General features: G+C 51.4%; 59 protein-coding genes (1 of these 59 only partly in view). 19 read left to right on the top strand and 40 right to left on the bottom strand.

Features of this window, described 5'->3' with window-relative positions:
- Positions 1 to 131 precede the first annotated feature (131 nt).
- Positions 132 to 1016, top strand: a complete 885-nt coding sequence (locus SBI19_RS13820; protein ID WP_317969204.1) for an SDR family oxidoreductase — start codon at positions 132 to 134, stop codon at positions 1014 to 1016.
- Between the two features lie 204 nt (positions 1017 to 1220).
- Here the strand turns inward: SBI19_RS13820 and SBI19_RS13825 are convergent, their stop codons facing one another.
- The 6 genes from SBI19_RS13825 to SBI19_RS13850 all read right to left on the bottom strand — a co-directional run bounded on the left by SBI19_RS13825 (position 1221) and on the right by SBI19_RS13850 (position 7703).
- The gene (locus tag SBI19_RS13825) at positions 1221 to 2261 is read right to left on the bottom strand and encodes a sensor histidine kinase (RefSeq protein ID WP_317969084.1); all 1041 of its coding nucleotides are present in this window, start codon (positions 2259 to 2261) and stop codon (positions 1221 to 1223) included.
- 3 nt (positions 2262 to 2264) lie between these two features.
- A complete protein-coding gene (locus SBI19_RS13830; protein WP_317969086.1) occupies positions 2265 to 2942 on the bottom strand; it encodes a response regulator transcription factor in 678 nt (225 codons plus the stop codon).
- A 72-nt stretch (positions 2943 to 3014) separates the two neighbouring features.
- Positions 3015 to 5498: an ABC transporter permease gene (locus tag SBI19_RS13835; RefSeq protein ID WP_317969088.1), complete on the bottom strand. Its 2484-nt coding sequence runs from the start codon at positions 5496 to 5498 to the stop codon at positions 3015 to 3017.
- A complete protein-coding gene (locus SBI19_RS13840; protein WP_317969090.1) occupies positions 5495 to 6175 on the bottom strand; it encodes an ABC transporter ATP-binding protein in 681 nt (226 codons plus the stop codon). The genes SBI19_RS13835 and SBI19_RS13840 overlap by 4 nt, the downstream gene beginning before the upstream one ends.
- Before the next feature lie 239 nt (positions 6176 to 6414).
- On the bottom strand, positions 6415 to 7134 hold the full coding sequence (locus SBI19_RS13845) for an alpha/beta fold hydrolase (RefSeq protein WP_317969206.1): 720 nt from the start codon (positions 7132 to 7134) through the stop codon (positions 6415 to 6417).
- Positions 7135 to 7238: 104 nt separating this feature from the next.
- Entirely contained in the window at positions 7239 to 7703 is a 465-nt protein-coding gene (locus tag SBI19_RS13850) for a DinB family protein (protein ID WP_317969092.1), read from the bottom strand.
- A gap of 143 nt (positions 7704 to 7846) precedes the next feature.
- On the opposite strand from SBI19_RS13850, the gene SBI19_RS13855 reads away from it, so the two are divergent.
- A complete protein-coding gene (locus SBI19_RS13855; protein WP_317969094.1) occupies positions 7847 to 8758 on the top strand; it encodes a LysR family transcriptional regulator in 912 nt (303 codons plus the stop codon).
- Positions 8759 to 8979: 221 nt separating this feature from the next.
- On the opposite strand, the gene SBI19_RS13860 is transcribed toward SBI19_RS13855, so the two are convergent.
- Positions 8980 to 9396, bottom strand: a complete 417-nt coding sequence (locus SBI19_RS13860; protein WP_317969096.1) for a VOC family protein — start codon at positions 9394 to 9396, stop codon at positions 8980 to 8982.
- A 69-nt stretch (positions 9397 to 9465) separates the two neighbouring features.
- Positions 9466 to 9864: a DoxX family protein gene (locus tag SBI19_RS13865; RefSeq protein WP_317969098.1), complete on the bottom strand. Its 399-nt coding sequence runs from the start codon at positions 9862 to 9864 to the stop codon at positions 9466 to 9468.
- Between the two features lie 190 nt (positions 9865 to 10054).
- On the opposite strand from SBI19_RS13865, the gene SBI19_RS13870 reads away from it, so the two are divergent.
- The 4 genes from SBI19_RS13870 to SBI19_RS13885 all read left to right on the top strand — a co-directional run bounded on the left by SBI19_RS13870 (position 10055) and on the right by SBI19_RS13885 (position 13893).
- Positions 10055 to 10429 (top strand): winged helix-turn-helix transcriptional regulator, encoded by a 375-nt coding sequence (locus SBI19_RS13870; protein ID WP_317969100.1) that lies wholly within the window; start codon positions 10055 to 10057, stop codon positions 10427 to 10429.
- Between the two features lie 203 nt (positions 10430 to 10632).
- Positions 10633 to 11172, top strand: a complete 540-nt coding sequence (locus SBI19_RS13875; RefSeq protein WP_317969208.1) for an NAD(P)H-dependent oxidoreductase — start codon at positions 10633 to 10635, stop codon at positions 11170 to 11172.
- Positions 11173 to 11203: 31 nt separating this feature from the next.
- Complete coding sequence (locus SBI19_RS13880; protein ID WP_317969102.1) at positions 11204 to 11620, top strand: DUF4267 domain-containing protein; 417 nt, start codon at positions 11204 to 11206, stop codon at positions 11618 to 11620.
- Positions 11621 to 11868: 248 nt separating this feature from the next.
- Positions 11869 to 13893 (top strand): right-handed parallel beta-helix repeat-containing protein, encoded by a 2025-nt coding sequence (locus SBI19_RS13885; protein WP_317969104.1) that lies wholly within the window; start codon positions 11869 to 11871, stop codon positions 13891 to 13893.
- Between the two features lie 285 nt (positions 13894 to 14178).
- Here SBI19_RS13885 and SBI19_RS13890 read toward each other — a convergent pair whose 3' ends face one another.
- Positions 14179 to 15030 carry an aldo/keto reductase gene (locus SBI19_RS13890; RefSeq protein WP_317969106.1) on the bottom strand — a complete coding sequence of 284 codons (852 nt, stop codon included), beginning with the start codon at positions 15028 to 15030 and terminating at the stop codon, positions 14179 to 14181.
- Between the two features lie 183 nt (positions 15031 to 15213).
- Between SBI19_RS13890 and SBI19_RS13895 the strand changes: the two genes are divergently transcribed.
- Positions 15214 to 16245, top strand: coding sequence for an AraC family transcriptional regulator (locus SBI19_RS13895; RefSeq protein WP_317969108.1), 1032 nt, complete (start codon positions 15214 to 15216; stop codon positions 16243 to 16245).
- 398 nt (positions 16246 to 16643) lie between these two features.
- Here the strand turns inward: SBI19_RS13895 and SBI19_RS13900 are convergent, their stop codons facing one another.
- From SBI19_RS13900 to SBI19_RS13930, 7 genes are all read right to left on the bottom strand, one after another.
- Complete coding sequence (locus tag SBI19_RS13900; RefSeq protein ID WP_317969109.1) at positions 16644 to 17360, bottom strand: response regulator transcription factor; 717 nt, start codon at positions 17358 to 17360, stop codon at positions 16644 to 16646.
- Between the two features lie 17 nt (positions 17361 to 17377).
- Positions 17378 to 18844, bottom strand: coding sequence for a sensor histidine kinase (locus SBI19_RS13905; protein WP_317969110.1), 1467 nt, complete (start codon positions 18842 to 18844; stop codon positions 17378 to 17380).
- Between the two features lie 3 nt (positions 18845 to 18847).
- The gene (locus SBI19_RS13910; RefSeq protein ID WP_317969111.1) at positions 18848 to 19573 is read right to left on the bottom strand and encodes an ABC transporter permease; all 726 of its coding nucleotides are present in this window, start codon (positions 19571 to 19573) and stop codon (positions 18848 to 18850) included.
- The gene (locus SBI19_RS13915) at positions 19570 to 20292 is read right to left on the bottom strand and encodes an ABC transporter ATP-binding protein (RefSeq protein WP_317969113.1); all 723 of its coding nucleotides are present in this window, start codon (positions 20290 to 20292) and stop codon (positions 19570 to 19572) included. Before SBI19_RS13915 ends, SBI19_RS13910 begins: the two co-directional genes overlap by 4 nt.
- 27 nt (positions 20293 to 20319) lie before the next feature.
- On the bottom strand, positions 20320 to 21291 hold the full coding sequence (locus SBI19_RS13920; protein ID WP_317969115.1) for a hypothetical protein: 972 nt from the start codon (positions 21289 to 21291) through the stop codon (positions 20320 to 20322).
- A 356-nt stretch (positions 21292 to 21647) separates the two neighbouring features.
- Entirely contained in the window at positions 21648 to 22070 is a 423-nt protein-coding gene (locus tag SBI19_RS13925) for a winged helix-turn-helix transcriptional regulator (RefSeq protein ID WP_317969117.1), read from the bottom strand.
- 93 nt (positions 22071 to 22163) lie between these two features.
- Positions 22164 to 22526, bottom strand: a complete 363-nt coding sequence (locus tag SBI19_RS13930) for a cupin domain-containing protein (RefSeq protein ID WP_483312291.1) — start codon at positions 22524 to 22526, stop codon at positions 22164 to 22166.
- A 328-nt stretch (positions 22527 to 22854) separates the two neighbouring features.
- On the opposite strand from SBI19_RS13930, the gene SBI19_RS13935 reads away from it, so the two are divergent.
- Both SBI19_RS13935 and SBI19_RS13940 read left to right on the top strand, forming a co-directional pair.
- Positions 22855 to 23496, top strand: coding sequence for a TetR/AcrR family transcriptional regulator (locus SBI19_RS13935; RefSeq protein WP_317969121.1), 642 nt, complete (start codon positions 22855 to 22857; stop codon positions 23494 to 23496).
- A gap of 66 nt (positions 23497 to 23562) precedes the next feature.
- The gene (locus SBI19_RS13940; protein WP_317969123.1) at positions 23563 to 24765 is read left to right on the top strand and encodes an FAD-dependent monooxygenase; all 1203 of its coding nucleotides are present in this window, start codon (positions 23563 to 23565) and stop codon (positions 24763 to 24765) included.
- A gap of 221 nt (positions 24766 to 24986) precedes the next feature.
- On the opposite strand, the gene SBI19_RS13945 is transcribed toward SBI19_RS13940, so the two are convergent.
- From SBI19_RS13945 to SBI19_RS13960, 4 genes are read right to left on the bottom strand one after another with little or no spacing between them, the layout of a single operon-like run.
- Positions 24987 to 25496, bottom strand: a complete 510-nt coding sequence (locus tag SBI19_RS13945; protein WP_317969125.1) for an SRPBCC family protein — start codon at positions 25494 to 25496, stop codon at positions 24987 to 24989.
- Between the two features lie 46 nt (positions 25497 to 25542).
- Positions 25543 to 25917 (bottom strand): VOC family protein, encoded by a 375-nt coding sequence (locus SBI19_RS13950; protein ID WP_317969127.1) that lies wholly within the window; start codon positions 25915 to 25917, stop codon positions 25543 to 25545.
- A gap of 42 nt (positions 25918 to 25959) precedes the next feature.
- Entirely contained in the window at positions 25960 to 26478 is a 519-nt protein-coding gene (locus SBI19_RS13955; protein ID WP_317969129.1) for an SRPBCC domain-containing protein, read from the bottom strand.
- A gap of 41 nt (positions 26479 to 26519) precedes the next feature.
- On the bottom strand, positions 26520 to 26873 hold the full coding sequence (locus SBI19_RS13960; protein WP_317969210.1) for an ArsR/SmtB family transcription factor: 354 nt from the start codon (positions 26871 to 26873) through the stop codon (positions 26520 to 26522).
- A gap of 237 nt (positions 26874 to 27110) precedes the next feature.
- Between SBI19_RS13960 and csaA the strand changes: the two genes are divergently transcribed.
- Positions 27111 to 27440 (top strand): chaperone CsaA, encoded by a 330-nt coding sequence (csaA, locus tag SBI19_RS13965; RefSeq protein WP_317969131.1) that lies wholly within the window; start codon positions 27111 to 27113, stop codon positions 27438 to 27440.
- Between the two features lie 71 nt (positions 27441 to 27511).
- Here the strand turns inward: csaA and SBI19_RS13970 are convergent, their stop codons facing one another.
- The 3 genes from SBI19_RS13970 to SBI19_RS13980 form a co-directional block, all read right to left on the bottom strand.
- A complete protein-coding gene (locus SBI19_RS13970) occupies positions 27512 to 29320 on the bottom strand; it encodes a LamG domain-containing protein (protein ID WP_317969133.1) in 1809 nt (602 codons plus the stop codon).
- A gap of 181 nt (positions 29321 to 29501) precedes the next feature.
- Positions 29502 to 30338 (bottom strand): 1,4-dihydroxy-6-naphtoate synthase, encoded by an 837-nt coding sequence (locus tag SBI19_RS13975; protein WP_317969212.1) that lies wholly within the window; start codon positions 30336 to 30338, stop codon positions 29502 to 29504.
- Between the two features lie 10 nt (positions 30339 to 30348).
- Positions 30349 to 31005 (bottom strand): futalosine hydrolase, encoded by a 657-nt coding sequence (locus SBI19_RS13980; protein WP_317969135.1) that lies wholly within the window; start codon positions 31003 to 31005, stop codon positions 30349 to 30351.
- Positions 31006 to 31614: 609 nt separating this feature from the next.
- On the opposite strand from SBI19_RS13980, the gene SBI19_RS13985 reads away from it, so the two are divergent.
- Positions 31615 to 32847, top strand: coding sequence for an aminopeptidase (locus SBI19_RS13985; protein WP_317969137.1), 1233 nt, complete (start codon positions 31615 to 31617; stop codon positions 32845 to 32847).
- Between the two features lie 84 nt (positions 32848 to 32931).
- Here SBI19_RS13985 and SBI19_RS13990 read toward each other — a convergent pair whose 3' ends face one another.
- On the bottom strand, positions 32932 to 34062 hold the full coding sequence (locus tag SBI19_RS13990; protein WP_317969139.1) for a hypothetical protein: 1131 nt from the start codon (positions 34060 to 34062) through the stop codon (positions 32932 to 32934).
- Between the two features lie 219 nt (positions 34063 to 34281).
- Here SBI19_RS13990 and SBI19_RS13995 point away from each other — a divergent pair, with 219 nt between their 5' ends.
- The 3 genes from SBI19_RS13995 (at position 34282) to SBI19_RS14005 (ending at position 38080) form a co-directional block, all read left to right on the top strand.
- Positions 34282 to 35496 carry a hypothetical protein gene (locus tag SBI19_RS13995; RefSeq protein WP_317969141.1) on the top strand — a complete coding sequence of 405 codons (1215 nt, stop codon included), beginning with the start codon at positions 34282 to 34284 and terminating at the stop codon, positions 35494 to 35496.
- Positions 35497 to 35750: 254 nt separating this feature from the next.
- Positions 35751 to 37631, top strand: coding sequence for a prenyltransferase/squalene oxidase repeat-containing protein (locus SBI19_RS14000; RefSeq protein WP_317969143.1), 1881 nt, complete (start codon positions 35751 to 35753; stop codon positions 37629 to 37631).
- A 119-nt stretch (positions 37632 to 37750) separates the two neighbouring features.
- Positions 37751 to 38080, top strand: a complete 330-nt coding sequence (locus SBI19_RS14005) for a DUF1904 family protein (protein WP_317969145.1) — start codon at positions 37751 to 37753, stop codon at positions 38078 to 38080.
- Between the two features lie 106 nt (positions 38081 to 38186).
- On the opposite strand, the gene SBI19_RS14010 is transcribed toward SBI19_RS14005, so the two are convergent.
- The gene (locus SBI19_RS14010; protein WP_317969147.1) at positions 38187 to 38417 is read right to left on the bottom strand and encodes a hypothetical protein; all 231 of its coding nucleotides are present in this window, start codon (positions 38415 to 38417) and stop codon (positions 38187 to 38189) included.
- A 51-nt stretch (positions 38418 to 38468) separates the two neighbouring features.
- Positions 38469 to 39227, bottom strand: a complete 759-nt coding sequence (locus SBI19_RS14015) for a GNAT family N-acetyltransferase (RefSeq protein ID WP_317969214.1) — start codon at positions 39225 to 39227, stop codon at positions 38469 to 38471.
- Positions 39228 to 39382: 155 nt separating this feature from the next.
- On the opposite strand from SBI19_RS14015, the gene SBI19_RS14020 reads away from it, so the two are divergent.
- Both SBI19_RS14020 and SBI19_RS14025 read left to right on the top strand, forming a co-directional pair.
- The gene (locus SBI19_RS14020; RefSeq protein ID WP_317969149.1) at positions 39383 to 39598 is read left to right on the top strand and encodes a hypothetical protein; all 216 of its coding nucleotides are present in this window, start codon (positions 39383 to 39385) and stop codon (positions 39596 to 39598) included.
- 115 nt (positions 39599 to 39713) lie between these two features.
- Positions 39714 to 40058 carry a hypothetical protein gene (locus tag SBI19_RS14025; protein ID WP_317969151.1) on the top strand — a complete coding sequence of 115 codons (345 nt, stop codon included), beginning with the start codon at positions 39714 to 39716 and terminating at the stop codon, positions 40056 to 40058.
- A gap of 131 nt (positions 40059 to 40189) precedes the next feature.
- On the opposite strand, the gene SBI19_RS14030 is transcribed toward SBI19_RS14025, so the two are convergent.
- On the bottom strand, positions 40190 to 40696 hold the full coding sequence (locus tag SBI19_RS14030) for a ferritin (RefSeq protein WP_317969153.1): 507 nt from the start codon (positions 40694 to 40696) through the stop codon (positions 40190 to 40192).
- 394 nt (positions 40697 to 41090) lie between these two features.
- Here SBI19_RS14030 and SBI19_RS14035 point away from each other — a divergent pair, with 394 nt between their 5' ends.
- The gene (locus SBI19_RS14035; protein WP_317969155.1) at positions 41091 to 42986 is read left to right on the top strand and encodes an LTA synthase family protein; all 1896 of its coding nucleotides are present in this window, start codon (positions 41091 to 41093) and stop codon (positions 42984 to 42986) included.
- Between the two features lie 97 nt (positions 42987 to 43083).
- Here SBI19_RS14035 and SBI19_RS14040 read toward each other — a convergent pair whose 3' ends face one another.
- Together SBI19_RS14040 and SBI19_RS14045 are read right to left on the bottom strand one after the other, a co-directional pair.
- Positions 43084 to 44538, bottom strand: a complete 1455-nt coding sequence (locus SBI19_RS14040; RefSeq protein ID WP_317969157.1) for a S41 family peptidase — start codon at positions 44536 to 44538, stop codon at positions 43084 to 43086.
- A gap of 61 nt (positions 44539 to 44599) precedes the next feature.
- The gene (locus SBI19_RS14045; protein WP_317969159.1) at positions 44600 to 45589 is read right to left on the bottom strand and encodes a Gfo/Idh/MocA family protein; all 990 of its coding nucleotides are present in this window, start codon (positions 45587 to 45589) and stop codon (positions 44600 to 44602) included.
- Between the two features lie 209 nt (positions 45590 to 45798).
- Here SBI19_RS14045 and SBI19_RS14050 point away from each other — a divergent pair, with 209 nt between their 5' ends.
- Both SBI19_RS14050 and SBI19_RS14055 read left to right on the top strand, forming a co-directional pair.
- The gene (locus SBI19_RS14050; protein ID WP_317969161.1) at positions 45799 to 46878 is read left to right on the top strand and encodes a hypothetical protein; all 1080 of its coding nucleotides are present in this window, start codon (positions 45799 to 45801) and stop codon (positions 46876 to 46878) included.
- A 167-nt stretch (positions 46879 to 47045) separates the two neighbouring features.
- Positions 47046 to 47864 carry a Cof-type HAD-IIB family hydrolase gene (locus SBI19_RS14055; RefSeq protein WP_317969163.1) on the top strand — a complete coding sequence of 273 codons (819 nt, stop codon included), beginning with the start codon at positions 47046 to 47048 and terminating at the stop codon, positions 47862 to 47864.
- Between the two features lie 412 nt (positions 47865 to 48276).
- On the opposite strand, the gene comI is transcribed toward SBI19_RS14055, so the two are convergent.
- From comI to cysT, 11 genes are all read right to left on the bottom strand, one after another.
- The gene (gene comI, locus SBI19_RS14060) at positions 48277 to 48372 is read right to left on the bottom strand and encodes a competence inhibitor ComI (RefSeq protein WP_219930283.1); all 96 of its coding nucleotides are present in this window, start codon (positions 48370 to 48372) and stop codon (positions 48277 to 48279) included.
- A gap of 191 nt (positions 48373 to 48563) precedes the next feature.
- Entirely contained in the window at positions 48564 to 49100 is a 537-nt protein-coding gene (locus tag SBI19_RS14065; protein WP_317969166.1) for an ATP-binding protein, read from the bottom strand.
- A gap of 29 nt (positions 49101 to 49129) precedes the next feature.
- Positions 49130 to 49630 (bottom strand): P-loop NTPase family protein, encoded by a 501-nt coding sequence (locus SBI19_RS14070; RefSeq protein WP_317969168.1) that lies wholly within the window; start codon positions 49628 to 49630, stop codon positions 49130 to 49132.
- A gap of 69 nt (positions 49631 to 49699) precedes the next feature.
- Positions 49700 to 52231, bottom strand: a complete 2532-nt coding sequence (locus SBI19_RS14075; protein ID WP_317969170.1) for an ATP-dependent DNA helicase — start codon at positions 52229 to 52231, stop codon at positions 49700 to 49702.
- A 152-nt stretch (positions 52232 to 52383) separates the two neighbouring features.
- Positions 52384 to 53037 (bottom strand): L-threonylcarbamoyladenylate synthase, encoded by a 654-nt coding sequence (locus SBI19_RS14080; RefSeq protein ID WP_317969172.1) that lies wholly within the window; start codon positions 53035 to 53037, stop codon positions 52384 to 52386.
- A 414-nt stretch (positions 53038 to 53451) separates the two neighbouring features.
- A complete protein-coding gene (locus tag SBI19_RS14085; RefSeq protein ID WP_317969174.1) occupies positions 53452 to 53676 on the bottom strand; it encodes a hypothetical protein in 225 nt (74 codons plus the stop codon).
- 101 nt (positions 53677 to 53777) lie between these two features.
- Entirely contained in the window at positions 53778 to 53930 is a 153-nt protein-coding gene (locus SBI19_RS14090) for a hypothetical protein (protein WP_317969176.1), read from the bottom strand.
- Between the two features lie 148 nt (positions 53931 to 54078).
- Entirely contained in the window at positions 54079 to 55158 is a 1080-nt protein-coding gene (locus SBI19_RS14095; RefSeq protein WP_317969178.1) for a sulfate ABC transporter substrate-binding protein, read from the bottom strand.
- A gap of 41 nt (positions 55159 to 55199) precedes the next feature.
- The gene (locus SBI19_RS14100) at positions 55200 to 56264 is read right to left on the bottom strand and encodes a sulfate/molybdate ABC transporter ATP-binding protein (RefSeq protein WP_317969180.1); all 1065 of its coding nucleotides are present in this window, start codon (positions 56262 to 56264) and stop codon (positions 55200 to 55202) included.
- 3 nt (positions 56265 to 56267) lie between these two features.
- Complete coding sequence (locus SBI19_RS14105; RefSeq protein WP_317969182.1) at positions 56268 to 57065, bottom strand: sulfate ABC transporter permease subunit; 798 nt, start codon at positions 57063 to 57065, stop codon at positions 56268 to 56270.
- Positions 57062 to 57492: the 3' portion of a sulfate ABC transporter permease subunit CysT gene (cysT, locus tag SBI19_RS14110; protein WP_317969184.1), read on the bottom strand. 385 nt of this gene lie beyond the right edge of the window; the window shows 431 of its 816 coding nt (coding positions 386-816); its start codon lies beyond the right edge, outside the window; its stop codon occupies positions 57062 to 57064. The genes SBI19_RS14105 and cysT overlap by 4 nt, the downstream gene beginning before the upstream one ends.

Below are 57492 nucleotides of genomic sequence, written 5' to 3' on the forward strand. Positions count from 1 at the left end.
ACAAACGATGTTAACCGATTTTATTAAATTAACTAATTTTATTATTTTAGTTTACTTTATTAACCGACGGTTGTATAATCGGTCCTGCATCCTAAACCCGAAAAAGAAGGAGTAATGAAAAGATGAAAAATATGCGTGTATTCGTAACTGGCGCGACGGGTTTCATCGGTTCTGCCGTCGTTCGCGAACTTTTAGATGCCGGGCATCAGGTTGTCGGACTCGCCCGCTCAGACAAGGCTGCCGCAGCGTTAATAACAGCCGGTGCCGAGGTGCGCCGCGGCGGCCTCGATGACCTTGACAGCCTGCGAGACGGCGCTGCGTCGGCGGACGGCGTCATTCACCTTGCCTTCAAACACGACTTCGCTGACTTTGCGGCAGCTGCCGCGGCCGACAGCTTGGCGATCGAGACGATGGGAGCGGCGCTTGAGGGCACCGGGAAAGCGCTTGTGGCCACCTCGGGAACGTTGATGCTTACGCCGGGATCCCTTGGGACTGAAGAAGACGCGTCCAGCCAAACTACGCCGCGGCGCTCCGAGGAAGCCGCGCTTGCGCTAGCAAGGCGCGGAGTGCGATCATCGATCGTCCGTCTCGCACCGTCCGTGCATGGTGAAGGCGAACAGGGCTTCGTTCCGACCCTTATCGGCATCGCGCGTGAAAAAGGAGTTTCGGCATATGTAGGGGATGGACTGAACCGGTGGCCGGCAGTGCACCGGCTGGACGCAGCACGTCTATTCAGACTGGCGCTTGAGAAGGGAGTCGCGGGAGCCATTTTTCACGGGGTCGCCGATGAGGGCGTGCCCTTCCGGGATATCGCTGGCGTTATCGGTCGCCATCTGAACCTCCCGGTGATTAGCGTTGCCCGCGAAGAGGCAGACGCTCACTTCGGGTGGATCTCCTTCGCTGCGTCGACCGACAACCCGTCGTCGAGCGCGCTGACCCAGAAACACTTGGGATGGCGGCCTGTGCACCCCGCTCTGATCCCAGACCTCGAACAAGGTCACTACTTCAACAGCTGAAATCCACGAAACAGAAGCGTTCACGGAAATGCTGTACCAGACGAAATAGAGTTTTACAGTAATTCTGACTTTGTATTGATATATAAAGAACAAAGCTCGCTGTCACTTCAGCGAGCTTGTTCTTTATTGCTGGAAACTATCATATTGAGAACGATCGGTAAAGAATAAAATCCAGTGGCACCGTTCTGCGCTTCTTGAGCTGTTCTATGCCATCGGACCGGAGGCATCAAGTGGCATGAATATCGAGAAGGTGCTTCCTTTCCCCTCTTCGGATGACGCCTTCATATAACCGCCTTGTTCGGCAACGATTTTCCTGGTCAAATACAGACCGATGCCGACCCCTTGCGTGTCTCTTGACGCTGCTCCGCGGTAGAATCGTTGAAAAACTTTGTTAATCTCCGATTCGGGAATGCCCCTGCCGTTATCGCTGACGTCAATTCTAGCAAACATTTCATAACGTTCGATGACGACCTTTACCTTACCGCCGGAAGCCGTATATTTAATCGCATTATCCAATACGTTGCTAATCGCCTCTCCGACCCATTTCGCATCATGCAGCAATTCTATGCTTTGTTTCCCATGAAACGCAATCTCCACGCCTTTGCTCCGAGCCGCCGGAAAAGCTTGCTTGATCGCGGTAAGCACCGTATCGACGATATCTCTCCGCTCTGACCGAATCTCGATAATGCCGATCTCGAGCCGAGACATCTTGACCAAGCTGTCCATCAGCCAAGTTAATTTCTCCGTCTGATCCTTCATGATCCGGGCGAATTCCATTCGCTTCTCCGGGGACAGCTTATCATCAAGCAGTAAACCGTTATACATATTCAGATTGGATAACGGCGTTCTGAGTTGATGGGTGATATCCGAGATAAGGGACTTGATTTCCTCCCCCTCTTCCTTGTATTTCAGTTTCTGCATCTTTAAAATGTTATGAAGTTTCAGCGTCTGGTCCTGCAGCTTGGACAAGACACTGTCTTCCGACACCGCGAATTCATTCAGCGCTTGACCGTTAATTAACGATTGGATCATGAGCGACAGCTTGTCTAAGATCGTCGCCATTCGGTTCCGTATTCCGAGCAGGTACCCCGCGAAAAGCGCCGCCACGACCAAGACGAATGCAATGGCGCTCTGCCATACTTCACGGCTTGGCTTTTCATAGAAGAGAAAGGTCGCAAAAGCGCCGCAAGCGAGCGTGAATAATGCCACATATCCCGTGATGATGCGAGTGAAGGAGCCGTTCATCGCTTACTCCCCCCAAGTATAGCCGATTCCGAATACCGTTTTGATGTAAGTCGGCTGTTTCGGATTGTCTTCGATTTTGCTTCTGAGCCTTTTAATATTCACGCTCAGCGTGTTCTCGTCAACGAAACAACCGTCCACATCCCACAGCCTCTCCACGATCTGTTCGCGAGTAAGAACTTGATTGCGGTTCTGGGCGAGCACGGACAGAAGCTTGTATTCGTTGGTCGTAAGCCTGATCTCTTCGCTGCGTTTGAAAACTTTCATTTTATCAAAATGAATGTTCAGATCCTTATAAGTGAGCGTAGATCCATTATCGTCGCCTCCGCCTCTTCGGAGTACGGCTTTCACCCGTTCGCGCAGCACCGCTATACTGAAAGGTTTGGCCATGTAATCGTCGGCGCCCAGCTTGAAACCGAGCACCATGTCTTGTTCCGTATCGTTAGCCGTGAGGAATATAATCGGAACATCCGATTCGCGGCGGATCTCCTTGCATAGATCCGTTCCCTTGCGATCGGGAAGCGTAACGTCCAGCAAGATCAGATGAACCTCACGGCTCCGGAACGCAGACAATCCTTCTTGGTAAGAATGCGCCGACACAATATCGTAACTCTCGTTGCCGAGCGCGTATGCCAGCCCTTCGTTCAATACCAGATCGTCTTCCACAATGAGTACCGTCGTCATGGGTTCATCCTCCTTCGACATCGTTATTCGCACGCTTGTGCGACTAATGCGATAACAAGTCTCTCCTGTAATTTAACTCGTTTCCTTTAATCGTTCAACGATGCTCAGTTTCTTGGATTTGTTATAAGCAATCAGCGGAACGAGCCAGCAAGAAGCCAGAATGAGTACGAAAGCGATAGACAACGGCACGGTTGGGAACGTATAGATCGCGTAATCCGCTTCTTGGCTGAATACCTTGAAAGCGCCATAGCTGATCAGCGTGCCTAATGTCGAGATGAGCAGCAGAGAGATTGCCGCATAACCGGTCCCTTCCAACAACAACAAGCTGCGAAGCTGCTTGCGCGTCATGCCGATGCTCTCCATTACCGCAAATTCCTGCCTGCGAACGATAATGCTCGTGAACATGGTGCTGACGAAATTCAAAATCCCGATGCACGCTAGGATGAAGGAAACTGCACCGCCTAGAACGAAGAGCACCATTTTGGCCGATTCCATCCGTTCCATCCATTCCAGCTTAGAAGACAGCTTCAACTCACGTTCGCCCGAGATCAAACTTTCAAGCTGTTCTTGGATTTGTGAATGAAATTTCCGATCCGCCTGGATGTCTAGTCGATAAGTCGTTGGCTCATGTCCCAGCCATTGCTCCATCCCCTGCTTGCTGAGATAGACGTTAGGGGCAAAACTGCTGAATGGGATCTGATACTGCGGCGGAACGCCGCCTCCGATCTCAAATTCCCGTTCCGCAGAGCCCTGGGGCACACCTAACGTGAGCTTGTCTCCCACCTCTATGTCGATCGTATTGACTAAAGCGATCTCGCCTTTCTCGAATCGTTGCACATCGATCGGCGTCTTCGATTCCTTGTTCAAATCCTCTGCATACCGAGCGTCCAAGCCAACAGCAAAGCCGCTGAACCCCTCTCTATTGACGGACAATTCTTCGTCGGAAGGCCGCTCGAAACCGCTTCTTGCAGCTAATCCGTCCATGTACTTGCCGAATACCTCAGCCGAATAGGGGATATAAGCTCTCTCCACGTAGGTTGCCCTAACGTCCGTCACCCCTTCCAGTCCTCGAACCTTCGCGATCATCTCTTCCGTAATGACTTGTACGGGTTCACCCTCGTATCCGAAACCGACCGTCAAGTTCTCGATTTCAAAGTCGTTATCCACGTAAGTGTCAACGAAGTTATCCGTATTCATGCTGAGAACGAGCGTATTCACGGTCAAGAACGCGGTCATCCCTATGAAAAGCGATAAGAACACGGTTGCTGCCCGTTTCTTGTCGCGGAACAAGTTACGGAAGGCCATCCGATACGGTTTCGCTCCGCCCTTGCCCCTTTTGTTCGATCCTCTGACATACTTCGATGCCTCGATAGGCGAGATTCGGCTCGCGATCTTCGCCGGCTTCCTGCTTCCTGCCATCATCGTCAACCAGGCGAATAGTGCGGCCCCTGCAAATATGACCGGATGAAACGACACTTCGGCGCCAGTCTCCAGATCGAATACCGTAAGCGCCAGCGGTACAACAACGAACGACGTAACAGCACCTATGACTAGTCCGATAGGGATTCCGATCCACGCCAACCGATTGGCCTGGCCTCTGACGATTCTCTTGATCTGCTTCTGAGTGGCGCCGACCGTCTTAAGCAGCCCGTATTGTTTCGTATCCGTGGATACGGACACGTATAGAACGTTATAGATCAGCAAGTAACCGCTGAACATGACGAAAGCGATGATGCCTGCTATCCCAGCGGTTGTCGAGAATGCATCCCCTGAATCGCTGTTCCCACCTAATCGTTGAAGAACCTGATGGTCTCCCAGCCCCAACTTCGTTTCCAATCGTTCTATGGTTTGATCGATGTCTTTGCTGCTCTTGAATATGACGGAAGCGACGGAACCGGTTTGCGTGCCTCCTGCTTCGATCTCTTTCGCGAATGATTCGGCAATGAGGATCTTGCCCTCTCTGCCTGCTAGGTGCGGATAATCGGTATACCAACCGCTCAGAATAAACGAGGACGTATGTTCCACAGGCTCCGCAGAACCCTCAGGATATGTGGCATAAGCGAGCGGAATGGTCATACCAACTTCCGGTTCCTTGATTCCGAGCTCATCCAATAGCCAAGTCGGCGCGATGATATCGTGCTTTCCTTCCGGATAGCCGTTCGTCTTGCTGCCTAGAAGAGGCGCTTTCATGCGCTCCCATTCCGTCTCGTCATACCAGCTTAAGCTTGCCTTCTGATCTTCGGGGCCTGCTAGCGGAATCCACTTCGCGACAGGAACTTCAAGTCCAACGTCGCTAATTTCCTCAGCTTCCCTCAATCGTGCAAGTTGGTCTGCCGTCGGATTTAACAACTCCGCATGCGCTTTCGTACCGACCATTTTCAGCGCCTGCATTTCAAACGATTTGACATAGCTCAATCCGATACTGAATACGGAACTAAGCAACCAAGTGGTCAGAATAATAGCGAGAATGACATAACGGTTTCTTGCCCGATTGGCCTTTAAGCTGTTCCGGATCAATTTGTTCGTCGCAGCTTTGTTCTTATTTGGAAACATCATGATGTCTTTCCTCCGACGATCTTGCCATCCCCAATGCGAATGACGGTATCGGCGAGCTGCGCGATCTCCTCGCTGTGCGTAATCATGACGATCGTCTGATTGAATTGCCGACTCGTCACCTTAAGCAGTCCGATAACCTCCTGGCTCGTCCGGCTATCCAAGTTGCCGGTAGGCTCGTCCGCCAAAATAATCGACGGCTTCGTGGCAAGCGCTCTGGCGATGGCGACCCGTTGCTGCTGCCCGCCGGAGAGGTGACTCGGCAAGTTATTCAGTTTCATCGCAAGTCCCAACGTCTTGACGATATGTTCCACGTACGCCCTATCGATAGCGTTACCGTCAAGCTCGATCGGCAACACGATATTGTCATATACGTTCAAGATCGGAACGAGATTATATTGCTGGAACACAAATCCGATGTTCCGCCTGCGGAACACGGTCAACTCGTCGTCGTTCATCTCGAATAGCGATTTCCCTCCGACGATGACTTGTCCGCTCGTAGGACGATCCAGACCGCCGAGCATGTGCAGCAGCGTCGATTTCCCGCTCCCCGAGCTGCCTACGATCGCAACGAATTGACCTTCATTAATATGCATACTCACGCCGTCAAGCGCCTTTACCAGATTCGGTTCTCGTCCGTACACTTTTATCAAATCAACCGCTTGTACTAGGGTGGTCATGAGAATTCAGCTCCTGCTTGTCATATTTAAATACAGTCCGAATTATACGCATGACTTCTTACATTCTCGTGACATCATAAATACGAAATTCGACGCCGAGAGACAACATAACGGACGACATGCAAACAAAGCAGTACCGATCGCCTCGGTACCGCTTTGTTCGGTTTCATTTCTCTTATTTCCAAGCTGAAACTGTGTTAAACTTGGCAATAAGGATTCAGGAATTCCATGTCACGCACTCAGCCGGGTTCGCTCAAGAAGAAACTCGTTATTTTCTCTATGAAACGTTCTGGCTCTTCGATGCTCGGGGCGTGGCCGGAATACTCGAATTCAACGAAGGTTGAATCGGGGATGAGCGCCGCAATCTCCCGTCCCCGTTCCGGCGGATTTAAGCCGTCGTATTTACCGCTAATGACTAGCGTTCGGGCAGCAACGTGCTTTAGCTCATTCCGAAAATCAAAGCCTTCAAGCGCCTTGTTCGCGGCCATCTGCTCCTTCGGCTTCGAAAGCGTTGCATGTTCGATATGCCAATTGTGCATGACCTTCCCAACCGCAGCTTGGTTATAAAACATATAATTAAAAGCATGAGCCTGCTTTTCTTCAGCCGTGAGATCCTTCATTTCTTCCGCGTGGCGCTCCAGAAGTTCTTGCATCGAAGAGGTTACCCCGTTGCTTTTCGAAGCGATCAGCGCCAGTTTCTTTATTCGTTGGGGAATAGCGATGGCGACCCCTTGCGCAATATAACTTCCCATCGATACCCCAAGAAGATAGCACGATTCAATACCGAGAAAGTCCAGCAAAGCAGATACGTCTTTTACGTGATCCTGCCAATTATACTGGAGCGGTTTTGTCGATTTTCCATGTCCGCGCATGTCTAGCGTGATCACGCGATAATTCGACTTGAACTGATTCGCTTCATTTTTGAACGTTGCGCCGCTCCCCATCAAGCCATGAAGCATGACCAAAGGCAGACCGGCTCCTTCTTCTTCATAATGGAGTTCTATCCCGTCTGATATAAACGATGGCTTTTTTTCTGTCCCCCGTTTCGGAAATCGGATAATCCCTAACGAAGCAATTTTATCTGGCTCGAAATGACGCCAAGATGAATGGCTTCGTGCATCAGCGCGAAGTTAAACAATTCGCCAGCGGTCGTGAATTGAAACGGACCCATTACAAACGGCGGTTGCAGCGTCTTGTCTAGCCGCTCGGGCGCAAGCTCAGAGAGATTGGAAAGCTGAGTAACCAACATTTGAATGAGCTCATCCTTGGATGGCGGTACGATCGTCCAATTCGAGGGCTTCGTTCCCGAGTTGAACAAAACCTCATAATGCGAAGGAACGACAGATATGGACCCGAAAGATAGAGTGGCGTATTTGTCCATCCAATAGATCATATGACCGACATTCCAGCGAATCGTGTTGTTGAAGCCTTCCGGTTGAATGTCAAGCTGAGCCTCCGAAACGTTTTGAAGCTGCCCGATAACAATCTGACGCAGAACTTTTCCCGTATTTACGATCGATTGTGCCATTATTAAACGCCTCCCGAATGGGTTCATGTTTTTGCTTTGCAACTAAAGAGTACCTCTAGCCGAATAAAGCAACAATCACGAGATTCCGATGAGATCGATCGGTTTCAGTAATGAAAGCATACGATAGGGGAGGGCGCTTCGGAATGGAGTTAAGGCAATTGGAGTATTTCGCTGCCATATGCAAGGAAATGCATTTCTCAAGGGCTGCAGAGAACCTCTGCACCACGCAATCGAATCTGAGTCAACAGATCAAATTTCTAGAGAACGAGCTTGGGCTGCCTCTATTCGATCGTATCGGCAAGCGGATCGCTCTAACGGAGGCAGGTCAAATCTTGCTGGAGCACTGCCGGAAGATATTCGAACACATCGACAACGCGAAAGGGGCAATAACGGATCTGAAGCGAATGGAGAGCGGAAGGCTGGACATCGGGATCCTGCCCGGAGACGGGGACCTTCTCTTTGATGCGCTGTTGGTTAATTTCCATCTTGCATACCCCAAGCTTTCCATCCAGGTAACGGAGACAGTAAATGTGTATGAACAGGTTGTCGACGGCACAATAGATCTTGGCGTTACGACAGTGCCTTCGAATCCGGACGACCGAATTGCTGTCATCCCTTTGTTCCACGAGGAGTTTGCATTAGCGATTCATTCCGATCACCCTCTTGCAAAGTCAAAGACGATCCCCTTCGAGCGATTGGAGCAGTTAAAAATAATTCTGTTCGGTTCGGAGCATCAAATTACGAAGGTCTTCCAGGTCTGTTGCCAAGAAGCAGGGATTTCCATTCATAACCCGATTGCAACCTCTACTTTATCGACTCTTCTGTCCTTAGTAGAAAAAGGGATAGGGGCCTCCATTCTGCCGCGAATGCTGCTTGATTATCTTAACCACGATCATATCTCGGCGGTTAAGCTGCTCCATCCTACGCCTCAACAAGATATCTGCATCATGTATCGAAAAGACAAATTTATGGGGCAAGCAGCAAAGGTATTCATAGCCGAATTGCAGTCCTTTATCCAAGGCGTAACGGAGCGTGCCAGTCGGGCTCCGGGGTGACGACTTAACCGCCTTACGGAAAAACACACCTGGACCCTTCATCCGATTCACACCTATCTCCCTTACTGAATGAGCACGATCGCTCTGCAAGTCTCCTAGAAATTCAGTGTTGCTCCTTTTCGCCGTTACTTGTGATAAGGTTCAAGCTTAACGGGTCTATTGGCTAAGAATGCAAAAAGGAGCTGTTCGGAGCAGCTCCTTTCTTTGCTTAACAGAGATGTTTACTCCTGCGAAAAAGCCCCCATGTCCATATAGGCGATTTCCCACAGATGCCCGTCCAAATCCTCGAAGCTTCTCACATACATAAAGCCATGATCGGCTGGTTCTTTGGACTGTTTGCCTCCCGCAGTCAATGCCATGTCCGCCAGCTCGTCCGCTTGCTCTCTGCTATTGGCGGAGAGCGCGATAATTCCAGCAGCGGCGCTTTCGGCATTTGCTATCGGCTTTTTGACGAATGTCTGGAAGTACGACTCCGTCAGAAGCTGAACGCACGTGTTGTCATTGATTATTAGGCATGCCGAGTTTTCATCGGAAAACTGGGGGTTGAACTCGAAACCAATACTGCCAAAAAACTCCTTCGTGCGGTTCAAGTCTTTCACTGGCAGGTTTATGAACGTGTGCGTTGATTTGTAAGCCATTTGCGGCACCATCCTATTTTATAAAATCCGCTTAGAGTCTTTCTCCAAGCGGTAAATCCCTTCGCTAAATTACTTGGAAGCCGAACGATTCGGGCCGGTCATCCTAATGCTCTTGAGCGCATCACGCTTCAGGTACAAGAGGAAGGCCACAACGATCAAGATCGCGAATGGGACCATGGCATCCCCCGCAAGGCCTGCGGCAAGGTTCGTCACGATCGCACCTATCAAGATGACGATCATAACGGTGATCGATGCTACTGCCGCCTTTCGACTACGGTAACCGGCTATTAGAACCAGCCCTGCCAACGCCTCGAATACGCCGACGATGTAGAGCAAAGCAACCGGAGTTCCCAGCTTGTCGGTGAATAATTCCCTGATTTGATCGGCACTCGAGAAGATCTTCGATGCTCCGGCAAACAGAAAATCTAGCGCCACTAAACCCTGCAGAATGCGTTTTATCCATTTCATTAGTCGAACACTCCCACTAATTTACAAGTTAATATGACCACAACCCCAATTATTGAATCAAATGTAACTTTTGAAAAGTACTCTCTTTTTTCGTACTAAGTACATAAAATAATAGTACTTATGAAATACGGTGTGTTTTGGTAAAATCGGGATAAGATATTCGAAATTTGTGTAATGAGGAGTTGAACTCATGGACGCGGATAGAAATCAATCTTATCGGACACAGGGAGTAGTGACCACATTGCAAGCTATCGGTGGAAAATGGAAGCCGTTGATACTATTTATTTTGATGAAAGAGGGAACCAAACGGTTCGGTGAATTGAGACGCAAGCTCCCTGAAGTTACACAAGGCATGCTTACCAATCAGCTCCGTGAAATGGAGAAAGACGAGCTCATCGTTCGGCAAGTGTTTCAGACGATCCCTCCAAGAGTCGAGTATTCGCTGTCCGATCATGGAAGAACACTAAGTTCTATTTTGAGCGACATGTGCAATTGGGGGTTTCACCATATCGAATTTATGAACGGCACTAATGACGCCCATGGAATTAAACAGCAAACCGAATAATATCGTGCTAAGGATTAACATTGAGAGTACGGCCGCTTGGTTAGAGCGGCCGTTTTTCTTATTTCACGATAATGGCACAAACGTACGCTTTCGTACGCTTTTCAAGACTAAGTATGAATAAAAAGCGTACTTTTCAAAAACATAATCCGACTCAATAATTGGGGGTGTGTATAACCTCACTTTAATGACAGGGAGGAATAAGTATTAGAATCTTGGTGATCTTGGCACATCCGGATCTAGAGAAATCCCGTGCTAACCGAGCTTTACTGCGTGAATTACAGCATCATGCAAACATCGCTGTCCGAGATCTCTACCGCGAGTATCCGAGTTGGAGAATAGATGTGGTAAAGGAGCAGCAATTGCTCTTATCCTTTGACCGGATTGTTTTCCAATTTCCATTTTACTGGTACAGCTGTCCGCCGCTATTGAAAAAATGGTTCGATGATGTGCTTACGTATGGATGGGCTTATGGCCCGGAAGGTAACCATTTGAAAGGAAAAGAATTTATACTTGCAACGACGACGGGTGGCCCTGAAAATGGCTATCGGGCCGGAGGAGACAATTGGTTTACGATCAGTGAATTTTTAAAACCGATCCAAAGAACGATTACCAAATGTAATGGGCGGTTTCTCCCCTCTTTCGTTGCTTACAGCGCATCACAGGGGGACGATGCTTTTCTCTCTCAAGAAGCTAAAAGATATGTTGAGCATATCCAATCTTCTCCGACCTTGCTTGTTCATTAATCGTGCATAAACAGAAAAAGGAGATAATCAAATGAGCAAATCCATTTGGGGACCAAAGTCAGTAACATTTTGGTTAGTGGGTGTTATTACGCTGTTAATGTTGTATTTAGGAGTAAAAGGTTTTATCCAACCTGTAGCTGCGATTCAAGGTTTTGGTTTACCGCTGCATGACACTGTCGATAAAAATCTTGTATATATAAAAGCAGATCGAGATCTGTTTATTGGCATCTTCCTGTTTGTCTTGATGATCCTTCGTATGAGAAAGGCATTACTTGTTGCAATGTTAACTTCAATTATGATGCCTATAATAGATGCAACTTTGGTATTAACGAAAGCAGTGGACAAAACACCTTCTTGGATTCATATCGTTTCTGCCGTATATGGGCTGGTTGTAGGTTGGATGTTGTATCGCGAAGAACGGCAAGACAAAACAACAACAAAGAATTAGGAGGAATATGTATAATTCCCTACTGTTCATCCATATCCTTTCCGCAGTGACAGCAGCCCCTCCTTGACGTGGTCAAACCATGCCAAGGAGAGGGCGTAAGGTCTACGCATGGAACATCTATTCTCTGATCTCTCCCATCCTATTTTTCTAGTATAATGACTTCATACAACAATAATTCTATACATATCTTGCCTTCAGCTTGTAAGGAGTTCTTACGACTTTTTAAGGCAGGAAGAAGGAGCGTCTTTATGGAATATCATGTATCCATACGTGGGAATGATCAGTTGAAAGGAACAGCTGATCAACCGTTTCGTACAATATCACGCGCTGCGGCTCATGCGATGGCGGGTGATACGATTATTGTTCATGCCGGAATATACAGGGAATGGGTTAACCCCGCTAATGGCGGAACAGCGGAGCATCGAATAGTATATCGATCCGCGGGAGACGGGGAAGTCGTCATTACAGGAGCTGAACGGATTACCGACTGGAAGTCCGAAGGGGACAAGGTTTGGAGCACAGAAGTGCCCAATTCGATTTTTTCCGTTCGCAATCCCTTTGAAGTGGAGTTGAGCGGAGACTGGGTGTTTGACGGGCCCTTCCCGGTTCATCTCGGCGACGTATATTTGGATTGCAAATCTTTGTATGAATGCGAGAGTATTGCAAGCGTTTACAAACCTGAAGTTTGGCCCGAAGCCAAATATCCCGAGGATTCATTGTTAAAATGGTTTGCCGAAGTTGGTTCTGCGACAACAAAAATCTGGGCCCATTTTGGTGGAAAAGATCCTCGTAAGGAAAATGTAGAAATTAGTGTCCGTCCTTATTGCTTCTGGCCTGAGAAACCAGGACTTAACTACATAACCGTAAGCGGCTTCACGCTTCGTCAAGCCTCTCCTCAATGGGCGCCGCCTACTGACTACCAGGAAGGATTGATCGGACCCCACTGGAGCAAGGGTTGGATTATTGAAAACAATAGGATCAGTGAATCCAAATGCGTTGGGATCAGTCTGGGCACCGCAATCGGTACTGGTCACACCAAGTCTTTGGATAAGCATATTAAAGGCGGTACTCAACGGGAGCAGGAGGTTATTTTGCGAGCATTACGCTCCGGCTGGCATAAGGATACAATCGGCAGTCACATCGTTCGAGGCAATGTGATTCATGATTGCGAACAGGCAGGTATTGTGGGGCACATGGGGGGAGCCTTCAGCCGCATTTATAAGAACCGCATTTACAACATTCACCACAAACGGCTCAGACACGGTGCCGAAGTAGCGGGGATTAAACTGCATGCTTCCCTGGATACTCAAATTAGTGAAAATATAATTTATAGCTGTTACCGCGCGATTTGGCTTGACTGGCAGGCACAGGGCACCCGCATCAGCCGCAATGTATTTCTTGACAACCTTTCTGAAGACTTCTTCGTTGAGGTTTGCCATGGTCCGTATATGGTCGATCATAATCTGTTCCTCTCCCCTATGAACTTCAGAAATATGGCGCAAGGCGGGGCATTTGTCCATAATTTGTTTGCAGGCAGATTTGTAGTTCGTTCCGAGATTACCCGTATTACGCCGTATCACTTCCCTCACGAGACGGCAATGGCAGGATACTCCAATATTACTGGAGGCGATGACAGGTACTACAACAATATCTTTTTGGGCGATAATGACGCGAACAAGGAACCTGTTCCAATAACTTTTTTCGAGCATCTTCCGCTTAAACCAAGGGATGAAGTTGGAGAGAACGGGAAGACCGTCATGGATGGTGTGCCGGACAATTCCATTTGCTATCTTCACGCTGTGGGACTGGGGGGCTACGACAAACATCCTGACATAAAAGATAAGAGATGGTGGGAATACACCATAGAGGAGCTTATTGCGCTTGGCGATGCCGCAAAGGATTTCTTTATAGGAAATGCAGTTCTTCCGGTGGCCATGGGCGGAAATTTATATCTTAACAATGCGATTCCAAGTAGTCATGAATCCAACGCGAAGATATATACGCAAGAGGGCATAAAAGTTGAGATTAATGCTGCGCAAGGCAGGGTGCAAATTCAGGTCAATGAGCCCGAATTGCTCCGGGGGACATCTGCAATGGTGGTTACCACTGACCTGCTCGGCAAGACTTATCACGCCGATATGAAGTATGAGGAACCGGACAGCACGCCATATCGTTTCGACTCCGACTTCTTCGGAATAAAGCGACCGGATGCAGGTGTCACAGCTGGTCCGTTTGAATTGCCCGACAATGGTACCTTTGATTTTGAAATTTAGTTTATGATCGAGGATCCAGTCACTTTAGGTGATTGGATCTTTTTCTTGTATAAAGCCTCTACTCCGCTAATCGGGTAGAGGCTTTAATTTGCGGACGTGAGAAATAGCTACACCATGGGTAAAACATAATGCTGTTTGGGTCGAGCCCTTTTTTTACCAAAAATTTGCGTCGTTTGTGATAGGGTTCAGCGTATCATAAGTAGGGCGAAGCCCAAAGGGGGCGTCCCTCAGGTCACTTTCGTGGCCTTTTGGAACACCCCCTTCTTGCATTGAGGATATCTACTGTTAATTTTCCAATTTAAGACTGCTGAACATTTTCACGATTTCCGGATCGCTATGCGAGAAGAATAAGCTGTTGCCCGTATCTAATGAGGCAATCTTCGCCATATCCTCTTGGCTGATCTCGAAGTCGAAGATGTTGAAGTTCTCGACAATCCTCTCCTTATGAACGGACTTTGGAATCACGACGACTCCTCTTTGCGTCAACCAACGCAAGATCACTTGCGCAGCGGATTTGCGGTACTTGCCGGCGATCGATACGAGAACTTCATTCTGAAACATGTTATTTCGTCCTTCCGCAAATGGCGCCCATGACTCGATTTGAATGTTGTTCTCGTGCATCAGCCTGGCGCTTTCGATCTGTTGACAGAACGGATGAGTCTCCACCTGGTTGACGGCAGGAACGACTTCATTGTATATCATCAAATCCAGCAGGCGATCCATCTGGAAGTTGCTGACGCCAATGGCCCTGATTCTACCCTCATGATATAATTCCTCCATCGCGCGCCATGAGCCGTGGACGTCTCCGTACGGTAGATGTATCAGATACAAATCCAAATAGTCCAACTGCAATTTCTTCAGCGATCTTTCAAACGCTTGCTTAGTTCTCTCATAACCGGCATCTTGAACCCAAAGCTTCGTTGTCACGAATAATTCTTCTCTTCGCACACCGCTTCGCCGGATGGCTCTGCCGATCGCCTCTTCATTCTGGTATGCGGCAGCGGTATCGATTAGACGATAGCCTGCCATAAGGGCGTCGTATACGGCTTGTTCGCATTCCTTCGCATCTGGAATCTGATAGACGCCAAAGCCGATAATCGGCATTTCAACCCCATTGTTCAAAATAACTTTTTGCATCTAAATTCCTCCTGTACATTTTTCCCTTCTCGCTGGGTACAGCCTTATTATGCAATAAGTGTATGAAAGGCCGGTAACTCATTCATCTTAAATGATTGCCTATTCCTACCACTGTCGATGAAAATACAGAACCAATCGTCTATAATCAACGGAGAAGGTAAGCCACAAGGAGGAGTCCATGTCGTGGAAGAAATCTATAAGTTGCAGAATGAGTTGGCCGCACGGATCGAACGCCATTCGGGCAAGAATGGCCTTTACGGGACCGCAATTTCATCGCTGTCATTCATTCATTACTCCGAATTCACTGAACCGGGCTGTCGGGTTTATAACCCATCGCTCTGTTTCATAGCTCAAGGATTAAAAGAGGTCTTGCTTTCTCATGAGCGTTATGAATACGGCCCTGCCAACTACCTTGTCGCTTCCATGAATCTGCCGATGACTGGCCAGGTTATCAAAGCTTCTGCCGACAATCCCCATTTAAGCTTAATGCTTGAATTCACGCACAACCAAATATTGGATGTCCTTAAAGAGTCGGAAAATCATTTCTCCTCAAAGGAAAATACCAGACGAGCACTATTTATCGGTCAGATCGAAGTTCCCTTGCTGGATGCGATCGCCCGATTCGTTCGCCTACTGGATCAGCCACAAGAGATTCCGTTTCTGGCTCCTATCTATAAGAAGGAAATATTGTATCGGCTTCTGCAAGGGCCGTATGGCGTCGCGCTGGCCCAAATCGCCTTGAAAGGAAGCAATACCTTTCGAATCCGGGATACGATCGAACAAATCGTCCATCATTTCGATCAGCCTTTGCGAGTGGAGGAGCTTGCGGAAACGGCTCGCATGAGCGTCTCATCGTTCCACAGACACTTTAAAGAGGTCACCGCTATGAGCCCGCTTCAATTTCAGAAGCAGATAAGGCTGCAGGAGGCCAAGCGCATTCTATTATCTGAGTCGGCGGAAGCCGCCGAAGTCGCGTTCCGGGTGGGCTATGAGAGCACATCCCAATTCTCACGGGAATATGCCCGCATGTTCGGCGCTCCTCCCAGAGAAGACATCAAGCGTATGAAGGAGAAATACGATCACCGGCTGCACACGCCTGACTTTCCGGAGAGAGTTGGTTTCGAAAATCAAAGAGAGCCGTCCCATAATCGATTCGGAGACGGCTCCCAAACTGAAGGCGCCCGACTAGGTGCCTTCTTTGCGCGGTTGATATAAGGTGTCCCTTGGTTGAAAAGCAATCATAACTGAAAAACGCTGCACCCTAAAAGTGACGATCTTGAAGATGTTCCCACTCACTCCATGACATGATAGCTAGCTCTGGTCGCGGCTCATCTTTCAACATGGCAATAAACTCAATGGAGTGTCCGTCTGGATCGCTAAAGTAGATAGACACAGCAAGATCTACCCGAAAAGCAAAGTGTTGACGCTGCACATTAGACGAAGGATAATTCTCCCGAATCCCAAGCATGGCCTCACCCGGATTTCCAATCCAATAAAATTTGGACTTCCGATTACGGTCTTCATGGGAACGCCCATACAGCAAAGACAGTCCCGCCTAATCGGCAGAGACTGCCCAAGAAAATGTGGAGCGCAGCGGGTCCCCCCATACGCATTTACACCTTAAACCGATACCCCGCGCCCCATACCGTCTCGATAAACTGATGCTTCGCCGGGTCCTTCTGAATCTTGTCGCGGATCTTCCCGACATGGACCGTGACCGTGGCGGAATCCCCGAAGTGATCGATGCCCCATACTTTATCCAGCAATTCCTCCTTGGAATAGACCCGATCCGGATTTTCCGCGAGGAAGAGCAGCAAGTCGAATTCCTTGGCGGTCATCGTGATCTCCTTCCCGTTCAACATCACCCGTCTGGCATCGACCTGAATCGCAAGTCCACGAATGTTCAATTCACGCGCCTTCCGAACAGACGAAGAACCGGCGCCTGCAGCGGCCCCAGTCAACCGGTCATACCGTTCAAGATGTGCCTTTACCCTCGCCACGAGCTCCGACGGACTGAACGGCTTCGTTACGTAATCGTCCGCTCCCAAGCCAAGTCCCCGGATCTTGTCGATATCCTCCTTGCGGGCGGATACCATCAGCACCGGAATGAACTTCTTCTCGCGAACCCGTCGCAGAATGTCGAAGCCATCCATGCCCGGCAGCATGACGTCTAGAATAATAAGATCGTACGCTTGCTCCAACGCTTCCTCCAGCGCTTGCCGTCCATCTGCCCGAAGGGTCACCTCATAGCCGTGCACCTCAAGGAAGTCCCGTTCCAGCTCGGCGATCGCTTGATCGTCCTCGACGATTAACACTTTCCGTTTCGTCATCTTCCCACTCTCTCCCATCACGCTCGAGACTGTTTCATCGGAATCGTAAACATCACCGTCATCGATTGTCCCAGCTCGCTTCTTGCGTTAATCGTCCCGCCATGAACCGCGACGATCTGCTTCACGATGGCCAAACCTAACCCGGAGCCGGACACGTTCTGATTCCGATTGGCGTCCGCACGATAGAACCGGTCGAAGATACGCTCCAGCTCGCTCTGCTCCATGCCGGGACCGTTATCCGTCACTGCGATGACCCACTCCTCCGCCAACTGGCCGAAGTACACCTGGATATGCGGTTCCTTCTTATCCATAAACTTCACCGAGTTTCCGACGATATTCAGAATCGCTCGCTTGAGCTTCTGGGCATCCATCGTCGCGACAGCATCCGATCCGGCCTCGTATTCTCCCGTCAGCCGTATGCCTGCTCGCTCATATTCGATGTACAGCTCGTTCATTGTCTGTCCGTAGAACTCCTCCAGCGGCACCTCATCGAAATGGAACTTCTCTTGCTCGAGATCCAACTTCGACAGCAGGAACAGGTCGTCGATCATCCGATCCATGTCGAGCGTCTTCGCATAAACAACGTCGATATACTTCCTCAGCTTCTCCGGATCGTTCGCGACGCCTTCCCGAATTCCCTCCACATATCCCTTAATCGAGGTGAGCGGCGTCTTCAGATCATGCGAAATGTTCGAGATCAGCGCTTTGCGATTCTCCTCCAGCGCCAGCTGCGCGCCGATCGATCGCTCGAGTTCGCTGCGCATTTTCTCGTACGAGCGGATCACGCTGCCCACCTCGTTGCTCACTTTCGATTGCAGGCTGAAGTTCAAGTCCCCTTCCGCGATACGGCGGGAACCTTGCTCGAGCTGCCGCAGCGGCCGGACGATATCCTTCGTCGTAATCCAAATCAACGGCACTAGAATGATCCCAAATAAGAGTGCAATGCCCAGTAGCACAAAAAGCGGGAACCGGCCACCCTTCGTCGACATCTCCGTCACGTCGGCGATGAGGTAATACGATAAGGGCTCGTCGATCGCCGGAAAATCGTACCGCATCGCGAGTAAGTCGCGTCCCTCCCACGAAATCATCGTAACCGCGCCGTCTGTATGCTGTCCCATCTTCGATGCGTCTTTCCGCAGCTGCGCAAGAAACGCATTCTCTTCCTTGAGCGCGCCGTAGCTTTCCCATCGTTCGCCTGCCTGGACGACAAGGAAGCCCCCGAACGGCTTCAGTTGGTCCCCTAATAGGCTCGCGAATGCGGGGGAGGCCAGTTCCTCCGGATTGTACCGTTCCGCATAACGCAGGTCCACGAACAGATCGATGCCCCGCCCAAACGCCTCGCGCGGGGTTTGATCCTTTATGATGCCGTTAGCAAAATACGAGACGACCGCCGAGACGAGTCCGATTCCCGTCACCGTGACGATCGCCGCGGTCAGCAATATGCCGATGATATACGTTAAGATGAGCTTCAGTCGAATGGACATCTGTTAGATCTCTTTTCTTTGGAAGGCTATCAATCCCAATATAGTGCCAATAATATAGTAGGTTGCCATAAATAGCAATGTCGAGATCGACGCGCCGACATTGCCTGCATACAGAAGCGGCCGCACCCAATCCGTGAAGTCCGTGACGAGGAATCGGCTCAATTGCGGCTCGAGCAAGCCGACGACGCCCATCGCCATCCACAACACAACGCTTACCACCAGCCCGACTCCGCCGCTTCCCGTCCATAAGGATACGCAGTTGGCCAGCACCACGAGTAAACCGCAGAAAAGAATCGCGCCGCCAAGCTCCGCCAGACTCGCCCCCAGCTCAGAGAGTGCAGGCACACCCTGAAGCACTACGCTTCCGATCAACGTCGGCACGAACACGCTTAGCACGATCAGAGCACCGGCGGTCCACCCTGCGAGCATTTTCCCCATGAAGAGGAACTCTCGGCTGACCGGCAGCTTCAGCGCATGCTTAATCGTACGATCCTTAAATTCGCCGACCATGAGGTCGCTCCCGAGCGACACCATGAATAAGGGGAACACGATCGCAAGCAGCAATTCCAACACGGTCGACGGAAGGCTGTCGTCCAGCCCGATACGGTCGCCGATCAAGACGAAGAAGATCCCGATCAGGAAAGCGAGCAGCAGCAGTACCTTCAGCTTACCTCCGCGGAGCAGCTTACGCAGCTCTTCGCCCGTGAGATAGTTCAATTGCGCGATCATGCGTTCCCGCTCCTTTCTTGCGCGATACCGTGCAAATAATATTCCTCTACGCCCCGGAACGATTCCCGAATCTGCGCGACGCTCGCGGTACCGACATGCCGCCCTTCGAAAATGATGCATGCATGAGTGATCCAATCCTCGATGTCGTGCACCTGATGCGACGAGACGATAATGCTCATTCCCGTCTCGGCTGCGAGACTGCGCAATATCGCGGCCATCTCGCGCCGGCCCTCTATGTCCATGCCCGAGAACGGTTCGTCGAGCAGCAGCAGCTTCGGCCGGTGGAGCAGCGCGCTGGCGAGCTCAATCCGTTGTTTCATGCCGGTGGAGTACTTCTTGATCTTGAGCCGGTGGTGCTTCGACATTCCCACAAGCTCTATCGTTTGACGAATACGCGCTTCGTCGACGCCTGGGTACAGCTTGTGATAGAGCTTCAAATACTCGTAACCCGTAAGATAGGAGTACGGCGTCGGCTCGCCGATCATCAAGCCCATATGCGGCCTCGTCTGCTCGGGCAGGTCGGCGACGGAGGCTCCGTCCAAGCGCGCATTCCCGCAGTCGCTCTCGAGCCACCCGGCCATCGCTTGCAGCGCTGTCGTCTTTCCGGCACCGTTCGGTCCCAATAAGGCGACAACCTCACCGGGAAGTACGGTGAGATTGAGCCCTTGGATACCCCGACCGCCGGGGTAGACCTTCGACAATTCGTTTACTTCGAACATAGGACAGGTCCTCCCGTTATCGTGATGTTAGCCGCGATCGTCGAACGTTGCCGCGTCGATGATTTCGATGTTCTTGCCGGCAGGGTCGTACACGTCCGGCGTCGTAGCGTTAATGCCGCTGATGTCTCCTGCACCTTCGATCTCGACCGTGTGGGCAATACCTGCTTCGTCCTTGCCGCTTACTTCAAGCTCGCCTTGCACGCTCTGAAGCTCGTTGTTCGCATTCACCGTGAACTGGAGTTTCACGTGTTCAATCGCGAAGTCTTCCGTCAGCTCTGGCAATTGCTCTTCGAGGTTGATGTCTTCAAGCCCTTGGAAGAAAGGAAACTGCTTGATCCGCTCCCAGTCCGCCGACGATTCCTCAACATGCCTGCTTCCAGCTCTGTCCTTCGACTCTGCCGCGTCCATCAGCAGGCGAATCGGAAGGGGAATGTCCTTCTCGTCGATGTCCGCCGTAATCGTCTTCGAGCCGTCCGCATGGTTAGCCACGCTGAAGTTATTCTTGAGGTCGCCGACCACGAAATCGAGGAGCGCTTCTTCCGCCTTGCTCATCGAGCGGACATCGCGGTCGTCCTCATCAGACCGCTCGCGGTGGTTGCCGGCGTTTTCCTCGCCAAGGTTGATCACCCGATAGTTCAGATTGTGCGTGCGATCGACCATATAGATGCTTTCATCGTTGTTGCTATAAAGACTGGCGCTGCGTGCGACGCCCTTGAGGGTGAAGTTAATGTCGCTGCTCACGATGTGCCCATCTTCCGCGTCCGCTGCTTTCGCCTTGCCGTCCAAGTCCAGTACCGATTCGCCGTCTACCTTCACGGAGAAACTCCCGTTCACCGTCGCGCTCTCGATCGTATCGGCCGACAGATTGTTCGCCTTCAGCACTTCTTTGAACGCATTGTACCCATCCGTATTCGGGGTGTACGCGAATGCCGTCGCCGTAAACAACGTCGCCGCAGCCGCGGCCCCGCCGATCATCAACCATTGGTTTCTCTTCTTCATCTCTTATTCGCTCCTTTAAGGTTGTATGGATTCTCTCTTGCTTACAACCTTAGTTTAAAGAAGGAGTCTAAACTTCCTCGAAACCAATTCGAAAATATTTCTAAAATGTGGGTTTGCGAATGATCACTCGAATATATACGGCTCTTCGCGCTGTCTGCAACGGCATGTTTAAGGGCCATCCTTTTTACGGGGTGGCCCTTTCTTTGATCTCGCTATTTTTCAACTATCGTAATCCGTTAGCGTGATTCAAAAATTTCGCTCTATTTGTGGTAAGGTTCAGTTTAACGCTCATAACGGCAAAAATAGCAAAAGGAGCTGCCGTGGCAACTCCTTTTGTTGTATATATGGGATTGATCTTACTGTGAACGTACATCCTCGAAATTCCGTAGAAGGCTTTGCTCCAGCTCTTTTTCGTTTGTTTTTAGTTCTTGCATGATCGGAATACTCATATCGGTATTGGGATTGTACTCAAGGCCCCAATGCATGATGGCAAATAGGACCGGAATCAGGTCAAGTGCTTTTTGTGTTGGCCGATACATCGTTTGTGCCCGATTTGACTCGCCTTCAATTTTGACAAGTAAACCTGCTTCAACTAGTGATTGGAGCCGTGCACTCAAAATATTGGTTGCGATGCGCTCGCGTGAAGCCAGGAATTCGCGGTAATACCGCTTGTTATGGATAAGGACGTCACGAAGGATGACGAGGCTCCATGGATCGCCCCATATATCGAGCGCATATACAATTGGACAAACGGTAGATGTTCGCTTTTTCATGAGCATGATTATACGATCTGTGCTTGCATTATGCAAGTCTTATTGTGCTCGTTCTAATCAAGTTGCCCTTTACCTGTCGTGATCAGGCTGCGCCTAATGCTATTCCTGCCAGGTCACTGGTTTATCAAGTACGATACCATCCGTCTGTACCCATTGACGGAGACTGCCCGCTTGGACTTGAATAACGATGAAAGACAAATCGCCGGTACCGTTATTGCGAAGCGTGCGTTCTCCTTCAGGTGAAACTCGAATAGCCGTTCCTTCCTTTACATCAACAATCTGTCCATCTACCTGAAACTGACCTTGGCCGCCAATGAATAGATATAGCTCCTCATTCTCCCGATGGGTGTGGTAGAACGGAACAGAGCCTCCCTCCGGCAGTTGGTTCAGCGAAACCTCCATGCCGGTTAGTCCAAGCTTGTCCTTCAGAAAGAGCTTACCTGGGATGGGATCCTTCGACATACTCAAAAGATTGCTAATAGGACCTGATTCCAAAACGCTGAAATGATTACCATTCATTCGTAAACTTCCTTTCGGTTTGAGTTTAGTTCAAGCACACGAAGAATTAAACTAAAAGTTAACCTATAGGTCGGCAGGGTATTGCCTGTTTCGAGAATGTCAACAGCCTTCCCGGCATTTCGCCATCGGCTTCGTTATGTGATAAATCGACTATAACGTTTATACTTTCAAATTGCAAGTATAGATAAGGCAACGTTGACGGAACAAAACCCATCATGTTAATATTCATTTAACAATCGTTAAGTCAAATTGCAGTTGAGGAGAGCCACACATGTTCCGCACCCCCAAGAGCCAGAAAAAGAAAATAACGAACAGAGACTTACAGGCTGCAGAAAGAAGACAGCAGATCTTGTATGTAGCCAAGCGGTTGTTTGCCGAGAACGGGTATCATGCCACTTCCATGCGAATGATCACCAGGGAGATTAAAATGACCGAGGCATTGTCATATCACTATTTCCCTGGTGGGAAATTGGAAATTTTGCATACCATTGTTCGAGAAGAGCATGAGAAGAAAGTGGATGACTATACCGCTGTGATCCAAGCATTCAAGGAAGATATATCCTTGCGCGATGCTTTGCTTTTGCTTGCCCATACGACTTTCAAACGTTTTATGAATGACAAGGAACTTCTACAAATTCTCATTAAAGATCGCAAACTATTGGATCGCGAACATCTGGCTGCTTTTTCACAGACAGCTCAAGAACCTATGCTCGCTATGATCCAGTTCCTCGAGAGGCAAGCGGGACAAGGACATATTCGCGAAATGGATTACAAGCTTGCCGTCAGACAAATTGTTTATCACGTCGGATTCACCGCATTGAATCAAATCATCTTTGAATTTAGTGCCGGAGAAGATTTCAATAAGCATATTGAAAAAATAGTCGATTTTACGATTGAACTGTGGTCGAAATAAAATTTTTTTTGCAGTTTTCACTAAACGAACGTTAAACGAAATTTGTGAAGAGGGAGTCGATTGACAATGAACGAGAGAATTCTGATCTCGGGCGCGAGCATTGCGGGGCTGACCCTGGCGTACTGGTTGAACAAATTCGGATTCCGACCCACCATTATCGAGCGTGCTACCCGGCTGCGCGAGGGCGGCAACGGGGTTGATATGCGGGAGGACGCCATTGAGGTAGCCGAGCGAATGGGAATCATGTCGCAGATCCGGGCGGAGGCAGCGGACGTCATCGGGATGTCGTTTGTGAATGCCGCCAACCACAGCTTGGCGCGTATTGACATGCAGGCTATCCAACAAAGGCTGGACAGCGGCCAGGTTGAGATCATGCGCGGTGATCTGGTTGCAATGCTACACGAATTAACGAAGAACGACATCGAATACATTTTCGGCGATTCCATCCGAATGCTGGAACAGACCGGCGATGGGGTGATGGTCTCCTTCGAGCACGGTTCTACACGTCAGTTCGACCTGGTCATCGGTGCCGATGGGCTGCATTCCACGGTTCGGCATTTGGCCTTTGGTCCAGAATCGCAATTTATCTTGTACAAGGATCACTATTTTGCTTTCGCGGACGCGAACCCGGCGCTGGGTGATGACCGCTGGATGACAATATACAACATGCCGGGCAAGATGGTTGGAGTCTACCGATCCGGCAACCACGTCGGGGCAAAAGCGTACTTCATTTTCCGACAACCTAATCCACTGACGTATGACCACCGAGACATTGAGCAGCAGAAACGTATAATTAGCAATACGTTCGCGAATATATCGTCGTGGCGGGTGCAGGAGCTTCTCGCCGGAGCGCTTGCCGATCCCAAGTTTTACTTCGACGCGCTCTGTCAAGTACGGATGCAATCGTGGTCGAAGGGCCGCGTGGCACTCGTCGGCGATGCCGCCTACTGTGCTTCTCCCGCGTCAGGCGCCGGGGCAACGTTGGCCATGGTCGGTGCGTACCGACTCGCAGGAGAAATCGCGGCGGCTGACGGGAATCACCAACTTGCTTTCCGTCGTTACGAGGAAGGCAATCGGAAATTGGTCAAGCGAATGCAGAAGATTGGTCCTAATATCCGCCTAATGGTACCGAAGAGACATATTGGCATATGGGTAAGGAACACCATAGCCCGACTTCCACTTATGAAGTCCCTGTCGAGAGTGGAGCACATACTGCAACCCAAGCATACAGAGCCTCTGCCTTACTATCAGAGAGAAAGTAGAATTTAAACATCGCTTAGCCTGCTCCCATATATCCGAACCCATGTCCCGCTAGGAATTCCGCAAAAAAATTGTCGTTATTTATGGTACGGTTCTCCGCGATTAATCTTTAACTCGCCATAAGCCATACACTCGGAAACGCACACAAGAAAAAGGCATTACCAAGGGCAGTCCCTGCAAAGGGAGCTGCCTCCTGATAATGCCTCTAACGACACTTCTCGCATACTTCGTTATTTGCGCTCCGCCAAATACTGTTCCAGCTGATCGAACGTACCTCCGAAGCCCTGTTCCATGGACTCGAACATGCCTTCATAGAAGCTGCGCTCTTCTTCTGTAGCGTTGAACGGCCCGCCGCGAATTATCATCGTAGTCGTACCATTATTGTTGTCGGTAAAGGTTACCTCGTTACGTATTTCAAGCGGAATCAAATTACTGAATGGCGCCCTGACGATATTGCCTGTCTCGTCCGAGAAGCAATTATGCCACACAATTCGCTCCGGGGCTTGGATTTCCTTGTACAGGAACTTTCCCCACATTTGACCGCCATCCGCAGCATTCATGCTGTAGTGAAAATAACCGCCCGGACGAAAATCCATTTCCTGTACGTGGATCTCGAAACCTTTGGGTCCCCACCATTGCTTCAGGTGCTCCGCCTCGGACCACACTTTGAACACAAGCTCTCGTGGCGCTTGAAGCTCGCGTGTGATGATTAACTCCTTGCCTTGGGCTTGACTTGACATCTCTATTCCTCCATTGCGTGTAAGCTCTAGCAAGTCTGACTCGATGTTAGTTGCTTTCCATTACGGCAAAATAGTTGTCTTCGTCATCCGCGAAGTTGAACACGCGGCCGCCAGGGAGGTTAACGATGTCTCCAACCTTAACGCTCTTATTCTTCAACTCGCTGTACAGCGTGTCGAAGCTGTCCGTGAAGAACATAAGCGACGGCGTGCCGAGATTCATGCCTGGGTTCATCTTCGCAACGGCTTCCTTGTTATGAAGTATGATTGTCGTTGCTGCGCCCTTCGGTGCAACTTCGATCCATCGCATCTCCCCCATATTAACTTCGGACACCACTTCGAATCCGGCCTTCTCCGTCCAGAAATCGCGGCATGCGTCTTGATTATTGACATACAGCATTATTTGACCGACTTTGTTAATCATCGCTGGCACACTCCCTTAGTGTAAGTTGTAAGTAAACTGAGATTATTTGAGCGATTCCAAACGTTCGCTGAGGCGATCCCACGTTTCGCCGATGCCTTGCAGCATGCCCATATCAATCACCGTTTGCAGCGATTCTGCCGATCCATACACAGCTCGGTTAATGAGTTTCGTACGGCCACCGCCAAGATCAACGAACAGCAGCGTCACTTCGGTCGATGGCATATCCGGATTCTCATTGCCTTCTGCATCCGAGAAATAATCGGTGTAGACGATTTTCTCAGGTTCAATAATTTCACCGTACACGCCTTTGCCCCACGATTCCATGCCGAAGAAATCGCCTTGGTTCTTATCAACGCACTTCATACAGTAATGCCACACGCCGCCTGGTCGAAAATCAACATTGCAGACCGGCAGCTCCCAGCCTTGCGGACCCCACCAATGCTTCAGATGTTCCGCTTCCTTGAACATGCGGAACACGAGCTCGCGCGGTGCGTTGAACTCCCGCTCCAGCACCAGTACATTACCATTCTCAACCGTAGAAGTTATCGTTTGATTCGTCATTATTATTGCCTCCTAAATTTCATTTATTGTTTTTCTATTGGTTATCCATCTTTATCGGTATCCTTGCTCTGCAGCTCTTGCAAGTAGTTATCTAAGTTATCGAAACGCTCTTCCCATACGTGACGGAACGACTTCACCCACGTTTGCAAGTTGGTGAAAGGCTCTGATCTGAGCTTATAGATTCGGCGATTCGCATCGGCCTTCACTTCTACCACCCCGCTGTCGCTGAGCACCTTCAAATGCTTCGACGCTTGCGGCTGACGCAGCCCTAACCGATCTGCGATTTCCCCTACCGTTAGAGGTCCATCTCGCAGCAACTCTACGATTTGCATCCGATTCGGCTCTGCCAAGGCGCTGAGTGCCGCCATGTCGATCCCCGGATAGTGGCCTGACATGCTGTTCACCTCTTTGGACAATCGTATTAGTCTTCTCATCATCCCCTTCATCTGTGAGGATTAACTTCCTGTGGCTCTAATATACCTCACAATGAATATTCCTGTAAAGGAATATTTAAAATCTTTTTGTGATTGTACAAGAAAAGCCGTCAATCCACTCTCTTTCACTTCCTTGCGCACAAGCGGTATAGTAAAGGTACGGGGTTGTTTGTGTAATAATGAATGGAGTGAATCATCGTGGCATCAATCGAAGATTTTATGAGTCTGGATATTCGTATCGGCACCGTCGTCGCAGCCGAGCCTTTCCCCGAAGCACGCAAGCCTGCGATTAAGCTGACGATCGATTTCGGTGATCTGGGCATTAAGCAGTCCTCCGCTCAAATCACGCGCAGATATGCGCCCGAGCAGTTAATCGGCACGCAAGTTGCCGCCGTCGTTAACTTCCCCGTCAGGCGCATCGCTGGGTTTAAATCCGAAGTGCTCGTCCTAGGCGCTACGCCAGAGGAAGGCGATGTGGTCCTGCTGCGGCCGGATGTGCCGGTGGACAACGGAACACCGATTGCGTAGAGGTTTCGGCAGAAATGCACAACAATAGGGCTATCCATCCGCGAATGGATAGCCCTATTGACATGTATATTTTAGACCAACATAGTTGCCTCATGATGAGACGATCGTTCGTCTGCAGGTGCTAGGTGATTAACGATCTCATGCAGAGCCGTTAGCCCTGCCACCTCAGCCTCGCGTGCTTCATGCAGCAAACGCAGCGCTTCCGCCTTCAATCGCGGATCTGCCGTATCCGCTCCTTGAGGAAACGGGAACAGATCTCTCAAGCCCATCCACGCCCGATAACTGGACATATACGCTTCCGCCGCTTTCAACATCAATCGCTGGAGTGGGATGTCTTGAATGGACATACAATGCGTAATGGCCGATTGCATGAAGAATGGGGCAAGGTACTGCCTAGACGACGTGATCCACAGCAGATTATAGCTCGTATCGAACGGCCGTGCCGCCCCTGACTCGAAAGCCCCAATCCATGCATCAATAGCCGCAATGCCATTGCAGCGGGACGAGCCTTCCATTCCAACGTTCTCGATATGCTGGATGCCGATCGATAAAGCAGTGCGCAATGCACGACGATAGCTTGCATCTTCTTCCTCGGTATAACGCGTTACATCAAGATGCGGCTTCTCCTCTCTCTCCCTTAGGACGAGCACGAACATCTCCGGATTGATCGGCGTCCCATTAAGAGGCCGCTTCCCAAAATCATCGTAAGCGAGTTCGCCGCCTTCACGCGCATTAATGTCATGAATATGAAGGATCTGACGCTTGTCATCGAATCCATAAATAAGGCCATGCTCATAATTGTCAAGGTTCCAGCCGACCGCGGCAACCCCGCGCTGAATGCTTTCTCCGACCGTCAGCAGCGCAGTATCGATTGTTTGGTCCGTCCAGTCTCCTCCATAGATGTTTGCCGCGACAACCTCCATGTCGAAACCCAGGTTGTGAAGCGCCGCTCGGAGCAAGCTTCCGTCCCCGAATACATCCATCGGAACAATCTGTGCCTCATCTGTGTTGATAGCAAAAGCTTGCCCCGTATAGACCAATGCCTGCGGCAGGCCAATCGGCTTGCTTGAATACTGCATGGCGCCATACAACGATAGAGCAAGCGAGTTATAGCAATCATTCCAGTTGAACGTTTGGCGCTCGAGAAGCTTCCGGACCGGCCCCTTCTTCCTTGCCGATCTCCTCTGACGCGGCGCTTCTAGCGACGCGGGCACAAGATTCGGATCGCCCTCGTAGCCATTCTCGGCATACAGCTCCGTAATTTCATGTTCGGGCAGCACTCGATTATAGATCCGAACATCGTCTATGGCACCATGGAACCAGAAGCGCGGCTCATTCGAATTTTTCTTCCCGATATAGATCGGCTCTTCCTCATTCGGCTTGAACGTGCCCGCTTGGCTGTCGTTCAACTCCCCGTTCACATAGAGCTTATGTTCATTGCCATCATAGCTTGCAACTACGTGGTACCATACCCCGAGTTGAATCGGGTATTTCCCGACCGCATCTCCTCCTCCGCCCATCCGGTGCCAGACCAGTCGATCGCCCTTGGTGCTCAATTGGAACACGCGTCGTGATTTGTCAGGCTGCAGGCCATGGTCGTCTTGCGAGACAATCGCGTTGCTCCAACCTTTCAATACCGCATGCTGATCATACTTTACCCAGACGGAAATCGAGAAAGCGTCCGGATTGAGCGCTGGCGGCGGTTCGAGCACGAGGTGATCGTTTTGTCCAGAAAAAGCATATGCGCGTTCAACATCGCCAAAGCGATTCGCTGTTAGCGCTGCGCCTTCTACACGTGCATGCCTGCCTTGCCCGCTCGTATCCTCCGCGCCGCCGTCAAACAAATACTCGACTGCCAGCCCTTCTCGCAATTGACTCAAACAAGCTTCCCCCTTCGCGTTTGAATTCACAGCTCAATCCCCTATAATCCCCCTATCAAATATAGCATATATTGTTAATTGTGTTAGACCTATAGAATATATAAAAAAGACCAAACCCAGCATCCCCTTCTGTTCGTTGGGGTCATGCAAGGTTTGGTCAATTGCATTAACGATCTGCACATTACAACAGCTTCTCTGGATCAATGCGCGGCACGAGTCCCTCATCCGCGGCACGGCCGAGCAGCGCGCGAATCGCGCCGAAGCCGTCTTCGCCTAGATCGCGCGTAAACTCGTTCACATACAGCTCGATGTGCTGCTTCGCTACATCCGGCGACATTTCTTGCGCGTGACGCATGATGTATTCGCGGGATGCCTCCGGGTGCGCCCATGCATATTCAACGGATGCTCGTACCCATTTCGTAATGGCATCGCGATCGAGCGAGCGCTTCACGATAATCGCGCCGAGCGGAATCGGCAGACCCGTGTCGGCTTCCCACCAGCTGCCAAGATCCTGCATTAGCGTCAGTCCGTAGTTCTGGTACGTAAACCGTGCCTCATGGATGACGAGACCCGCATCAATCTTCCCGTCGCGCACCGCCGGCATAATCTCATGGAACGGCATCACGATGATGTTCAAGCCGCTGCCTCCGCCTGGGATATTGTCTGCCGCCCACAGACGGAACAGCATATAAGCGGTCGAACGGTCGCTCGGCACCGCAACCGTCTTGCCTGCGAGCGAGGCCGGGTCCGAGCTGCCGCCGTTCGTCAGCACGAGTGGCCCGCAGCCGCGGCCAAGCGCGCCGCCGCAAGGGATTAATGCATACTCGTCGAGCACATACGGGAGCGCGGCGTATGAGATTTTGAGCACCTCGGGCCCTTCGCCTTTCGCTGCCCATTTGTTCGTAATATCAATATCCGCGTACGTTACATTCAAGCTTGGCGCACCTTCTACGAGGCCATGCGCCCAGGCATGGAACACGAATGTATCGTTCGGGCATGGGGAATACGCAATGTTCATTGTTGTCATACTAGATTACCTCCTTCAATACGGATGCCGCTTGCGCCAACGCACCAAGCGCTTCGCCAATTCGCCATGCGGACTTGTCCCTTGGACCTACTCGATTCGAAATTGCGCGCAGCTCAAGGACAGGAATACCCGCTAGTTGAGCCGCAGCCGCGACACCGTAACCTTCCATTCCTTCGGACGCTGCGCCAGGAACACGCGCTGCCAGCCTTGCGGCCTGCTCTGCAGAACCAGTTGCCGTCGACACCGTCAACGCTTGTCCTGCACAGGCGCGGAAGCCAGCCGTTGACAGCGCATCCGTCAGACGATGCGCCAGCGCCTCGTCAACTGCCACGCGAGCCGAACCGAAACCTAACTCATCCACGCTAAGAAACCGCTCGCCATCCGGTGTCTCGGCACCGAGATCTGCAGCGGTAATGCCCGTTGATACAACAATATCGCCGATGTCGGCTTGTCCGTCGAAACCGCCGCCAATGCCAGCGCTGATGACGAGGCGATAGCTGCCAGCAGCTCTCGTCAAAGCAGCCGCTGTGTTTGCCGCGATGATCGCGGGGCCAACGCCGCCGGCCATTACGACGAATCGTTCATCGCCCTCCAGACCGCGCAATACGGCCTCTCGTTCCGCCTCTACCGCGGTTACGATTAATATTTTGTTGCCCATGCTTCCATCTCCCGTTACCTTGTGTCTACACTGCTGAGTTTACATGAATGCGGGAGATGAGACAAGAAACGACGTCGGCAGACAACCAGTTCCTTCCACAAGGATTAGCCCTATTTGACACAGTTACTGATATCTAATAAACATATCGCAAACTATTATTATCCTATGAGTAAAGTCGGAGGACGGCGCCAAGTATGTGCAGCAACGGTTGTCAGCGTGCTTATCTCTCTCAAATCGGAAGTTTTCTAGCGATAATGGTTGTGGATGAGCGTATGTCATCATTTTTCGACCAATTTGCGTCTATTTCGCCTGAATAAGCTTGGCCAGAACCTTTATCATGCCGATACGGCCATATCCGAACCATTAAGCTCTGTGGCAACCGCTATCCAACTGCGGCTATCGTGGTGTTATCGCATGATTAGCGCATTTTACCATATACTAAGGAGGTCTTAAGCTCGTTCACGACCATTATGACCTTGGTCAGGTCGCTTGTTGCCGTCATTCGCGTTACAATAAGACCATCGGCAATTAGACGATACATACAAACCACTTATTAAACGGAGTGACTTTGAGCTGGGCTCAAAGATCCCGATGTCAGGAGGAATACGAATGCCAGTTACATCGCAGCAATTGGACAAATACGCGGAGCTGATCGTCAAGGTCGGCGTCAACATTCAGCAAGGACAGGAGCTATTCGTTACCTGCTCGATTGAACTCGTAGAGCTCGGCAGACAGATCGCCGTACAAGCATATGCCGCTGGCGCATCCAACGTCCATATCGACTGGACCGACGATGCTACCGCTCGTCTGAAGTACGAGAAAGCAGCGGACCACGTGTTCAACGAGTATCCTGAATATGAGAAGCTCAAACGCAATACGTTCGTTGACCGCGGAGCGGCGTTCGTCGCAATCGTCTCTGCAAGCCCGGACCTTCTGAAAGGCATCGACCCTGCTCGTATCGCAGCTTTCCAGAAATCGTCCGGCGAAGGGCTGAAGCATTATCGCCGCGCGATCCAATCCGATCAGAACAGCTGGACCGTTGTCGCTGGCGCTTCCCAAGCATGGGCAGCCAAAGTGTTCCCCGACGCTTCGCCGGAAGAAGCGGTCGATAAGCTGTGGGCGGCGATATTCGAATCCGTTCGTCTTAACGCGCCAGACCCTGTCGCCGCTTGGCAGGCACACAACGAGAACCTGCATGCGAAGGTCCATATTCTTAATGAGCGCAAATATCGCAAGCTCCACTACCGCGCCCCTGGCACGGATCTCACCATCGAACTGCCGGAGAAACATCTGTGGGTCGGCGCAGCCAGCGAGAACAAGAACGATGTCTCGTTCATGGCGAATATGCCGACGGAAGAAGTGTTCACCGCTCCTTATCGCAATGGCGTAAACGGTTATGTATCGAGCACGAAGCCGCTCAGCTATGGCGGCAACATTATCGACGGCTTCAAGGTGACATTCGAGAATGGCCGCATCGTGAAAGTGGAAGCCGAACAAGGGCAGGACATTCTGCAAGGACTCGTCGATACGGATGAAGGTTCGCACTACCTCGGCGAAGTGGCGCTTGTGCCGCATGAATCGCCGATCTCGAACTCGAACATCCTGTTCTACAACACGTTGTTCGACGAGAACGCTTCGAACCATCTTGCAATCGGCAGCGGCTACGCTTTCAACGTTGAAGGCGGCAAAACGATGTCGCCGGAAGAACTCGAGGCAGCCGGCGTCAACTCGAGCATCTCGCACGTCGACTTCATGATCGGCTCGGCCGAGATGGACATCGACGGCATCCGCGACGACGGCACTGTTGAACCGGTATTCCGCGGCGGAAACTGGGCGTTCTAAGTGAACGACATCGGTTAGCCTGACTTATTGATAGAGAAGGACCTCCATTCCGCATCCTGCATTGCGGAGTCGAGGTCCTTTTTGTTACATAGAATGCTCTTCCTTGTTCTTAAGATACGATTCGAACTGCTCAATGCCACTGAATCGGTTAATGGCGACTCCCTTCGTTTTCAATAACTGCTCGAGCCGGTAGCTTAGCTGTTCCGTCGCTCGTTGCAAAGGCGCCAAGTCATCCGGGTTAAGGCAGGCAATCAGCTCGGGAAGCCCTGACCGGATATAAACCTGCTGAATGATAGAAGTACTCACTAAGCTGCTCTGCCATTGCCCAGTCTCTGCATAAGCAATAAAGTGCGCTATCTCCTCCTGCACATGAATAGCTGCGAAATAAGCCGTATCGTAATCGTTCGCCTCGCAGGCAGCGATGATTTTGTTCAGTACCGCTTTGAGCTCCTCATAGAAGCCTTTCATCCTCGTCTCGTAGGCAGGCGTCGTATTGTACCGTGCCTTCTGCTCCAATATCAACTGACCCGCAGCGGATACCAGCTCTTCGCAAGCCTGCATCATCTCTGCGTTCGAATCACTCTTCATAATCGTCGACATAAGCCCCAGCAGTCGATCTGGCTTAAGCGGCAGACGACAGATCTGCTCCGTATTCCTGCCGAACCCCTTGGTGTAAAACGTACCGTTAAGCAGAGCCAGACTTTGCAGCGCCTTCGTAAGCACGCTATGCGCTTCGATACGAATGACGGTTAACGACTCTGCGGCGCTGTCTCGGGTCATTCGGTACATATGGGAATAGACCTTCTCAAGCTCTGACTCCGCCTTCTGAATCATAAGCTGCTCTTGCCCTTCCGCTTGCATCGCGCTTGTCATCTCACGCAGCTTCATGAACCGCGCAAGATCTGCATCGGAACGAACGTATAGCAGCTTGCAATCGCTAATAATCGTCGTCGTCGGCTCCTGAAACGATGCCATTCGCTCCGCCCGCTCCCAACTAATCGGCCAGAAATCAAATCCAACATCGTCGATAATAAATTGCAGGCTTGCCTGATAACCTCTATCCGTTGCTGGAATGAAGAAAAGATCGAGGTCCGATCGTTTCGTTGCCGTTCCCTGCGCGTAGGAACCGTAATAAGCGGCAATTGCAATATCATCCGCATAGGCTTGTTTAATATGTCGAATGAAGCCATCAGCGACCTTGAATACATCGAGCAACGTCCATGCCCCCTTCGGTGTGACCTCTCCTCATCTTATAATCTGAGCCCTAAAGCTTATATGTCGAAAACAATTATAGTCATCTCCGGAATTTTAAGCTGGATTAAAGCTTGTGTTCATCCCCCGTTCATATTGACAGGGTAAATTAAGGATGTTCATGAACCCGTTTCCTGTGTTGGTTAACCAGTCACTCTATTTCCACACGAAAGGCGGTAGACAATGAAATCTCGTTCCGCAACCATTCGTCGCTACGGAAAGACGCTCAGTGCGTTAATTCTCAGTCTCACGCTTACGGGAGGCGTCGCTGCAACAAGCAGCGTATTCGCAGCCTCTGACGACGCAACGTCCTCTGCGACGCAACAGGAAGGCAAGTCGAGCAAAGGAGCGTTCGGCAATTTCGGCAAACGCGGCGGCGGTCAAGGTCAGGCAGCTCATGGCTTCAAATCGTCGGCTATCGAGTCCAAGATTGCGGACTATCTGAAGCTTAGTCTGGCTGATCTGCGCGAGAAGCAGCAGACGCAGACGCTCGCTGAAATTGCAGCTTCGCTCAATGTTAGCCGCGACACGCTGAAGGCGCAGCTCGTCGCTTGGATTGAAGCCGAACGGCCGGCGAATTCGTCGTCATCGTCGACTCCAAACGAAGACAAGCCTGCATGGGATGCAGCTGCTATTGCGGACAAAATGCTCGACTCTAAAGGCGCTGCCCTCAAAGGCGATGGCTTAAAAGGCAAAGGCGGCAGCAAAGTTGGTTTCGGATTTAGAATCGCGGCTGACGAGCTTGCGAGCTTGATCGGCATTACAGCCGATCAGCTCAAGGAAGAGCAAGAAGCAGGCAAGACCGTTGCAGAGATTGCTGAAGCACACGGTGTGATGCGAGATGCGCTGAAGACGAAGCTCGTCGCTTGGCTGGATGCGCACAAGCCTGCTGCGCCAGCTGCAGATGCAGATAGCTCAGCAACGACGGATACGAAGAAGCAGCCGGATTGGGATTCGTCCGCGATCGCTGACCGAATTCTCGACTCCGGCCCTGGCAAGGATGGCGGTCACGGTCGTGGGTTTGAAGGCGTCCGCGGCGGCTTCGGATTCCGTGCCGCTTACGATTCGGCGGCCGTTGCATCCGTGCTCGGCGTAACCGAAGATGAACTGAAGACAGCGCTCGCGGCAGGCAAGACTATCGCTGACGTAGCGTCAAGCAAAGGCGTTGCCGTCGACAAGGTTCAGCAGGCGATTGTGGCTGCGCTCACAGCAAAGCTTGATGCAGAACTGAGCAGCGGCGCAATCACGCAAGAGCAATACGACAAACAAGCAGATCAACTGTCTGTTATAGCAGAAAAGATTGTGAACAGCTCCATGCCTGCTGGCAAACAGCAGAACAAACGCGGACATCAAGCGGATAACGCCTCCAACTCCGCGAGCACCGATACGTCTGCGTAACGAAGTCGCTCTCGTTGCGCTGGTGTGGACCAATGCTCGACACATAGGACGAAGCCCCGGACCAATGGTCTGGGGCTTCGTTGTTTGTCTTGAGAAACATCCGCTTCTGCGGACACCGAGTAATTCCTGCAAATGTGCAGTTGTGGAGAGCAAAGAAGATAAACATCCCCCTTCAGCCCTCGATCCCACCGACTTTCCATCTCTAGCGCCGCATATACATGTGCAGTAGAGTAACGGACAGGAGGGCGGCAACAATGGATTGGCAGGCAATAAACAATCGAATCGCCAGGATGACCGAGCAGCTGCAAGCCATGCAGTCACCGGACGGGGCATGGCGGATGTGCATCGATTGCGGGACGATGAGCGACTGCTATTTGTTAGTTACGTTAAGGCTGCTCGATGTTCGAGACGAGCCGCTCATCCGCTCGCTAGCCGATCGAATCATCTCCCGCCGCGAGCCCGAGGGTTCGTGGAAGCTGTTCCCTGACGAGCATGAAGGAAGCCTCGATGCGACGACGGAGGCGCTGCTTGCCCTGCTCACCTCCGGCCATTACCGTGACGGCGACCCGGTCATCGATCAGGCGAAGCAGTTCATTCGTGCGCGCGGCGGCTTGAACAAAGTGCAGTCGCTTCTCACGCAATCGCTGCTCTGCGTAACCGGACAGGCGGACTGGCCGCAGTCGTTCCGCATCCCGCTTAATGCCATGTTCTCGAAGGACGGCCCGCTGCCAACCTTATTCCAGATGTCGGGCCATGCCCGCGTGCATCTCGTCCCGATCATCGTGATGGCAAACAAACGGTTTTCCCTTCGCACGGCGCATACGCCGGATCTGTCCGACCTATTCCTCAATGGAAGCCGCCGTTTCCACAACGACGCGTCCATCATCTCCGTGTTGAACGGCTTGTTCGGCTCCCTGATCGGACTGCTATCGCCAGATGATGACAGCCTGTACCGACAGGCGGAATCGTTCCTGCTCGAGAGAATCGAGCCTGATGGCACGCTGCTTACCTACTCTACCGCTACCGTACTCATGCTGCTATCCCTAGTCTCCCTTGGCCGCTCGCCATCCGACCCCATCATGAATGAAGGCATTCGTGGCACCCGCACGCTGCTGTGCGGCGATCCGCCAATGGTCCAGATCGCGACGCCGACGGTATGGGATACGGGCATGCTCGCTTATGCCCTAGGCAAAGCCGGTCTGCCATCGTCACACGAGACGATGCAGCGTGCAGCCCGCTATCTGCGGCTGCGACAGCATACCCGCTATGGCGACTGGGCTATCCGTGCGCCGAACGTCGCGCCGGGCGGCTGGGGCTTCTCGAACATCAGCACGCGCTACCCTGACACAGACAGTACAGCAGCCGCGCTTCGCGCCTTCGTGACAGACCCGTCAACGACGCAGCCGCATAGACCAGCTTCGATTCCAGCAGACGACTGGGACCGAGGGCTTCATTGGCTGGTCGCCATGCGCAACGACGATGGCGGCTGGCCGGCATTCGAGCGGAACGGCAAGCCGCTGCCTGTCGGTCTATTCAACGATTCCGGCACAGCCGAAATCGTGAATGATTTATCCCACGCCGACCTTACATCCCGCGTGCTCCACTTTCTCGGGGAAGACCTCGGCATGTCGACCCGGCAGCAGTGGATCGACCGCTCAGCCCGCTGGGTATTATCCCAGCAAGAGAAGGATGGCAGCTGGTTCGGCCGATGGGGTATCACTTATACGCATGGCACCGGCACGGTCATTCTTGGACTTACATCGATCGGCGTCAAACCGGATCATCCCGCGATCGCACGAGGAGTCCGTTGGCTGCTCTCCGTTCAGAACGCCGACGGCGGCTGGGGAGAATCCTGCTACAGCGACCAGCAGCGCCATTACATCCCGCTCGGCACAAGCACGCCGTCACAGACGGCGTGGGCGCTCGACGGCCTCATTGCCGCACTGCCGGCTCCGACGAAGGAGATCGAGCGCGGCGTCGACGCGCTGCTCCACACCCTTGATGTGCAGCCTGCGCAGTTGAACCGCTATCCGACTGGGGCTGGACTCGCGGGCATGGTGTATGTGCATTATGAGAGCAACAACTGGATCTGGCCGCTGCTTACCCTTGCGAGATTACGGCACAAATTCCAATAAGCGTACTTTTAGGCCGCGAACTTAAGGCATCCATGCTACAATGAAGCCATTCCGGTTGCGCGGAATGGCTTCTTCTTCAGCCGCCGCCCTATCCGCCCTATTGAGAGGAGCCAACATAAATGCCGCACTTACTATTCCGAGGAATTTCCGCCGATCAGCTTCGCGAGGCAGCTGCGACGCTTGCCGAGGAGCTCGCCGTTATATGCGATTGCGGAACCGACAATTTCACGATGGACTGCTTACATACGACATCCGCATTCGGAGGAACAGGAGATCGTTCATTCCCGTTCGTAGAGGTTGCCTGGTTCGAGCGAGGCAGCGAGGCGCGCAGCCGATTCGCCGCGGCCATCACCGCTCAGCTGGCCAAGCTAGGCTTGAGCGAGATCGAAGTTGCATTCCGAACATACCGTGAGGATAGCTACTACATCGACGGGCAGCCGTGCGGCTAGCCACAACAGGCGATGCCTCCTTATCTAACGAAACGACAAAAACGGTCCGCAGCGGCGCTTTATGCGCCGCTCGGACCGCTTTCTTTTGCCCAACATACAGAAATAATCACCTGGTCGAACGAATCAACAAGTACACAATCAACCCGATAATCGGGAAGAAGAATATTAACGCCGCTACGCCTAGCGCGAATAACGGCTCATTCCCCTTGCGAATCGCATCCCGATAAGCCCACACGATCGAGACGATGTGAAAAACGAAGAATAACAAGCTAATGAACACGATGAACAGCACAATTCCAATTCCTATTCCACTCACAGTCGCCGCTTCCCCATTCATCCTGGATCTCCTCTCATCAAGGCTTCCTTATGAAAGGGTTATACGCCAATATCAGGAAATCGTTGCGGCAGGTTTCAACCGATACCAGTAACGATACGCTTCGACAAACCCAACCTTCCCATAGAGACGAACTGCCGGTGCATTGTCCTGCACGACGGCCAGGTAAGCTTCCGACGCGCCGCTCAGCTTCGCCCACTTCAACAGGTTAAGCACAAGCTGCTCTCCATATCCTTGGTTCCGGTAAGCCCGCGAAGTTACGATGCTGTACAATCCGGTGTATCCGTCCTCCAGTACCGCATAACCGCAAGCGATGTCTTGATCTCCCTCGTACAAAATAACAAAGCACGCCGGCTTCTCAATCCGTGCCAGCATCTGCTGCATGATCGCCATATCCATCTTGCTGCTGCCGCTCATCTCGGCATATCGAGCAAGCCATCTAGCCGTTGGCTGCATGGTCATCTCAACCGTCTGCTTCGCAGGCTCCGCGACATTAGCGAGCGAGCAGGTTAATACGGCTGTCGCTCCTTCCTTCTCATACCCGCTGACCGATAGCTGCTGATCAAGAAGGGACAGACGCGGCTCATCGGTCATTTTGAAAATCGAAGGCAGTCCCTGCTCTGCATACATCCGCTCGATCGCATCGATCCTGCCCGCCCAATCGAGCTCTCCGCCGGTTGTGTCATGCAGCGGATATACAGAATTCGCCCGTTTCGTAAACCCGCTGGTGAAGCACACCTTCCAGCCGTCATAATCGACCGTATACAGCGCCGGCCAAGCATTCATCATCATTTGCTCTACCTTCGATTGCATCTTCACTTGCCTCATCCTCCGCGCTTTTGATGAATATATTATACAATCTTGTGAATAAATATTCAACCAGGAAAGGATGCCTTTTGTCCCCCTTGACCTTCGCTTCAAGACATGCTAATGTTCCATTATTAAGACGTTGACAAAGGAGTGCCCCTATGAGCGAACAACCTATCGAACCAACAACAGAAGCAGCAGCGGAAACGGCAGCAGAGAAGAAGATGTCGCAAGCGGAGAAGGCGAAGGCGCTTCTCGCACAGAAGAAGCAAGGCAAAGGCGGCGGCCAACAGCAGCATCAATCTTCCGGCGTTAACGCAATGAAGTCTCAGAACAATGCGAAACCGCAGAATCATCGGAGAAAAATGGGTGTGTAGCGAAAGCTCCACACCTTTTTTCTGTCTATAGCCCGATATCCCTATTTGCGCGAGACAGCGGTCGTGGTATAATGTAAGCGCTGACAATACTTCCGACGAGGGGGCTTGAGGAAGAATGCGTGTAGCGTCGAATTCAGTTCGTAATTTGTATGACTTTGAGGTCGAACGGGATATTTTATTTTTCAAAGTCAACAGACAGGGTCTCGTCAGTTTTCACGGAGTCAACTACAATCTTAAGAAACCTATGACTCGTGAGCAGCTAACCAAGCTGACGAAGGAAGGTACTTTCGCTGAAGTAGCATCGAATTGTTACGTTAATCTGTTGAAGGTGCTTGCAATGAATGAAGACAGCGTATGCCTAGGTGCGGATTCGACGGGCGCGAAGAATCTTCCGCTCACGAAGCGACAGCTCCAAGGGCTGAAGTCGAGAATGATGGCATCCCGCCGCGTTCCCTCTTAACCGAGGTCCATCGCTTCATAATGAAGAAAGCTGCCCCGTAGATCATGTTTACATGACCTGCGGGACAGCTTTTTTTCATTTGCTTCAAATGCGCTGCAAATGTTCGAAACTTTCGGGGTCGGACGAGCGTATTACTCTCCTGCAGGAGGCGTAAAGCTGCGTGCGGCGAATGCCTCGTCCATTGAATAGAAAGCATTGCTGTCTTTCTCGATCCGTTTGAGCTTCTGAATAATGTTGTCGAACAACGCTTCTTCTTCGACTTGCTCATCGATGAACCACTTCAGGAAGCCGATGGTCGCATGCTCGCGATCGTTCCATGCAAGGTCGGACAGCTTATAGAAGCGCTGCGTATTAACCTGTTCATGATGGTATCCGTCCTCAAATGCCTCAAGAATCGAATTGTAGTCGTTCTTTGGTGCACCAAGTGCATCCAGCTTCGCGCGTTTGCCGCGGTCGTTAAGAAACTTATAAATTTTCATCGCGTGGAACCGTTCTTCCTCGGCTTGTACGATGAAGAAGTTAGCGAAACCGTCAAGGCTCTCTCCAGAACAATACGCTGCCATTGCCAGATAGACGTGTGCGGAGTAGAATTCGAAATTCATCTGCTCATTAAGTGCTTCAACCAATGTGTCTTTCACGGTAAATCAGCTCCTTCCAATCTTTTCTTGCGCTTGCTTGAACCTAGTATAGTATACGCCAACAGCAACCGACAATGAAAAACGCCACAAATCAGACAAAATTCATAGATGAAGAGAAGTGTTATCATTGCTTCATAAAGGTTATATTAGTTAGGTTAATTAACCAAGTTTTTTAGTTTGCTTACAATTCCGTGCCGGAATGGGAGTTTATAAATGTTGACATAGGTGCGCGGAGTTGTAAAATACACTATAGACATTTGGCAAGAGTCCGTGTTCAAAAAGTCGGGTTTTCAGCACCGAGACGCAAGATTCGACGTCGAATAGGCTTCATGACTCTCTTCGTGATCAAAAGCCGACTTTTTGAACAACCTCTAGGAGCAAGGAGTGCATACAAGTGGCTTTATTAAATCGAATACTGCGTCAACGATTTTTTTATTTTACCATTCTCATCTTGATCAAGAGCGTAATCGCATGGTTCGTCGTGTTCAACGAAGGTCCGTCGCTTATGACGCTGGTTACGGAGATCCCGTTCTTCTGGGCCGTGTTCTGTGTCATTGAATGGCTCGCCGGCAAACGAAAAATGCTTTATTACATGATAACGAACTTATTATTAACGCTGCTATACTTTACCGTGCTCATGTACTACAAGTATTACGGCGTTATCGTCACGTATCATGCAATTGCTCAGGCAGACAAGGTAACGAAGGTCGGCAACAGCACGTACTCGTTGCTTGATCCGTATTACCTGCTTATTTTCATTGATATCGTCGTTCTCACTGCCCTCTTATTGAGACCGAAGTACAAGGCGATCCGTCAAGCAGCCACCATGAAGCCTGTGAACCGCAAGGTACTCACGTACGTCTTCGTCTTCTCGGTAGGCTTATGCCTCTTCAACATCTGGCCTAACCGCGCCAGCATGAACGAGAACAAGCAAGCGGAAGAAATGGGCATCCTCAACTATGAGGTCTATACAATCTTCGCCGATACGAGCGAGGATGAAGAAATCGTAGATAAGTCGGAAATTACGCAAGCGGCGATTAATGAGCTCAAAGGTGTCTCGCCATCGCCGAACCCGCAATATTATGGCAGTGCCAAAGGCAAAAACCTGATCATTCTTCAGATGGAATCATTCCAAGACTTCCTGATCGGACTGAAGATCGACGGACAAGAAGTGACGCCGAATATGAACAAACTCGTCAAAGAAACGTTCCACTTCGATCACTTCTATACAATGGTTGGCCAAGGTACGACGTCGGATGCCGAATATGTTGTGAATACGTCGATGTACGTGCCGAAGCACGAAGCGGCAACGGAGCACTATGTCGACAAAGCATTGCCAAGCTTGCCGAAGCTGCTGCAAGCGAACGGCTATACAACGGCAACGTTCCACACGAACAGCGTAGAGTTCTGGAACCGCAAAGAGCTGTACCCTTCCCTTGGCTGGGAGAAATATTATGACCAAGCGTTCTTCGGTGACGATGATCATGTAGCGTTCGGTGCTTCAGACGCCATCCTGTACGAGAAAACGTTGGCGAAGCTGACTGAGATGGATAAGAGCGAGCAGCCATTCTACGCACAGGTTATCTCGATGAGCGCGCACCATCCGTTCGATCTTCCAGAAGAGAAGTATCACATGACGCTTCCGGAAGAGATGGAAGGCACGCTGGTGGGCAACTACATCCATGCGCAGAACTACGCGGACTACGAGCTCGGCAAGTTCCTCGAAGGTCTGAAGACTAGCGGCCTGTGGGACGATAGCGTCATTATGTTCTATGGCGACCACCAAGGCTTGTCCCTCTATTCGTTGAAGAACAACGAGAAAGAAATGCTCAAAGATTTGCTCGGACATGAATATGGCTATACAGAAATGTTCAAAATTCCGCTCGTCATTCATGCGCCAGGCGTGACGTATCAATCGACGATCGAGAAAACGGGCGGCGAGATCGATATCGCACCTACAGCTGTGAACCTGCTTGGTATCTCGTATGACAATCAGATTCACTTCGGCCAAGATCTGCTCAACAATGATTCGAACGTTCTGCCGATGCGGCACTTCCTGCCGACTGGCTCCATCGTGACGGAAACGAGCATGTTCCTTACCGGCAAAGGCTTCGAGGACGGCACCGATTACCGAATTGAGGACAGTGCAGAGATCGACGACAAAGACAACAAAGCAACGGAGCAGCAATACTTGAACGGTCTGCGGCTTCTGCAGCTGTCGGACAGCTATGTGAAGCAGCTGCCTGACAAATCGACAACGACCTTGATTACGAAATCGGGCATGGAATAATCGTTTTATTACGTTCATACACGCAAACGGCGGTGCAGATTTAGTCTGCACCGCCGTTTTTGTTTATATGCCGAATATCGCCTCGAGAGAGGTCTTTTTACTTACCGCTCGCTGATGAGGCCGAGGCGATAAGTCCTTTCAGCAGCTCCGTGCCTTTCTGCTGCTGATAATCCTCCTTCTTCAGCTTCTCGCGAAGCAGCTCCATCAGCTTATTCATCGTGCTGTCAGCCGTTTCACCATTCGCTGGCTCGATTCCTTCTGCTTGCTGCAGTCGAATGACAGCCGACTTCGTCGCCTCGTCATAGACGCCTTCCGACGCGCCTGCCGGATCATAGCCGAGCGCTGTGAGCATCTGCTGCAGTGTCTTTACGGAATCACCGTAGTCGCCCTGCTTCATGACCGTACCCGATGGAAGCGCAGTTAGCTCTGTGTAAGAAGGCAGCGACACCTTGACGTCGGGCTCGACGCCTTTGCCGTTAATCCAATTGCCCTCTGGCGTACGCCACTGAGCTTCCGTCAGACTGAGCACCGACAAGTCCTTAAACTGGCTGAAGCGCTGCACGACGCCTTTGCCGTACGTTGTTTCGCCGACGACAGTTGCACCCGCCGACTCCTTGAGCGCGGCTGTAAGCACCTCTGCGGCGCTTGCAGAGTGACGATTCGTCAGTACGATGATCGGCAGCTTCCATTCTACTGCCTGCTTCGACTTGTATGTCTGGATGCTCCGTTCCTCCTTGGAGACGACCTGAAGAATCGTCTTGCCTTTAGGAATAAGCTGATCCGCAATCGTAATGGTCGGAACGAGCAGTCCGCCTGGATTGCTGCGGACGTCGAGCAGAAGCCCTTTCATTCCCTGCTTCGTAAGGTCATCAATTGCATCTCGGAACTGCTCTGCCGTCTTCTGTGCGAACCTTGATATCACGACATAACCGATGCCATCCGGCTTCATCTCGTACGTGACCGTCATAACCGGGATGGCTGCACGCGTCATCGTTACCGTAAGCGGTTCTGCAAGCTTCGGACGCGATACGGTAATGCTGACCTTCGTGCCGATCTCCCCGCGGAGAAGCTCGATCAGCTTATCCATGGCGATTCCAGTGACAGAGGTACCCTCGACGGCCGTGAGCGTGTCTTCTGCCTTGAGGCCCGCTTTCTCAGCAGGTGAATCTTTTATGACGGAGTCCACGATAAAGGCATTGTTTTCTTCGCGAAGCTGGATGCCGATGCCGACAACCTCGCTCTCGTAGTTCTGAACGTAAGCTTCACCGGAATCGCCGATGAGATACTTCGAGTATTTGTCGTTGAGCGACTTGACCATGCCCTCAGCAGCACCGTCAATAAGCGCCTTCGGCTCTGCACCGTTCAAGTACTCTGTCATAATTTCATTGTAGGAGGCCGACAAGTTTCGGAACGTCGCCTCTTTGATAATCGGATGGCGCTCCCGCACCCAGACGACGCCGCCTGCGAACCCCGCCGCTCCTGCCAGCAGTGCACCCAACAGGCAGATGACCGTGAAACGCTCGCGCGCCGCTTGTGAAGCGAATATTTTCATAGGCCTGACCAGCTTTCTTCTCAATCTGAGCTAGATGATACTGCAACGAAGTACCAGCAATTTAACCTTTCAAAACAACACGTGTACGCGTACGTGCGGACTGCAAGCAGGCATCGACCAGCTTCATGTTGGCAATCGCATCCTCAGCTGAGTACGGATAAGGCGCTTCGCCGAACACGGCTTGGGCAAAATAGTCCGCCTGCAGCGTATAGTTGTTGATGCCTTCGAACGAACCTTCCGTGCGCGAACCATCCTTCGTATGTACAATGAGAGGATCTGCGTCTGTGAATGCGCCTTTCATCTCGATTCGGCCTTCCGTACCGAGAATCTCAATACCTTGGCGATAGGCTGCCCACATGCCGCAGTCGAACGTCATCCCAACGCCGCCTGCGAATTCGATTAAGCCAGATGCCTGCATATCTACACCGCCGTGCTCGTCCGAGAAGAATGCATGAACGGTAGCCGCCTCCGGCTCTCTGTCAATGATCCAGCGTGCCGCTGTGAGCGGATATACGCCGACATCATAGATCGAACCGCCGCCCCACTCCTGCCGATAACGTACATTGCCTGCGTCTGCCGCATTATTGAACGTGAAACTGCCGTTAACGGCACGCAGCTCGCCGATCTCGCCGGATGCGAGGAGCTCCTTCACGCGAGCCACACGCGGATGCAAACGGTACATGAACGCCTCTACGAACAGCACGCCTGCTTTCTTGCACGCTTCGATCATTTCGATCGCTTCTTCGGTATTGAGCGCTGCCGGCTTCTCGCACAGCACATGCTTGCCCGCTTCAGCAGCCTTGATCGTCCATTCCTTATGGAGATGGTTCGGCAGCGGGATGTAGACCGCGTCAATATCTGGATCAGCTAGCAGCTCCTCATATGAGCCATACGCTTTCGGAATGTTCAGCTTCGCAGCCGCCTCCTGCGCCTTCTCGATGCCGCGGCTCGCAATTGCGTCTACCTCGCCCCGCTCCGACTTCTGAATGGCCGGAATAACACTATTCACTGCAATATTAGCAGATCCAATAACGCCCCAACGTAATTTCACGAATTGCTCACAACCCTCTCCCGCATGAATTAAGAACCGGTTCAATGACCGGATAAAGCCAATGGATCATTCTGCCACATCGATAAAGCTATTCTCATTATAAAGGACAATCGTTGGATATAAAAATTGTGCACGAATCGTTCACAGCTTGCTGCAGTCATTTCCACCTATACTGGAGGTGACAGCTCTAATAAGGAGGTTGCTTGCCTATGCCAACCGCTCAGGCACCAGAACCCATATGGAAACAGGCTTCTGTCCGTTCACGCCGAAACCTGCTGTTATTCCTTGTTTTTGCGGCTTGTATCTACATAGTGGATTTCCTGCTCATCAGAATTGTACCTGTGCTGCCATCGGAAGCGGATAGCCGCTGGCTCGTTGGCGCGATCTTCTTCGATTATGTCATCCTTGTGCCGATCCTCTATTATACCCTTGTCATTCGGAAGCAGGATGGGCGCTGGTCCGCTTGGCAGCGGGTACTACCAATTGCTGCGCTCGGCGGCCTTATTGTTCTCGTCGCACTCCCTTCCAGCATGCACGGCGCCGTTATTGTTGCAGAGATGCTCCTGCTGCCGATCGAGGCGGTGTTTCTAACCGTGGAGCTTCGAATGGCGATCACGGTATTCCGTACAGTCAGGCGTCTGACACTTGAAGGTCGGCCATTCCCCGACGCGCTGCACGCAGCGTTAAGCTCGGGCAGACTTGCCGCCTACATCCGGCACGATCTATTGGTGCTCTATTACCTGTTCGGCTCGTGGCGCAAACGTAAATCGATTGTCGATCAGAGCGCTGCAGCTGCGGACGAGCATTTTACCTATCATCATCAAACTTCACTGTTTCTGTTCTCGGCTATGCTGACCAAGGTGCTTGTCATTGAGAGTATCGTTGTTCATATACTCGTCGCTAGGCTTAATGATTACGCAGCTTGGATTCTGACAGCGGGTTCGTTGTGGATCATTGCCCTGCTCTGGACAGACTGCCGCCGCTCTGTGCTCGAGCCCATTCGTTTGACTGAGGAAGGCATTGACTTAAAGTATGGGCTTCGGCTGAATGGCCCTATTCCTTACTCGGCGATTGACCGAGTACACAGCGGAATCGATCTGCAGCCGACGAAGGAAGAACGCAAGCGCTCTGCAGTTGCACCGATGGTAACGCCTAACATACGAATTACACTGCGGAATGCAGTGACGCTCGAAGGTTTGCTTATGCAGCCACAAGAGGTTCATGCGATCTACATTGCAGTTGATTCTCCGGCAGCGTTCGTCGAATCGCTCCGTAGACGACTGCTCTAGACTGCAATTCGCCATTCATTTCCTATAGAAGGCCCACTTCTATCAGAGAAACCCTATTGCTGTAAGCGCAACACATGCGCTACAATCTCCGTGAGAAAGCCTCTATCGAGGCCATTCGAAGAGGAACGACCTATGTGGAAACCGTACAAGGGAGAAATCTAACTATTATGTATAAACTCATTGCAATCGATATTGACGATACGCTGCTCAACGACGAATTGGTTGTTACCGAAGGAACGAAGCAAGCGATGGCTGCCGCCATCGAGCAAGGGGTTCTCGTTACGCTGGCCACAGGCCGCATGTATGCCTCTGCACGTAAGATCGCGAACCAGATTGGCCTGAATGTGCCGATCATTACGTACCAGGGTTCACTCATCAAGACGCTTATCGACGGCGAGGTGCTCTATGAGCGCAGCGTGCCGACCGATGATGCGAAGCTGTTGAACGAGTACTGTCTGAAGCATGGCCTGCATCTGCAGCTGTACGTGGATGATGTGCTGTATGTACGCGAGGATAATGACAAGGCGAAGATGTATTCCAATTTGTCCAAAATCCCGTACGTCGTCGCAGACGACTTTGACGCACTGCTGAACGAGCCGCAGACGAAGATGCTTATTATCGACGATCCGGATCTGCTCGACCGGGTAGCCGAAGAGCTGAAGCCTCTCATCGGCGAACGTGTACACATTACGAAGTCGAAGCCGCATTATCTGGAATTCACGCATAAGGAAGGAACGAAAGGCCACGCGCTTCGCTTCCTGGCTGAACATATCGGCAGCACCTCTGAACATGCGATTGCGATCGGCGATGCATGGAACGACCGCGAGATGATCGTGGAAGCAGGGCTTGGTGTTGCAATGGGCAATGCGCTCCCGGCGCTGAAGGAAATCGCCAACTACGTAACGCTCACGAACAATGAAGAAGGCGTCCGCCATGTCATTGAGAAATTCGTACTGAACGCTGCGCCTGCAGGAGTTCATTCATAAACTCGTACGCAACAAGAAAGAGCTGTTCCAGTTCTCTCCACTTACGAGTCGTCTACAACGTAACATTTTACGCAGCAACCGAATGTCTGTTGCAATCCGTACAATGGAATACACAGAATCAACCGATATTAGGTGCTTCCGTTGCAATCTGTGCAGCAGGATTCCGACTCGATCGGACCGTTCTACAAGTAAAGAAAAAGCCGAATGCTGCGAGCACTCGACTTAACATCTAGAATCGGTTACAATCGTTTACTGCACTTAGCCGGTTCACTTCTTTTTCCAATTATGCTATCATAGCAGTAAAGAAGCCGAGTGCTGCGAACACCCGGCCTAACAATTGGCTTGGATGGATTATCCCTTCTAAGTTAACCAGGAATAAACCCACCTTTGGCGCTAACCTTGGGGTGGGTTTTTACTTTCTCTTGTTGTTGGAATTGATGTAGGTTAAAAGTGCAAGGATAAACGATCCGAACAGAAACATGATCGTTAACGCATCCTTAACTTCCATGGCATCACCTCCTTTCGAAGGGAAACCATGACCACCCAAGATTCAATTGTCTTTTATATTGTACCATCATCTTCCACTCGAGACATCCTATCCTAGGACGCATATCGCATCTTAAGTGCTTGAATAAACACATCCACCGGTTCTTGACGTTAGATCTTTCAATGTATCTTTGGTTGCTTTAAAGACGATCATTATGCTTCCCCCAAATAAGCCAGAACGATTTCCGCCCGCTCCTGCACCGTATGGGTTCCTTCGATTCTTACCACCGGGCATTTCAAGTCTCTGATCCAATGCTCGTGCAGCGCTCTGCTCCTCACGTTCATTCCGCCAGTATCATATCGGGATGCCCAATCTAAGAATGCTTGCGACTGTTCGTACATCATACCGCCAGGCAGCATCTTATCCCCGTACCTTTCGTACTCTCTGTTCTTCAATCTTTGCAATCTAATTTCGCTAGGCACGGAGAGATATACAACCAAGTCGAATAACGGCTTGAGCGCATCTCCCCAACCGCAGACCGCACCCGAAAGAATCCATTGTTCATGCGAGTTCAGATCATCGGACAACAGTCTGACCCTTGATTGAGGATCTCGTTGCTTCGTAAATTTCTCCTGCCAAAAATAATCATCTCCATCAAAAACCCGATGAGGGAGATGGAGCGACAGCTCTTTACCAAGCGTAGAGGTCCCCGATCCAGAGGCACCAAATATGTGAATTCGATTCATCATTCTATCCTCCTCGATATAACCCATCTAACTTATCCGCCAGCTCTTTCCCAACGAAGCTCCTTCAAGTCCGCAATTCGAACAAGCTTCTCCCGATACGGTGTCAGTCTCATCTCAAAATCAGCACGATTGCGCTCAAATTCATTCGTCCATCTATACATCATCCGCAGCATCTTCAGATCCGACTTATAGCCGCACTGCTCGATGCCAAGCTGCTGCTTCACATATCGGACAAATATGCGGTATCGCCTCTTCCATAACGGTGGATCTAATACAATAATCGTATCAGCCATCTCATATAGACAGCGATACGATGTTCGGTCGACGCCTTCGAATATCCAGCCGCCGCCTCGGTCAATGTCCTCGATGACTTCCTGCTGTTCCTTCGGTGTCCGCTTGATGCGTCCCTCATCCGTCTGATGATAAACGATGTTATCGAGCTCATGCCACGGCACATTTAACTGCCTCGATAACTGCCTCGCCATCGTCGTCTTCCCGCTTGCTACAATGCCAACGATATAGATTTTGCGCATATCATGCCGCCCTCCCAGGTCAGCTTTAGCTAGTAACGAGTATCGATCCGATCGTCGATCTAGATCAGATCAGTACAGGCTATTCGTCCGAATTACCGTATAGTTCCGCCACTCGGCTGGCAGCAATCGATTGTAGGGCTGCGCTAAATAACGATCATCAATGAGCAGCAGCCTGCCATGATCATTCTCTGAACGAATTAGCCTCCCCCCGGCTTGCAGCACTTTGTTCATCCCCGGATACACATAAGCATAGTCGAAGCCATTGCGTTCCGAACGCTCGCAATAATCGCGAATCATATCCCGCTCCAGCCCCACCTGCGGCAGCCCTACCCCAACGACAGCAACTGCCGTCAACCTGTCACCGACAAGGTCAACGCCTTCGGAGAAAATGCCGCCCATCACGGCAAAGCCAACAAGCGACTCTTCGCTTCCTGCTTGGAACGAAGCTAGAAACGCCTCGCGCTCTTCCTCGCTCATTACCCCTGTCTGGACAATCGTCCGAACGGATAGCGCAGGCGGTTCAGACGCAAGCAGCGCCATGAACGGCTCGTACACATGGTTCATATAGTCATAGGAAGGGAAGAACACGAGTGAATTGCCCGCCTGCTTTTGTTCCGTTACCGTCTCATACAACGCCCTTGCGATTGGTTCATAGCTTCGGTCACGATCCCGATACCGCGTCGACAGCGGCAGAATCTTCACCTCCAGCTGATCCGCCGAGAAAGGCGAAGGAACTGACAACGAATAGTCCTGCTCGTTATCGCCGCCGAGCATGTCGATATAATAAGGCATTGGCGACAGCGTAGCTGAGAAGAAAATCTGCGTGCGAAACCCTTTGCCCGCTTGTCGCAGCAGATGCGATGGATCTAGACAGAACAGCTTGATCCGCACCTCACTCTTCCAATGCTCCGCAATCGTAATGTAACGCTCGTCGTACAGCTTCGCGATACGAGCCAATTGCTGCGCCGCATAATACGTATCCAGCAGCAGCGCCGCAGCTTCAGGACCAGCCGCGGACGCGGCAGTAGAAGAGGAAGCCAGCTCCTGCGCCGCCGCTTCCGCGAACGATTCCACCGATGCGATGAGATCTGCCGGCATCGTCTGCGAGACGGCTTGTCCATTGCCAAGCGACGTCCATACAGCTTGGGTCTTCACCTGCTGATCGGAAGCATCCGCCAATGCCTCCGCATGATCGATCACGAATGAATCTCCGTCGAATAAATCCCCAACGAGACTCGGATCAGCACCACTTTGACCGCTATCTCCGCCATCGCTCTTGGTTAAGCCCAGGCTCAAGCTCTTGCGCAGCTGCAGCAGCCATTCATTCACGGCCTTCGCAGCTTGGTGCACCTCCGTATTCACGCTCTTGTATGCTCGCATAAGCTGCAAATAAGCATCCTTATTCATCGCCGCCGAGTACATCTCGCGTCCCCGATCGACCAAGTTATGCGACTCGTCGACGAGTACGGCCGTCTGCCGTTTCCGCTCCTCGAACATACGCTTCAGACTGATCCGCGGGTCGTAGATATAGTTATAATCGCCAATGATCGCATCCGACGCATAAGCAGCATCAAGCGACATCTCGAACGGACATACCCGATGTTTGCGCGCATACCGCTCGATAACGGTCCGGGTCATTATCGTCTCGCTGCCCAGCATATCGAGCAGCGCATCATTGATTCGGTCATAGTAACCATCAGCGAACGAGCAATGCTCCTTGGAACAGCGCATTTCCTCTTGGAAGCAGATTTTGTCCTTCGCCGTGAGCGTAACGACATGCATATGCAGACCGCCCTCTTGCATGAGGCGGAACGCATCCTCTGCCGCTGTCCTCGTAATCGTCTTCGCCGTGAGATAGAACAGAAACGCAAGCCGCTCCTCGCCAATCGCCTTCACCGCCGGGAACAGCGTCGATATCGTCTTGCCGATGCCGGTCGGCGCCTTCGCGAACAGCTTCGAACCGTCCGTCACCGCTTGATACACAGCACCCGCGAACTTACGCTGACCGGCCCGATACTCGGCAAAAGGAAACGACAGCGCCTTCGCGCTCGCCAGCTTCTGCTCGGTATACTGGATCAGCATTCGCGCATATGGCGCATACAGACGAACCGCATCCATCACCGTGTCGCGCAGCTGACTGCTGCTTAGCACCCGCACGAAAGCACGCCGTTCGTCTGTCGTCGAGCTCACGTAAGTGAGTCGAACCCGCATCTCGTCCAACTGATGTTCGAGTGCGTATATATATGCATAACAAATCGCCTGTGCCCAATGGACGACAGGCGCGTCATCTCCATTCTCTGGCAGCATCCCCGCCATCGACTTGATTTCATCAATCATAACGCCGTCATCGGTCTGCAGCAGACCGTCACATCTGCCTTCAATGAAGAAACGGATTCCTTCATAATCGAGCCCCGTCTTCAGCTCATACTCCCGCACATCTTGAGGGCCGTATTCAGTTTGAAGCGATTGATGAATCCTCGTCCCTTCAGCCAATGCAGCTGCCGAGCGAAAGCCGGATACAATATCTCCGCTCCGATAAGCATACTCGACCAGCTGTCGTACAGACAGTTGTACAGATGGCAGGTTATGGGCGTTCTCCACGTTGATACACAGCTCCTAACGGCAGCTAGCCAGAACATTCGTTCCTCCCATTGTAGCATGCCGTCGCCTCTATGTGCACATGGCTGCGCCTAGCTGTGAATGCAATAAGGATAGGACTGTTCTAGTGAACAGCCCCCTATTCTTAACACCATCTATACGACTTCCTTGAAGATCGACGCGATCGCGTTCAACTGCGCCATCGTTACATCGCCATAACGTGCAATGCGCGGCTCTGCACCGCTCAGATCGATAATCGTGCTGGACTTTGTCGTCCCTTGCGCTTCGCCCTTCAGAATATAATCGACCTTATCACCCACTTGGCGGAGCGACAGCTCCAGATCGACAAGCACGCCGTCCGCTTGACCTGACAGGTTCGCCGACGTCATCGCAACCGGCATATTCGTATATTGCATCATGCCGCGCCATACCGGATTACCGAGGCAGCCGAGCGATACCGTTGCACCTCCGCATACCATGCGGTCCGAGATCGTGGTCTTTCTAGGCAGGATGATGTTGAGCGGTCCTGGCCAGAACGCTTCCGCGAAAGCTTGCACTAGTCCAGGGTCCGGTGCATCCGCATACTCCTTCCATTCGTCCGGCTCGAGGAAGAACAGCGTCAGCGCGGAAGTCGCAGGACGGTTCTTAATGGCGAAAGCCCGTTCGATCGCCTCATCCTTCCAAGGATTCAGCGTCAGCGCCAAGTTCGTGTCGCTCGGCGCGACGACAATCCCTCCATTGACGATACATTCTGCAGCCGTACGGAAATTCGCTTCGCTAGCTGCTAATACTTTGGACGGAGCATTCATGAGGAATCATTCCTTTCACTTTCCCGTTATGGCTGTGCTGTTTACTCATTTGACTGCTATACATCCAAATTAACATCCGCTGTAAATTGAATCCAATATACGCTATCTATCTTTTTATAGGATGAAACTATAATTCGGTTCACTTTAATTGAATTTTGTGAGAACAGCATTTTCAATACAACGCGCAGTTAGCTAGCGGCGCTTCCATTTCCCTTGGAGCCGCGTGAAAGTCACCGGCGCCAAATGAGGCAGGCCGGTCTTCCTGGCCAAGTGCTTCGCGCTGGCGAATCCGTCGACCTGTCCGCGATCGTTTAACAAAACACAAAAACTCCCCCTTTTAAGCACCATATAGTTGCTTTGAGGAGGAGTTTTCCGTATCGATATTTTATGGAAATTTTAACAGGGTTATAGCCGCTATGCGCCCGGGAAGCTCACGGATTCCACAAAGCCAAGAACAACATACTCAACGTCTCCGTCAGCTTTCCTGATCGTCGCGTATGACTGCTGCACAGCTTCCAATACACCTGTAACGACAACAGCTGCCGTGGAGAGCACCGTAGTTTCTCCAATTCGGGTCAGCAGCAGCTTGTAAATGGCCGTACTCGATTGCGCCGCCAGATTGTTATATTCAATGCCCATCCGAATGACTCCCTTCCGATAAACCGGCTTTAGCAGCACTCTCTGCAGTCTGTTGGAATGGAATAAGCGTTCTTCGATGTGAGATGATTCGAACGCAGCGTCTAATTCGATGCTTCTCCATCCGTTTTCTCCGGTGCAGCTTTGCGCGTACTAATGCCCGCACCGAGCTGCCGCTCCGTCTCATACGCCGTTTGCGGGTTCTCGATTGATTGCTCAACTGAGCTCCTAATAGGGTCACGCTTCCACTCCTCCACCTAATATGCTGTTCCTATACGATATGGAAACGCTTGATTGTTGGACTAGGGGAATGACAGTGGGCTGTATCCTCTTTTTGTGAACAACAAAAAAGCTTCGCCGCGGCGTTATGCCTGCATCGAAGCTTAATCATCATATTCTCTTGCACTAGATTCCTGCAAGAACCTGATACCATACGCCCTTCTTGGAGTAAAGGTTCTCACGGACGCTGCTCCAGCCGCCCAAGTATTCAATGTCGAACAAGCCCTTCGGCTGCTCGAATTGATCCTTCACTTGTTCAGCCGTCTTCTCATTCACAGGACGGAATCCGTACTCTGCGAAAATCTGCTGCGCTTCTTCCGACACCAGGTAGTCGACGAAAGCTTGCGCCGCTTCTTCTACCCCGTGCTTCTTCGCATTCTTATTGACGACAGCTGCCGGATTCTCGATCAGAATCGTATCGTCCGGAATAACGATCGTATACGGCACTCCCTGCCGGATACGTGCGCGAAGCTCGTTCTCGTACGTCACAATGACATCGCCGACGCCATATTCGAATGCCGCCATCGATGCCCGGCCGCTTTTATCAAGCGACTCCACATTATGATGGATGCTCTTCAGAAACTGCTTCGCATATTCCGGATCCTTAGCGCCCGTCTCCCGCTCAGCCTTCTTGAGTCCCGCGCCATAGATCGCGTTAATGTCCCACTGTGCACCGCCGGAAGTCTTCGGATTCGGGTACAGCACCTTCACGCCTTTGCGCGTCAGATCGTCCCAACCTTTAATGCCAAGCGGATTACCGTCGCGCGTGCCGAGTACGACGACGGAATCTGTAATCATTCCTTTATAAGCATTATCAGCCCATGTATCGTCAATGAGTCCAGCCTTCTGGATCTTATCAATATCCGTTGACATGGCAAGTGCCGCAACATCCGCATCGAAGCCGCCAATGATCGACCTTGCCTGCGTGCCGGAAGCTTCATAAGATTCTTGGAACACGATCTTCTGTCCCGTCTTCTGAAGCCACTGCTCCTGGAATTTCGGCAGAAGTTCGCCGAAAGCATCCTTCACAACCGAGTAAGCACCGATGACAAGCGTGATATCGCCTTTATTCTGACCGTTCTGCTCCTCGCCTGAGCTCGTATTCGAACTACTGCCGCAGGCCGTCAGCAGAAGGAGTGCGCTGAGTCCCGTCAATACGATCTGCACCCGTTGACGGGCAGCTTTGTTAGCTATCCATTTCCACATGAATATTGCCCCTGACCGCATTCTAGTTGACCGTACCGGATTTAGATGAAAATCGGCATCGGATCTTCTTTGAGCTTGTTCTCCATAATCCAACTGTCGTTGTCGTTGAACATATAAGCGCGATGGACGAGTACGCTGAGCGCGTCGCCCGGATGAAGCACTTCCTTCTCCAACGAACGGTACGTGATCAGCTTCGCATTGCCCGCCTCGATCTCAACCATCCACTCGCTGCCGCGGAAATGAAGCTGCTTCACGCGGCCCTCCATCGCAGCGGATGCAAGACCGATCTCGCCCGGCTTGCCGATCTCAATATATTCCGGACGGATGAGCGCCTTCGTGCCGTGCCAATTCGAGGCTTCCTCGAAGCCGCGGATCGAACCGATGTTCTCGATGATCGTCGATTCACCGATGAAGCCGGCCACGAACGGCGTTTCGGGATTTTTATATATATCCCAAGGAGTGCCCTTCTGTTCCAGACGTCCCTTGTTTATAATCATGATCTCGTCGGCAACCTCGATCGCTTCCTCTTGGTCATGCGTAACGAAGATCGAAGTAATGCCGACACGCTCAATCAGATCTTTGAGCCAAGTGCGCAGCTCGGAACGAATCTTCGCGTCGATCGCTGCGAACGGCTCGTCGAGCAGCAGCAGCTGCGGCTCTGGCGCAAGCGCGCGAGCGAACGCCACACGCTGTCGTTGACCGCCTGAGAGCTGGTGCGGGTAACGATGTTCGAAGCCAAGCAGTCCCGTCAGCTCAACAAGCTCCATGACGCGCTTCTTGATCTGCTCTTTGGATTGCTTCTTGATCTTGAGCCCGAACGCGATGTTATCGTATACCGTCATATGCTTGAACAGCGCATAGTTCTGAAATACGAAGCCGATGCCGCGCTCCTGTGGAGGCAGATCGTTCACGCGTTGACCGAGAAACTCGATATCGCCGGACGTTGGCGTCTCTAGACCTGCGAGCATGCGCAGAATCGATGTTTTGCCGCCGCCGCTTGGTCCAAGAAGACCGATCAGATGGCCCTTTTCAATCGTAAAGCTGACATCGCGCACCGCATGAAAATCGCCAAACTGTTTGTTTAAATTCCGCACCTCGATATGCATCGTCTAATGCACTTCCTTTCGTTTCTTCGCCCATTCCATGAGCAAAAGCAATCCGACGGAGAAGGCTGCCAATACGAGTGCAACGCCGTTGGCTGCTGTTACATTGAAGTTCTCTACGTCCTGGTAGACGAGCGTTGTCGCTGTCTGAGTCTTGTTAATAATGTTGCCGGAAACGACCAGCACCGCGCCGAATTCACCGAAACATCGTGCGACCGTCAGAACGATACCATAGATGACGCCCCAGCGAATCGCTGGCCAAGTGACTTTCCAGAACGTGTACCACGAGTACGCCCCCAGCGTCGAGGCCGCTTCCTCTTGCGAAGTACCGATCTCCTGCAGCACCGGCATAATCTCGCGAACCATCATCGGGAACGTTACGAATAGGGTTGCGATAACCATGCCCGGGAATGCATAGACGATACTAATTCCTGCCTCATTAAGCAGGGAACCGATTGCCGTATTCGGGCCTAGCAGCAGGACGATCATGAGACCGCCAATGATAGGAGACACGGCAAACGGAAGATCCAATATGCTGTTAAGCAGCTGCTTGAGCTTGCCCGGCAGCCATTCCGCTCTAACGAGATAGAGTGACAGCATAACGCCAAACAGCGTGTTTATAATCGTAACGACGATCGTTATAAGTCCGGTCATCATAAGCGCATGCAATGCTTCCGGCCGGCTCAATGCATCAGCAAAGCCGCCCCATCCATCGCCCATAGCGCCGGTAAAGATACGAATTAACGGAATGATAATAAGGATGATAAAGATGATATACGTTATCGGGATCCATACTTTTTTCATTTGCCGGTCCTCCTCGCTTGAACTCTGCTAACGATCCAGAGAATAAGGAACGAGAAGGTTAACAACAAGATGGAAACCGCAGCGGCGCCTTGCGAGTTGTCGCTCTCGATCTCGCCATAAATATAAACGGAAGCGATGAGCGTCTTACCCGGGATGTTGCCAGCCACCAGAACGACTGCGCCGAATTCGGCGAGTGCACGGGAGAAGGCAAGCATGCCGCCGCTCAATACGCCTGGCAGTAAGGAAGGGAAAATAATTTGAATAAACGTCTTAGCCTTCGTTGCGCCCATCGTGTAGGCGGCTTCTTCCTCCGATTTGTCCAGCTCCTCCAGCAGCGGCTGAACGGCGCGAATGACGAACGGGAAAGTAACGAATACCATCGCAACGACGATCGCTGGTTCATGGAATACGATCTCGAAGCCAAGCT

Source organism: Paenibacillus sp. CCS19 (genome assembly GCF_033239625.1).
In the GTDB taxonomy this organism is placed as follows: domain Bacteria; phylum Bacillota; class Bacilli; order Paenibacillales; family Paenibacillaceae; genus Paenibacillus_T.

Bases quoted from the DNA above. Each gene is read 5' to 3' on its own strand.
- SBI19_RS14020 (WP_317969149.1), top strand. From the start codon at position 39,383: ATGAGCGAACAACCTATCGAACCAACAACAGAAGCAGCAGCGGAAACG.
- SBI19_RS14095 (WP_317969178.1), bottom strand. From the start codon at position 55,158: ATGTGGAAATGGATAGCTAACAAAGCTGCCCGTCAACGGGTGCAGATC.
- SBI19_RS13955 (WP_317969129.1), bottom strand. From the start codon at position 26,478: ATGACGAATCAAACGATAACTTCTACGGTTGAGAATGGTAATGTACTG.
- SBI19_RS13995 (WP_317969141.1), top strand. From the start codon at position 34,282: ATGAAATCTCGTTCCGCAACCATTCGTCGCTACGGAAAGACGCTCAGT.
- SBI19_RS13850 (WP_317969092.1), bottom strand. From the start codon at position 7,703: ATGGCACAATCGATCGTAAATACGGGAAAAGTTCTGCGTCAGATTGTT.
- SBI19_RS13980 (WP_317969135.1), bottom strand. From the start codon at position 31,005: ATGGGCAACAAAATATTAATCGTAACCGCGGTAGAGGCGGAACGAGAG.
- SBI19_RS14080 (WP_317969172.1), bottom strand. From the start codon at position 53,037: ATGAATGCTCCGTCCAAAGTATTAGCAGCTAGCGAAGCGAATTTCCGT.
- SBI19_RS14105 (WP_317969182.1), bottom strand. From the start codon at position 57,065: ATGAAAAAAGTATGGATCCCGATAACGTATATCATCTTTATCATCCTT.
- SBI19_RS13890 (WP_317969106.1), bottom strand. From the start codon at position 15,030: ATGCAAAAAGTTATTTTGAACAATGGGGTTGAAATGCCGATTATCGGC.
- SBI19_RS13825 (WP_317969084.1), bottom strand. From the start codon at position 2,261: ATGAACGGCTCCTTCACTCGCATCATCACGGGATATGTGGCATTATTC.
- SBI19_RS14065 (WP_317969166.1), bottom strand. From the start codon at position 49,100: ATGATGAATCGAATTCACATATTTGGTGCCTCTGGATCGGGGACCTCT.
- SBI19_RS14070 (WP_317969168.1), bottom strand. From the start codon at position 49,630: ATGCGCAAAATCTATATCGTTGGCATTGTAGCAAGCGGGAAGACGACG.
- SBI19_RS14010 (WP_317969147.1), bottom strand. From the start codon at position 38,417: ATGAATGGGGAAGCGGCGACTGTGAGTGGAATAGGAATTGGAATTGTG.
- SBI19_RS13960 (WP_317969210.1), bottom strand. From the start codon at position 26,873: ATGTCAGGCCACTATCCGGGGATCGACATGGCGGCACTCAGCGCCTTG.
- SBI19_RS14050 (WP_317969161.1), top strand. From the start codon at position 45,799: ATGCCAACCGCTCAGGCACCAGAACCCATATGGAAACAGGCTTCTGTC.
- SBI19_RS13925 (WP_317969117.1), bottom strand. From the start codon at position 22,070: ATGCTCATGAAAAAGCGAACATCTACCGTTTGTCCAATTGTATATGCG.
- SBI19_RS13835 (WP_317969088.1), bottom strand. From the start codon at position 5,498: ATGATGTTTCCAAATAAGAACAAAGCTGCGACGAACAAATTGATCCGG.
- SBI19_RS13985 (WP_317969137.1), top strand. From the start codon at position 31,615: ATGCCAGTTACATCGCAGCAATTGGACAAATACGCGGAGCTGATCGTC.
- SBI19_RS13865 (WP_317969098.1), bottom strand. From the start codon at position 9,864: ATGAAATGGATAAAACGCATTCTGCAGGGTTTAGTGGCGCTAGATTTT.
- comI (WP_219930283.1), bottom strand. From the start codon at position 48,372: ATGGAAGTTAAGGATGCGTTAACGATCATGTTTCTGTTCGGATCGTTT.
- SBI19_RS13905 (WP_317969110.1), bottom strand. From the start codon at position 18,844: ATGTCCATTCGACTGAAGCTCATCTTAACGTATATCATCGGCATATTG.
- SBI19_RS13945 (WP_317969125.1), bottom strand. From the start codon at position 25,496: ATGTCAAGTCAAGCCCAAGGCAAGGAGTTAATCATCACACGCGAGCTT.
- SBI19_RS13940 (WP_317969123.1), top strand. From the start codon at position 23,563: ATGAACGAGAGAATTCTGATCTCGGGCGCGAGCATTGCGGGGCTGACC.
- SBI19_RS14005 (WP_317969145.1), top strand. From the start codon at position 37,751: ATGCCGCACTTACTATTCCGAGGAATTTCCGCCGATCAGCTTCGCGAG.
- SBI19_RS14040 (WP_317969157.1), bottom strand. From the start codon at position 44,538: ATGAAAATATTCGCTTCACAAGCGGCGCGCGAGCGTTTCACGGTCATC.
- SBI19_RS13915 (WP_317969113.1), bottom strand. From the start codon at position 20,292: ATGTTCGAAGTAAACGAATTGTCGAAGGTCTACCCCGGCGGTCGGGGT.
- SBI19_RS13975 (WP_317969212.1), bottom strand. From the start codon at position 30,338: ATGAACATTGCGTATTCCCCATGCCCGAACGATACATTCGTGTTCCAT.
- SBI19_RS14055 (WP_317969163.1), top strand. From the start codon at position 47,046: ATGTATAAACTCATTGCAATCGATATTGACGATACGCTGCTCAACGAC.
- SBI19_RS13900 (WP_317969109.1), bottom strand. From the start codon at position 17,360: ATGACGAAACGGAAAGTGTTAATCGTCGAGGACGATCAAGCGATCGCC.
- SBI19_RS13885 (WP_317969104.1), top strand. From the start codon at position 11,869: ATGGAATATCATGTATCCATACGTGGGAATGATCAGTTGAAAGGAACA.
- SBI19_RS13930 (WP_483312291.1), bottom strand. From the start codon at position 22,526: ATGTCGAAGGATCCCATCCCAGGTAAGCTCTTTCTGAAGGACAAGCTT.
- SBI19_RS13830 (WP_317969086.1), bottom strand. From the start codon at position 2,942: ATGACGACGGTACTCATTGTGGAAGACGATCTGGTATTGAACGAAGGG.
- SBI19_RS14000 (WP_317969143.1), top strand. From the start codon at position 35,751: ATGGATTGGCAGGCAATAAACAATCGAATCGCCAGGATGACCGAGCAG.
- SBI19_RS13860 (WP_317969096.1), bottom strand. From the start codon at position 9,396: ATGGCTTACAAATCAACGCACACGTTCATAAACCTGCCAGTGAAAGAC.
- SBI19_RS13820 (WP_317969204.1), top strand. From the start codon at position 132: ATGCGTGTATTCGTAACTGGCGCGACGGGTTTCATCGGTTCTGCCGTC.
- SBI19_RS14085 (WP_317969174.1), bottom strand. From the start codon at position 53,676: ATGGGCATTGAATATAACAATCTGGCGGCGCAATCGAGTACGGCCATT.
- SBI19_RS13910 (WP_317969111.1), bottom strand. From the start codon at position 19,573: ATGATCGCGCAATTGAACTATCTCACGGGCGAAGAGCTGCGTAAGCTG.
- SBI19_RS14100 (WP_317969180.1), bottom strand. From the start codon at position 56,264: ATGCATATCGAGGTGCGGAATTTAAACAAACAGTTTGGCGATTTTCAT.
- SBI19_RS13840 (WP_317969090.1), bottom strand. From the start codon at position 6,175: ATGACCACCCTAGTACAAGCGGTTGATTTGATAAAAGTGTACGGACGA.
- SBI19_RS13950 (WP_317969127.1), bottom strand. From the start codon at position 25,917: ATGATTAACAAAGTCGGTCAAATAATGCTGTATGTCAATAATCAAGAC.
- SBI19_RS13845 (WP_317969206.1), bottom strand. From the start codon at position 7,134: ATGCTTCATGGCTTGATGGGGAGCGGCGCAACGTTCAAAAATGAAGCG.
- SBI19_RS13880 (WP_317969102.1), top strand. From the start codon at position 11,204: ATGAGCAAATCCATTTGGGGACCAAAGTCAGTAACATTTTGGTTAGTG.
- SBI19_RS14025 (WP_317969151.1), top strand. From the start codon at position 39,714: ATGCGTGTAGCGTCGAATTCAGTTCGTAATTTGTATGACTTTGAGGTC.
- SBI19_RS14015 (WP_317969214.1), bottom strand. From the start codon at position 39,227: ATGCAATCGAAGGTAGAGCAAATGATGATGAATGCTTGGCCGGCGCTG.
- SBI19_RS13920 (WP_317969115.1), bottom strand. From the start codon at position 21,291: ATGAAGAAGAGAAACCAATGGTTGATGATCGGCGGGGCCGCGGCTGCG.
- SBI19_RS13870 (WP_317969100.1), top strand. From the start codon at position 10,055: ATGGACGCGGATAGAAATCAATCTTATCGGACACAGGGAGTAGTGACC.
- SBI19_RS13935 (WP_317969121.1), top strand. From the start codon at position 22,855: ATGTTCCGCACCCCCAAGAGCCAGAAAAAGAAAATAACGAACAGAGAC.
- SBI19_RS13855 (WP_317969094.1), top strand. From the start codon at position 7,847: ATGGAGTTAAGGCAATTGGAGTATTTCGCTGCCATATGCAAGGAAATG.